The organism is Mesorhizobium sp. WSM4847 (genome assembly GCF_055811335.1).
In genome coordinates, this window is record NZ_JBVVPY010000007.1 from 283,781 (window position 1) to 328,094 (window position 44,314).

The following is a 44,314-nucleotide window of genomic DNA, read 5'->3' on the forward strand; positions in this document are numbered from 1 at the left end:
ATCCGCTGCGTCTCGGCGGCGACCGCGGCAACGGTCTGGCCGGCGAAGCGGACCGTCGGGTATTTGTTGCGGGCCTCGGCGTCCGGATCGCGAAGCCTGGCGGATTGCAGCAGTGTCTCGAGCACATGTACAGCACGGACGCCGGGGTGACGCTCAGCCGCTGAGGTGTCGATCGAGATCACCCTGGCATGCGGCCATGGGCAGACGATCTGCCGTGCGTGGAGCATTCCCGGCAGTTGAACGTCGAATGTGTATTTCGCCGCGCCCGTCACCTTCTGCACGGCATCGAGCCGCGGGATCGACTTGCCGATGGAGCGCAGTTCGGCGTTCACTGGCAACTGCGGCGGCTCATCGTCCGGCACCTGCCGAGTCACCTGCCTCATCTCCTGCCCGACGATACCGTAGAGCAAGGACTGGGACCGTAACGAAGGCCGGTCGGCCCGCGCCTGATTTTCGGTAGCCATCAGGTGCCCCTCCTCCGATTCTCGCCGGCGACGGCGAGCACTGCCGCAAAGATGTTCGGATAGGTGCCGCAGCGGCACAGGTGACCGCTTATCGCGGCCTTCACTTCGTCGATGCCGGCGTCGGGTTTACGATCTATGAGCGCTGCGCAACTCATTACCATTCCAGGCGTGCAGAATCCGCATTGAAGGGCGTCATGCTCGATGAACGCCTGCTGCACCGGATGAAGTTTGCCGCCCTCGGCCAGCCCCTCGATCGTGGTGATGTTCCTACCCCGGGCGTCGAGCGCCAGCGTCATGCAACTGCTGGCAGGCTGACCGTCGAGCCAGACCGTGCAGGCAGAACAGGCTCCGCGATCGCAGCCGATTTTGGTGCCGGTCAGGCCGAGGTGATTGCGGAGGACGTCGACCAGCGTGGTGGCGGGTTCCGCCTGCACCGGGACCCGTCGTCCATTTATCGTGAGATCGATCGGGATCAGACCAGGGCCAAGCACTTCGTTGGCATCGTCCTGCATAGAACCATCAACGGCTGCCTGCGCCGCCCCTGCTTCCAGCAACGCCGCCCCTACGGCCGAGGTGCCACCGTGCTTCAGGAACGTCCGACGAGAGATGCCCGATCTCGTGGATCCCGGAACTTGACTGCGGCTCAATTCTGCCATGCTGTACCTCCGGATTTGTTACAGCGGTTACCAAAACTAGGGTGATCGGATCAGCACCAAGCTAGGGGACCGATCGGTTCGCGCCAGACGCCATCACAACGAAGTGACCGTCGAGGCGATCGCGACGCTGGGCATGCCGTCGAGGGCACAAAGCGGCTAGAGGCTTACCATGATCGCCGGCGGCAGCGCCGCCGCCGCTGCGGATCGTCAGCAAAGAAACCGGGGCGGCGCGAGCCGCCCTTTTTCGTTGCTGCCGGGGCGCTGCCAAATGCTGCCAAATCGGCTTGGCAGCACCCATTATAACCTATTGATAACAAAGAAAAATGGTGGGCCCGGAGGGCGAACGAAAATCGTTGATTTTGTTGATTTTTTCGTGGGCCAAAATCAGAAATCTTCCCGTATCATTCCGTATGCTCCCGCGACGCCATCCAGCCCACCCTAGGTAACCTCGTTTGCAAGCGTTGGGAGCCATTCCTAGAATGACCGCATTCGGCCGGAAGCGGTCCGACAGCTTCCGGGATGATGCTGTCGACAAGCTCCCGTTCCGTTGACGGGAATTCGACACCGACGCTGCGCTTGATGGCCCGATCGACGTCTTCAGCGAGCATGGATTCGAGGGTAGCTAGGAAAAGCTTCCAGGAAGCCCAAAGCGATTCCCAATTCTAGAACCGTACAACAACCATTTTAGGCCCCATACCGGACGCTTCGCGGATGTCGACTCGCAGATCGCCGAAGCCCTGAGGCGGCTGATTTCCATGCCGCCCCAGATGCCACCAATCTCGCTAGCTGAGCGATCCGGCTGCTTGCGAGATGAGCCCGGCGATCTCGTGCGGGTGCGAGATCAACGACAAATGGCTTGCCTTCACTTCGATGGTCTTTGCGTTCATGCGTTTGGCCATGAAGCGCTCTAGATCGGGGTTGATCGTGCGATCTTCGGTGGAGACCGCATACCAGCTTGGCTTCGAGCGCCAGGCCGCTTGCGTTGTCTTTCCGGTGAAAAGCTTGTCCGAGATCGGCCCCTGGACGGCATAGAGGACGCGCGCCTTCTCGCGAGGGATACCACCGGCGAAATCCCGCAGGAAAGCCTCCTCGCTGAGCTTGCCGTAGCCTTCGGACCAGACAAGGCCGGCGGAGGCCGGCGGCGCCGCAAATGTCTTGGCGAGCGCCGTGTAGTCTTCCCCGGCATCTGGCGCCCGCGCCGCGACATAGACGAGCGAGGAAACCTTTGGATCAATCCCTGCCTCGCTGACGATCATGCCGGCAAAGGAGTGTCCGACAAGGACCGTCGGTCCGTCCTGCAGCGCGATCGCACGCCGCGTTGCCTCGACACCCGCCTCCAGCGTCGTCAGCGGGTGCTGGACGACGGTTGCATTGAAGCCGGCCTGCTGCAGCCGGCCAACCACCTCCGACCAGCACGAGCCATCCGCATAGGCGCCGTGGACAAGGACGACGTTCCGAACCCTGGGGCCCGTCTGCGCTCGTGTCTTGTCGGAGCTGGCCAGTATGCCCGCAGCCGCTCCAGCGGCTAGCGTGGCGGAGAAAGTGCGCCTATTCATCATGATCGTGGATTCCTTGAGGGTTGGCAGATCGCGCCCGCATTTCGGCCGGGCCCGCCGCAAACTGCTTCGCGACTTACGTCCAGCCTTCGCAGCCCGCCGAGCCTTCGTTACAGCCGTCACCGCTTCGTGATCATCGAGTCGGCGTCGCTCCCCTCAGAAATCGGCGGGCAGGATATCATCACGCTATGTTCCTCGTCGCTCAGCGGCCCGCGGCTATCAGCTCGTTTCGCGACTGGCTTAGAATGTGCACTCGGAAGCAATTCTGCATTTCCTTGAAGGATCTGAAGCCGAGGCGCGGGGCAAGGCGGGACAAGGTTGTCGGGGATACCCCGCATCGGCGTGCGATCGAGGCGGCATTCTCGAAGGCAACGTAACCCGGTTCCGCAAACATGAGGCGCGCGACAGTTTCTAATTTCGCCGGGAGGATGAGCTCCCTCTTCGCAATCCGCATTTTTAGTTCTGCGAGCGTTTGGCGCCGGCGTATTGCGGGCTACGACTTGTCGACCGCTCGCCCGTGAGGGATCTGATAGCTCTACACGCATGGTGTCACCGTTTGGCCACTTGCATGAAGGTCTCGAACTCGGCATCGCCAATAGGGACTGTATGCTCGTAACCGGGATACCTGCCGGAATCGACCTCCCCCTTGTATTCCTTGAAGGCAGCGATGCGTTCGTCCTGGATCTTCTGCAACTCCGGACCGAGGTTTCGGTAGACTTTTCCGTGCCGCGGCTTGTGGTTCTTGCCGTAGCCACAGACGTCCTCGGTGAACAGGTACTGCGCATCCGCATATTTGCCGGCGCCCATGCCGAGCATGACGAGCGATGAGTTTTCCGCCAGAAACTTTGCGACACGGTCGGGCACGACTTCCAGTTCCGCCCCGAAGACACCGATCTCCTCGAGTCTCTGTGTGTGTCGCCACAGGCGGATAGCTTCATCCGCGGTCTTGCCGACTGCACGCCAGCCCGTCCAGGTGATGTATGAAGGGATCAAACCGATATGGCCAACCACAGGGAGGTGGTTGTCGCAAAGCGCCTTCTGGATGTCGTAGGACGCGGCACAGTAGAAGGCGTCGCCGCCGATGCCGGCGAAGTGGAAGGCCGCACGCAGATAGTCCTCAGCCGTCGCGAGCGGCCGCCCGGCAAAGCTCCCCCAGCCGCCATAAGGCAGGCCGATCTGGACGAAACAGTCGCCGGCTGCCTGTCGCATCTCCTGGTCGAAATATCGACCTTCGATGGAAAGCATGTGGATGCCTGCCGCGGCTGCGGCTGCAGCCTCATCGGGCGTGCTGACGAAGAGCATGGAGATTTTCTGTCCATTCTTCTTCATCTTTCGGATGTCCTCGACAGTAGGACGGTTGTGATACATGCCCATGGTCAGCCTCCGCTGCGGTTCATCGCTTACACCGTGAAAGCCCGGCGGAATGCGTCCAGCGCCGCTTCCGGATCGTTCTGGGCAAAGGCTTCCAGACCCACCGGCCCGCAGTATCCCATCTCGAACAGGGCTCTCGCGATGTAGGGCCAGTTCATCTCTCCGGTTCCAGGTTCGCAACGGCCCGGATTGTCGGCGACCTGCACCTCGCCGATGAAGGGCAGGCACTTCTCGCACCAGCGCACGATATCGCCCTCGCCGATCTGCGTGTGATAGAGGTCGAGATTGATCCGCAGTTGCGGCCTGTCGATCGACGACACCAATGCCAGCACCGCCGCCGTTGAGCCGAACGGGCAGCCGGGGTGGTCCAGCAGGTTCAGATTTTCAAGCGTGAAGACAACGTCTTCGGCCTCAGCCATGTCGCAGATGCGGTTCAACGTGTCCCGCGCCTTCAGCCACATCGGGCCGGTCTCGACGTCGGTCTTGACGACAGGAATGCCGCCTTCGCCGAGCCCGGTGCCGTGCAGGTTCAATCGGGCTACTCCGAGGCGCTTTCCGATCCTTGCGGTCTCGAGAGCCGATTTCAGAAGAGCGTCGGCGCCCTCGTCATCGGCGAGCCTTCCCTGGAGATAGCCGTTCATGATCGTGAAAGTCGCGCCCGTCTTCACGAGCGCTTCGAGGTCATGGTCCGGCCAATTCCACAATCCGACGCCGAAACCCAAATCATGCAATCGCGCGACGCGCCAGGCTATCGGGCGATCGCGCCAAAGCATCTCGGCGCAGGCGGCCAGCTGGAAGGGTTGGCTCATGGCGGCTCAGACCTCGACCATGACGCGGCCGTTCTCGACCTTCGTCTTGTAGGTCTTGAGATTCTCGCAGGCGGGTGGAGTCTCTACTTCGCCAGTCGTGAAGTCGAAAACGGAGGCGTGCTTGGGGCACTCCACCGTATTCCCCATGACGAGACCGTCGGCAAGGTGGATCTTCTCATGCGTGCAAAGCCCGTCCGTGCAGTAGTATTCATCCGCGTCGTTGCGGAAGATCGCGAAGGTACGGCCGCTATTGTCGAAGCGTTTCGCTTCTTCGGCTTCGATTTCATCAGCGGCACAGGCGTCGATCCAGGGCATTGGGGTGTCTCTTCAGATAGCTTGCGGTTTGAAGTCTGCGGGAGCTGACGGCATCACACCCTGCAGGAGCGCGACGGACTTCTCGAGCCCCTCCAGCGAACTCAGAAGTACGTCTTCGTGCTCGATGGAAAGCCAGCCGTCATAGCCGGCCATCTTGAGCCGGTAGCAGAACTGTCTCCACCACTCTTCGCCATGGCCGAACCCAAGCGTGACGTAACTCCAGGACCGAGCCGGAATGTTCATCAGGCTGCCATTCTCAAGCAACGAGGTGGTTGCCTGAACGGGCCGGTTGAGCATCGTGTCCTTGGCATGCACATGGTATACGGCCTCGCCCAGCGCTTCAGCGACAACGAGGGGATCGGCGCCCATCCAGAACAGGTGAGAGGGGTCCAGATTGGCGCCGAGGATTGGCCCGACCGCTTCTCGCAATTTCAGCAGCGAGGGCACGTTGTATACGCATTGATTGCCATGGAGTTCGAGCGCGATGCGATCGACGCCGTTTTCCTTCGCCAGCGCCGCGATCTCTGTCCAGAACGGGATCAGCTTTTCTTCCCATTGATATCTGAGGATGGTCTGCGTTTCCGGCGGCCAGGAGGAGACAACCCAGTTGGGCATGCTGTCGCTGGCGCTACCGGCTGGCAGACCGCTCATGGTGCAGACGGTACGAATACCCATGTCGCCGGCGACGCGGATCGTATCTTTCAACCCTTCGCCTTGTACCCTGTCGGTCGGATGCAGCGGATTGCCGTTTGCGTTCAGGCTGATTATTTCCAGCCCGCGTTCCTCAAACGCTCCACTAAAGCGCTTCTGCGCTTCTCTGTTGCCGAGCATCGACGGAAGCCGGAAATGAGGGGCCGTCGACCAGCCGCAAGTATTCACCTCAACACCGGATACTCCCATACGCTGGGCATGGTTGAGCACTGCCTCGAGCGGCAGATTGCCGAGACTGTCTGAAACGAAACCCAGCTTCACGCGTAAAACTCCGGCTTTGCAATCATCTGGACGGGTGTTCGACGGGCTTCCTTCAGCGCCACCACGCCAGCCTCGGCAACGACGGCGGCGCAATAGCCGTCCCAGCAATCCGAGGCCGTCGCCGGGAACTCGCCGGTCAGGACGAAGCGAAGGAAGTCACGGTTCTGGCGGCGGTAGGCATCGTAATAGCGCGTCCGCCAGTCGGCATCGTAGCTTGTACTTTGGCTAAGCGCCGAGTCCGTACGGGTGTAGGCAACATTGTTGGTCGCCACGGAGCCTCGCTCGCCGACCAGCTCGGCGCGGACGTCATAGCCGTAGCTGGCGTTGTTGTTGATCTCGATGTTGACGAGCTGTCCGTCCACCGTTTCCAACACCATGACGACAGGTGCGACACGGGCGTCCGAGCGGCGCGGCTGGAATGCGGAAACAGCAGCATATTCCGTCCCGAGCACGTAACGCACGACGTCGAATTCGTGCGGGGCGGAATTGGTGATGGCCATGGCGCCAGTGAAATCGGCCGCAGGTGTTTCAACATTGCGGTGGAAATTGTGCATCATCAGCGCCCGGCCAAGATGGCCCTCGTCGAGCGCCCGCTTCATCTCCTGGTAGGAACGATCGTAACGCCGCATGAAGCCGACTTGGACGAATCTCGCCCCCGCCATTTGTTCGGCCTCCATCACGGCGATGCAATCAGCCGACGCTTGTGAAAGCGGTTTTTCGCACAGGACGCGCTTGCCGGCCGCAATACAGGCCGTCGAAAGCGGCGCATGCGTGAAGTCGGGGCTGGCAATGATCACGGCGTCAACGTCGTGCCGCGCGATAGCGTCCTTGGGGTCCGTGGCAATATCGAACGCGCCACATGCATCGGCGACAAGGCGAGCGCGCTGCTCATCCATGTCGCAGACCAATTGGAGCTGTGCGCCGGGAAGCTTCTCGGCGACTATCTTGGCATGATCTGCGCCCATCAAGCCGGCGCCGATCACTGCAATGCGAATTGTCATTTCTGTCCTGCTTGTTGCTTTTCAAATTTGGGAGGGATGAAAGCCGCGCCTTAAACACCATCCCCAAAGGCCTATGGAGCGGTTGGGCTCTCCAGCACCTTAAGGGATGGCGGATGCCCCTCATGCGTTTCCATGTAACCCTCGACCTGGGCTTCGAGGTCGGCCATGGTCTCGCCGCCAGCCATCAGATCTGTGATCTCCTCGCGTGACTTTTCGCCCTTGCGGAAATCGGCGGCGATGGCACCGCGGATCAGCACGGCGAAGTGATCACCGACGGCCATGGCGTGCATGACCTGATGGGTGATGAAGACAACCGCCAGGCCGCGTCTCTTCGCCTCGTTGACGATGCGCAGGACGTGCGAAGCCTGCTTGACGCCAAGCGCCGCGGTCGGCTCATCCAGGATCAGCAAGCGCGCGCCAAAATATACAGCGCGGGCAATGGCAAGCGACTGTCGCTCGCCGCCGGACAGTCCCCCAACCAGGCGATCGCCGTCATCGATGCGCGTGATGCCGAAATCGCGTACCGCTTTCACCGCGATCTCGTTGGCGCGCTTGCGGTCGTAGATCTTGAACGGTCCCCAGCCTCGGGTCGGCTCAACGCCGACGAAGAAGGACCGCCCGATGCTCATCAGCGGAAAGGTGCCGCCGAATTGATGCACTGTGGCGATACCCTTTCCCTGGGCCTCCCTCGGCCCGGCGAAAGTCACCGGCTGGCCATCCATCAGTATCTGGCCGCTTGTGGGTTTGTGGACACCAGCCAGTGTCTTGATCAGGGTCGACTTGCCGGCGCCGTTGTCACCGAGCAGACAAAGCACCTCGCCGGCGCGCACCAGTAGCGAAATATCGTGCAGGACGTCGATTGGTCCGAAGGACTTGTTGACGTTTCTCAGTTCGAGAATGGCAGGTTTGTCATTCATGGCGGGCTCGTCTCCCATCTCTGCCGGCTTGGCTGATGCGGCTGATCGGCGAGGGTATCCATCGAAATTCGACGCTTGTTGATCGATGCGCGTTCGGGGGCCGGCTGCGGTGCAACTCGTTTCTCATGGGTTTGCTGGCTCTCGCGGCACGCTTCGATTGCGCCGCGGCCTGAAGTACAGAGCCAGGTCGCGGAACGACTGGTTCATCATCACGGCCACCAGAAGCATCACACCGATGATCAGGTTCGACCAGTTTCGGTCGATCTGGGTGAAGTAAATACCCTGGCTGACAATGGCGAAGGTGATGGTGCCGACGAATATGCCAACGACCGAGCCGAAACCGCCGGTCAGCAGTACCCCACCCACCACCACCGAAACGATGGCGTTGAAGATGAAGTTCATGCCGCCGGAGACTTGCGCGGAATTGAACAGAATGGCCTGGCAGATGCCAACAAAGGTGGCGCTGACTGCCGACAACACAAACAGCGAAATAGTCATGCCGTCTGTCGGAATGCCGGCATTGCGGGCGCTGACACGGTCGCCACCCATTGCGAACAGCCAGTTGCCGTAACGGGTCTTGTGCAGAACGAAGCCTGCGACGACTGCGAATGCAACCCACCAGATTATGACGACCTGGTGACTGCCGCCGATCAGTTGGCCGAAGAGGAATTTGGCCCAGTGCGGCGCGGTCAGGGCTACGCTGGCATTGCCGGTCAAAAGCACGGAAGCACTGAGCACCACCCCCTGCATGGCGACCAGCGTCGCCAGGGTGATGATAAGCGAAGGCACGGAGGTGCGGACCGTCAGCAGGCCGTTGACCAGACCTACCGCCATGCCGATTGCCAGCGCCCCAGCTATCCCCGCCGCCATGGGCAGTCCGTAGTAACCGGTGAGGATGGCGGTTGTCATCGAACCAACCGGAATCATAGCGCCGATGGAGATGTCGAGTTCGCCTGCGATCATCAGCAGGCCGACGGGAATGGCCACAATACCGAGATTGGCGGCGAAATTGACCCAACTGGCTGCGCCAACGAGCGTCCCCAAATTGGCGCCGCCGAACAGAACGAAGAAAACCACCACGCCGATGAGGCTCAGAATCGAGCCGGCTTCGGGACGACGCAGCACGGATTTGATCGCGTCCATCACGGCTGTTTTCCCTTCTTCGACGAATAGCTGAGTGCCAATTGCCGGAAGGTGTCGTTGGTCAGTACCGCGATCAAAAGAAGCGCGCCGATGATGATGCTCCCTATGTTGGGATCCATGCTCGTGAAGTAGATCCCCTGGTTCACGATCGAGAAGGTAATGGTGCCGAACACGATCCCAACGATCGAGCCGAAGCCGCCCGTGAGCAAAACGCCGCCGATGACCACGCACATGATGGAATTGAAGATGAAGGACTGGCCGGCCAGAACCTGCGCACTCTGGTAGACCATCACCTCGCTGACCCCGACGAAAGCGGCGCTGAAGCCCGACAGCATGAACAGACCGATGGTCAGCCGTTTGGTCGGGATGCCAACGTTGCGCGCGCTTTCCTTGTCGCCGCCCAAAGCATAGATCCAGTTGCCCATGGGCGAGATGTGCAACAGCCAGAACAAGCCGATCACGAACACAACCCACCACAGGATCGTGACTTGAAACATGCCGCCGAGATAGTCACCGAAGATTGCCTTGGTGAGCGGGTCCGGCACAAGCGATACGCCGGTGCTGCCGGCGATCTTGACGGTGAGACCCAGCGTCAGGCCCATCGTGAGGAACATGGTGCCAATGGTGATGATGAGCGATGGGATGGTCGTTCTCGTCACCAGCAGCCCGTTGAGGCAGCCGACCGTGAGGCCAAGGCCAAGCGCGGCCATTATGCCAAGCCAATCTGGCAGCCCATAGTGCCCGGAGACGATTGCAGCGGTGAGAGACGCCGCTGGGATCACGGCACCGACCGAGATGTCGAGTTCCCCGGCGATCATCAGCAACCCTATCGGCATGGCGATGATCCCGATCTCAGACGCGATGTTCAACCAGCTGGCCGCTCCGGCTGCCGACATGAAGCCGCTTCCGCCGAACAGGCCAAAGAAAAGCAGAACCGCGACCAGGCCGAGGAACGAGCCCGACTCTGGTCGACGCGACAGCCGGCCGAGGGCTAGTCCGGACCGCGTGGGGTCCGGCGCCGGGGTTGATGTGAACGTCACGGGATGTGCCATTAGGGTAATCCGCGAGCACGCGGCCAGCCACGATAAGGCCGCCGCAGAGGGAGGGACAGAATGGCCGCCCGCGGTAATGCGAGGGCGGCTGTTGGTGAGACGGACTATCGTGTCCCTGCTTTCACGCCAGCAATGGTGGCGTCGACGTTTGTCTTGTCAATGATGCCTGGTCCCGTAAGGATCTCGCGGGTGGGCACCGACAAGCCGTAGTTGACGTGGCCATTGAGGATCGCGACGGCCAGGTATCCCTGCAGGTAGCCTTGCTGATCGATCGCGCAGGCCTGCTTGCCATCCTTGATGTTGTTCAGGATCGTCTCATCGAAGTTCATGCCGCAGAGTTGCACCTTTCCGACCTTGCCGGCCTGGGTAAGGCCGTTCATGGCGGAGTTGGCGTCGACGTTGCCGATCGTAAAGACAGCGTTCACGTCCTGGTGCTGCAGCAGATAGGCTTTCACTGCCTGCGCGACGGCTGTGGCCGATCCGAAGGAAGTAGCGGGCAATGGCAGCACGTCGGCTTCGCCACCGCCATTAGTCATGCCTTCCTTGAAGCCGCCGCAGAACGCCTCGATATTGGCGGCGCCTGGCAGCGTGTTGATGCAAACGCCCTTCTTGTTGCCAGCCTTCGTCAGGTACTCGCCTGCCGCGACACCGCCCTTGTAGTCGTCCGAGCCGACATAGTTCATGGCGCCAAGACGATCCGCCGCTTTCAGCCCGCCTGCATTATAGATGACCAGCGGAATACCAGCATCCTTCACTGCCTTGAACGCAGGATCCATCGCTTCGGGCACCCAGTCCGGGCCGACAATGGCGTCAGCCTTCTGGTCGATGGCTTGGCGGATCAACTCGGCGGCGTCGACGCCCAGATTGTCATAATTCTGAGGTCCGAGCCAAGTGACCTTGCCGCCCTGAGCCTCGACCACCTTGCCGGCGTCTTCGGCGCCACGCTTGACGATCGACCAGAACGGATCGTCCGGCTTGCCGCCGATGACGAAGATGTTGGCGGCAAATGTCACTCCAGTGGTGAATGCGGTCAACACGGTTGCCGATACGAGTACCTTGAAAAGCTTCACAGTAGTCCTCCCAGGTTTCACCCGCTTTGCAGGTGTTCAAAACAAGTTCTGCTCCCGACGCGCCCGCTCCTCACGAGTGCAGTTCGTTATTCCGCCGGCATTCCAGGCGTCGGATCGCCGCGGCCCTCCCGCTGACCCCGCATCTTTTCTTTCTTTTGGCGGAAGCGAGCCTTCATGGCCTCATCGGCTTCCTTGCTGCCGTCGTGCCAGGTGCCGAACAGCTTATCGAGGGGCACTAGCCCATCACCGCCGTAGTTCACCTCAAAGTACTTGTGGTGCAGGTAGTGCACGTACGAATGGCTATCGAGCTTAACCTTGTCGGTGATTTCGAAAGTCTCAAAGCCGAGGTGGCCGTTCACCGCTCCAAAGCCTGCTCCGTGCAGCGTGAAGTAAGCACAGACCGGGTTGGAGGGGATCAACAGGTGCAGCCAGGCTTCGGCATGATAGAGGAGCCCTTCGACCGGGTGCATCGACAGCGAAGACCACGGACTTGGATTGATCGAATTGTGATGAACCGAGTGCACCCATTTGTAGAGCGGCGGCCAATGGATCGCCCGGTGAAGGAAGAAGAAATAGACCTCGTGTACGGCTGGCGCGACAATCACCAGGAACGACAGGTAAATCCAGTTTGTCGTCCATGGCAGCCAGATCGCCCAGCTGTTTGCGTAGACCCATAGCATCACGATCTCGACCACGGTCCACAGCGGTATTGTGACGAAAAACGAGCGGGTGAAATTGTCGACATTCTGGTTTTGGAACCAGAACACGTCAGACTGCGCGTCCGACGGAAATCTCGCATTATACTTGAAACGGTTCTGCTGTTTGCGCTGGACGTAGTAACGCAACTCGAAGAACCCGTAAAAAAGGAATATGCCGCCGGCGTTGAGGCCGTAGAGCCAAAAGTAGTTGAGCAGCGATAAGCTAGCCAGGCTCTTCCAGCTTGGGATGAGTAGGTTCACCCAAATAAGCGCAGTCGCCAAATGGAAGGCGTTCCACGGCCAAAGAAATTCGGGAATCCAGGCAACGACCTTCTTTATATCAAACGGACGAAGCCAGATCGGCACCGGCTCAGCGCGGCGGTGCGGTGCCCAGTTGCCGCGCTTGTCGCGTGTTCCATACTGAAGGTCATCCATCGTAACAGCGCCTCCTCGCCCGTGTGGTGTGCGCCCTGCGGGGCTCATCGACTGATTGGGCGTTAGCTCGACGCAATTCATATCGGAGGGTTGATATTCGTAGAAGACTAAAATAGTATCAAAATAGCAATTGTATCATTTCGTCTCAATCATGATGATACGGAAAGGGGTGGGCATTTATGAAACGGCCGACGATTCACGATCTCGCCACCGCGGCAGGGGTCTCGGTAGCGACGATCAACCGGATTTTGAATGGTACCGTTTCCGTACGCCCCAAAACCGTCCAACGCGTCCAAAGTGCGGCGGAAGACATAGGGTTCTACGGCATAGGCGCGATCGACGACCGGGCCCGTAAAATATCGCCACATTACCGATTGGGTTTCCTGCTTCAGCAGTCGACCCGCGACCTCTATCAGTTGTTCGGAAAGAAGATCGTTGCCGCTTGCCGCGAGCGTCGGGACGAGGTGATCGAGCCTGTCGTCGATTTCGTAGACCAGCTGACGCCAGAAACCATCTCCAGCCGACTGATCGCGCTCGGCGACATATGCGACGCCGTAGCGGTGATCGCTGCCGATCACCCGATCATTGGCCAGGCGATCCGTTCCTTAAAAGAGATGGGGAAACCGGTGGTTTCCTACATTACGGATCAATCAGCGCCGGAACGGGCGGCATATGTTGGCACCGACAACTGGAAGCTGGGGCGCACCGCAGCCTTCCTGATTGCCCAAACGACCCATGGCCCGGGTCGCATAGCCGTTTTCATAGGCAATCATCGCTACCAATGCCAGGACGTCTCGGACGCCAGCTTCCGTTCTTATTTGCGCGAGCACGCTCCACGGCTCACCGTAGAGGAAAGCCGCCCCACGCACGAAGAATCGAGCGAGGCTTACCGTATGGTCACCGAGCTTCTGAAGGCGACTGATGATCTCGTGGGAATTCTGATCGTCGGTGGCGGGATAACGGGCGTGCTTCGTGCGCTTCGGGAGGTTTCTTCCGGGAGGCGGTCCGGAATCAAGGTGGTTTGCCGTGACATTGGCCCCGAGACGCGAAAAGGCTTGTCTGAGGGCCTGATCACTGCAGCTCTCTGTCATCCGCTCGAGGCGACCTCGACTCTTCTCGTGCAGACGATGATCGATGTCATTGGACCACAAGCGCCGCTCGCGACGCTTCAGCGGTCGATACCTTTTGAGATCGTCACGCCGGAGAACATCTGAAGCAATTCAGTTCGATGGGAACTGGGCACTAGGCGATATTGGCAATGTCTTCTCTTGCGACACGGAGAGCTAGCCCCTAGCCAAAATGAGGCGCAGTTGCTGCCCGGCAGCCTTTGGGCCTAGAGCGGACTGGCGGCTAACAGCTCGGACATGTTCTAAATCATTCTTTTGACGATAACTCTAGCTGATGTATCACTTTTGGTGGCGCAGCAGTTCGACGACGGTCTGGAACGCCGGCGAGTTCTGTCGCCGGCTTGGATAATAGAGGTGAAAACCAGACGTGGGCGGGCACCACTCGCTGAGTACCTCTATCAGTGTGCCTTTGGCCAGGTGCTCGGAGACGCTGTCCTCGGGAACGAAAGCAATGCCGTAGCCGGCGATTGCAGCCGTCACCAGGGACCTGATGGTGTTGAAGATCAGCTGCCCATCGACACGAACCCGCTGGGCGCGGCCGTCCTTTTCAAATTCCCAAGCGTAAAGACCGCCTAACGTGGCCAGGCGCAGATTGATGCAATTGTGCCGGATGAGGTCTTGCGGAGTCTCTGGCCGGGGGGCTCGTGAGAAATAGCCGGCGGATCCTACCGTCACGAGCCGTACGTCAGGCCCGATGCGCACGGCAATCATGTCCTTTTCCAGGCTCTCTCCCAGGCGCACGCCGGCATCAAAGCGCTCCGCAGCAATGTCTGTGAAGCCATGATCGATGTACAGCTCAACCTTGATGTCCGGAAACCCGGCGAGACCCGCGGCCAGCTTCGGCCACACGACTGTATCGGCTGCGTTTTCGCTGCAGGTGATGCGCACCGTGCCGGCGGGCTTGTCCCGCAAGTCGCTTAACGCCGCCAATTCCGATTCGATTTCTTCCAGTCGCGGCGCAGCTGCCCTGATCAGCCTCTCGCCGGCTTCCGTGGTGGACACACTGCGGGTGGTGCGCGTCAAAAGCCTGATCCCGAGCCGATCCTCTAGCCCGCGTATGGTTTGGCTCAGCGCTGACTGGGAGACTCCCATCTGGGCGGCCGCCCGGGTGAAGCTGCGCTCCCTGGCGACGGCCACGAGTGCGAGCAGGTCAGTCATGTCCTCTCGTCGCATTCATTAGGCCCTCTTATTGGTCCTTGCCGATATTAGCATCTAATCGAATGAATGAAATGGGCCTATTTTGCCGTCACGAGATGGGCGGACGTGCCGCCGGCAACGAAAGCAGCGCCAATGTCCTTGCGATCTGGGCAAGTAGCGACTCCCAACACGGTTCTCGCCGTGCTGACCGTGTACCTCATGATTCTGCTGGATCTTTCCATCGTCTACACAGGCATGCCGGAAATCGGCCGCACCATGGCCATGAGCCCGATCATGCAGACGTGGGTGCAAAACGCTTATCTGCTGTTTTTCGGCGGCTTTCTGCTCCTGTCGGCTCGCGTCGGTGACACCTTCGGCCGGAAGCGGACGCTGCAGCTGGGCGTCATCCTGTTCACGCTGGCTTCGCTGGTGATCGGCATCTCGCAGTCGTCGTACGAGCTGATCGCGGCGCGCGCCGTACAGGGTCTGGCAGCATCCATCCTGGCGCCAAGCGTGCTGGCGGTGATCTCCACCACCTTCGCCGAAGGCAGCGAACGTGCCCTGTCATGGTACTCGGTCGTCGCCGGCGCTGGCGCAAGCCTTGGCATGGTCCTGGGCGGTGTTTTTGCGGGCCTGTTGTCGTGGCGTATTGGGTTCCTCGTCAACCTTCCGATCGGCATCGGCCTCCTCTTCGCGATCAACCGCATCATTCCGGACGGCGAACGCATGCAAGGCCGCTTCGATATTATTGGCGCTGTCGCCTCGACGCTTGGCATGGGCCTACTGGTCTAAGGTCTGGTCAATTCGGCCGCTCAGGGCTGGCAAACCCCTGTCACGTTGCTTTCCCTTGGTGCAGCCGCAGTCGTCCTGGCTTTCTTCCTCTGGTTCGAAAGGCGTGCCGCCTTTCCGGTACTGCCCCTGCGCCTCTTCGCCAACCGGGAGCGGTCGGCCGCCTATGCCGGGCGCATGCTCTATATCGGCTCGATGGTGTCGTTCTTCTTCTTCACCACGCAGTTCATGCAGCAGGTGCTGGGTTACACAGCACTGCAGGCCGGGCTGGGCTTCCTGCCGATGACGGTTCTGACCTTCGGCTCGGCGGTGACGATCCCACGACTGACCCGGGTTGTGGGTGGGCCCGTGCTTCTCATCGGTGCGCTAGCGTCCATGGCGGTCGGCTTGGTCTGGTTGGCCCAAGCCGGAGCCGCCGCAACATATTGGCAGCCGGCGCTTCCGATGATCCTTATCGGCATCGGGAACGGCACCGCCATGGCGCCATTGACCGCTGCGGGCGTCCACGGCGTCGAACCTCGCGACCAGGGTGCCGCCTCAGGGGTGGTCAACGTTGCTCACCAACTCGGCGGATCGATCGGCCTCAGCGTCTTGATCGTGGTCTTCGCTTCAGCGGCCAAGCCTGCAGCGTTAGGAGCTGCGGCGATCGGTCACCAAATCAGTGTCGCCGTGCTGGGCGCGGCCGTCATGAACATCGTCGCGATCGCCTTGGCAGTCGCTTTCATCCTGCCGGCCAGCAGAAGCAACGGCGCCGCGTTGCCGGCTTCCGGCCTGTTGTCCCAGACAGACTAAGGACAAGGAGAAAACTCATGAAAAAGCGCACACTTGGAAAAGACCTGGAAGTCTCGGCCATGGGCCTTGGTTGCATGAGCTTCGCGTCGACATACGGTGAAACAGGGGGCCATCAAGAGTCGATCGACATCATTCGTGGCGCCTTCGACCTGGGCGTCACCCTTTTTGATACCGCCGAGGCTTATGGGCCTTTCACCAACGAGGAGCTGGTGGGCGAAGCCCTGCAGCCCTTACGGGACAAGGTCATCATCGCCACCAAGTTCGGGTTCGACATCGATCTTGTGACCGGCAGGCGTAACGGCGGGACCAACAGCCGCCCGGAGCACGTCAAGGCGGTTGCGGAGGCCGCTCTCAAACGCTTGCGTACCGACCATATCGACCTGTTCTATCAGCACCGTGTCGACCCCAATGTGCCGATCGAGGACGTCGCCGGTGCCGTGAAGGATCTCATCGCCGAAGGTAAGGTGAGGCACTACGGGCTCTCGGAAGCAGGTGTCGGCACCATCCGTCGCGCCCACGCCATACACCCTCTCACGGCCGTTCAGAGCGAATATTCCCTATTCTGGCGTGGCCCTGAGGCCGAACTGCTGCCGGTGCTTCAAGAGCTTGGGATCGGCTTTGTGCCGTTCAGCCCGCTCGGCGCCGGTTTTCTGGCTGGCAAGATCGACGAGAATACGAAATTCGAGCCAGGTGACTTCCGCAACTCGGTGCCCCGGTTCTCACCTGAAGCGCGCAAGGCCAATATGGCGCTGGTCGATGTGGTCAAAACAGTTTCGGACCGTAAGGGCGCCACGCCTGCCCAGGTCGCACTGGCCTGGCTGCTGGCGCAGAAGCCTTGGATCGTGCCGATCCCCGGCACGAAAAAGCTTTCACGCGTCGAGGAGAACGTCGGCGGTGCCGATGTCGAGTTGACCGCGGCCGACCTTTCCGAGATCCGCGCCGGTCTTTCCAAAATCGAGGTTCAGGGCGAGCGCCTGCCTGAGGCGGTCCTGAAAATGACAGGGCTCTGAGAACGCATCGCTCGCGTTGGATGAACTCACGAAGGAAGGAATAAGCAATGCGATCAGAAATCACCCGAGTAAGCCGTCGCAGCCTGCTTGCAGCTGCAGGCGTGCTGGCGGCCGCACCGCTCGCAAGCGGTGCCTACGCTCAGTCGAATGGAGCTTCGCCAACCATCGCAAATGCGCCGCAGGCAGGAGTGTCAAAGCGCCGGAAATTGGGCTCCCTTGAAGTCTCAGCCGTCGGGCTTGGCGTCCAGAATATGAGCCGCACCTATCAGATGACGGTCCCTACACGAACCGAGATGCACAACATCATCGGGGCCGCCTTTGATCACGGCGTAACCTTTTTCGACGCGGCCGAGGCCTATGGTCCCCATGAGGTCGAGAGGATCCTGGGCGAGGGTATCGAGGGTTTCCGTGACAAGGTAGCCATCACATCGAAATTTGGCTGGAACATCGATCTTGAGACCGGCAAACGGCTTCCCGGGCTCAACAGCAAGCCGGATCATATAAAGCTCGCTGTCGAAGGCATGCTTAAGCGGCTAAGGACCGACCGCATCGACTTGCTCTATCAGCACCGCGTCGATCCGGAGGTGCCGATCGAGGACGTTGCCGGCGCCGTCGGAGATCTCATGGCAGAGGGCAAGGTCCTCCATTGGGGCCTCAGCGAAATGGGTCTCAATACGCTTCGGCGCGCCCATGCCGAACGGCCCGTGACGGCGGTGCAGAGCGAATACTCGATGCTGTGGCGCGGACCGGAGGAATCGGTCCTTGCGACTTGCGAGGAACTCGGCATCGGCTTCGTCCCATGGAGCCCGCTAGGGGTTGGTTTCCTGACCGGGGCGATTGACCAGGCTACGCGTTTTGCCCCCGGCGATATCCGCGCCGTTGAGACCCGCTTTTCGCCGGATAACCTGCCGAATAATCTCGCGCTTGTTGCCCTTGTCAAGGAGTGGGGCAAGCGCAAGAACGCGACGCCCGGCCAGATCGCCCTCGCATGGCTGATGGCGCAGAAGCCGTGGATTGTCCCCATCCCCGGCACCACACAAATGGCCCACATGCTCGAGAACACAGGAGCGGCCTCGATTGAATTTTCGCCATCAGAGGTTGCGGAACTCAATGCGGCGGTTGCGGCGATTGAGGTGCGCGGTCAGAGGCTGCCAGACGCCGTGCTGGCCTATTCAGGCGTAGAAGCGGCGTCGAGATCGTGATGCGTACCAAGCCGAGCACAATCATGCCCAACACCGCAAAAAAGACTCGACGAGAGATGCTTGTGTCTTCGCTGCTTTTTCCGCTGGCCGCCGTCAGCGCCGTGTCCGCTGCATCGGCTAACGCCGAATCTGGCGCAGGCGGCAAGCCACTGGTCGCCTATTTTACGCGCAGCGGCAACACCCGCACCATTGCCGCCCTTCTCAGCCGTTACCTCGACGGCGACCTGTTCGAGATAGAGCCAGCCAGGCCCTATCCCGCCGACTATTTCGCGACGGTTGACCAGGCGACGCACGAACGCGAGAGAAATTTCTTGCCGCCACTCAAAGCGAGCGTCAGTAATCTCAGTTCTTATAAAACGGTGTTCCTCGGTTTTCCAATTTGGGGCGCTTCGGCGCCACCGATTGTTCGTTCATTCCTGGCCAATCAGGACTTCTCCGGGAGACCATAATTCCGTTCAATCTGCACGGAGGCTACGGCCTTGGGAACAGCCGCGAAGTCATAGCAAGGGCCGCGCCACAGGCGAGTTTAGCCCCAGGGTTCGTCATGGAGGGCCTTCAGGAGCGGCGGACCACCGAGCAGGTGCGCGACTGGCTGAACAAATCGGACCTGACTCGGTAAGACCGGGCAGACGGGGCAAAACGGTCCGCCTTAAGGCTTTCAAAATGCCTCGCGAACGGATGGCTCGCTGCCATCCGGGGTCGATAACGCCGTCACGAAAGCCACCCGTTCGCTATAGGGACTTCGTAGAGTTCCAGCGGCAATCCATCTGGGTCGCTGAAAAAGGTAAACCGTTGGTCTGTATATGGGTCGATCCGGATTGGCTCAACGGCAACGCCGGCGGCTTCCAGGCGCATGATTACGGGATCAAGATTCTCCACGGCAAATGCCAGATGTCTCAGGCCTGTCGCCTCTGGATGGGACGGCCGCATCACTGGTGCAGGGAAGGAGAACAATTCCAGCTGGACGGACCCGATTCGCAGATCCGCCTTCCATGACTGCCGCTCCTCCCGATAGACCACTCGGATCAGCTCAAGGCCGAGGAGTTCGACGTAGAAGCGTCTCGACCGGTCGTAGTCGGTGCAGATGAGCGCAACGTGGTGAATAGCATCCAGCATGCTGCCAACTCTAGCCAACCTGGGATTTGAGGCCAAGGTCGCACGTTCTGAGTTGGCTTATCGCCATCGACATAAGTCAGCGTCTTAAGCGTCGACCAGATAATGTCGGCTTTGGGGAGACGGTGAAGCTGGCTTGTACGACCGCTGTCAGGCGCAAAACAGTCATCTCGTCTAGATTAACAAAGACACTCGTAGACCTTCTCAAAACAGATTCGAAGCGCTCCAGTCTTCACACACTTCACTTGAATCAGTAGTTGAGGGTCGCCTGATTCACATTCTCAGCAGCCAGGTCCAACTGCCTGATTGGATTGGCCAATTCAGACCCCGGAAATACCCCGGCTTTAGCGCAGTGTAGCGGGCGGGCGACCAATCAGTGCTTGGTCAAAACTAGGGGTTCGAGTCCACGCCGTGGGCCCAATCTGAAAAACACAATAAAAATCAGGTACTTAGGCAGTCGTTTTGGTGGGCCCGGAGGATGTACGAAAACCATTGATTCTATTGAGTTTTTCCTGGGCCAAAATCAGAAGTCTTCCCGTATCGTTCCGTATCGTCCCGCCGACGAATTTAACTCAACGCTCCGATGGCGCAGATGCCAACTAGCGTGGCTGCGGGCTGCTGCCTCAGTCCGTCCAATCCATCATTTCAGATCGATTTCGATAGGCGTAGGCTGGCCTTGGTCCGGTCCATCGAACAATAATAGGGCGCGTAGTTTACTATCGATCTCGCCAAGTGGCAGCAGCGCCTCCGGCTTGATCTCGCCATATCCTTTGAGATCGAGAAGTTTCTTGGTTTCTTGGTCATACGAGAAAACCGCATAGTCTCCCAGTTCGATGGGATGGCCCTTAGCAGGATCGTACTCCGGACCGGCGAGAATGAGCAACTTACCATTGAAGAAGGCGAGATCGCGGACACCGCGTGCATGGCTCAAGCTGTCGAGCCCTAAGTCGAGCCTCAGTAGAGACGATTCGCCCGGCTTGCCGTCGAACAGCATGCCCAGCGGTACTGACAGGATGGCGGCCCGATGATCGGCCAGAACCGGACCCCGCAGTCCCACGTACAGGGCGCCATCGCGCACGGCCACGCCCTCGAGGGTAAGGCCGTTCTCCTCAAGAGGCTTGTCGGCGAACGGATCCAACTCGGGCTGCTCCCGGATTAGGCCAGCTAGCAACTGCGAAGACGTCTTTTCAGGCTGGCTATGAAGCTTACCGGTCTTCATGTCGATGGAATGGGGCGCAAAGCGAACACGGAAGATCCGACTGCTCGCCTTAGCCCTCGCCTCGATCTGGGCCGCGTCGTTGGTTCCCTGTTCGTGGCGCGGCCGACCATGCGAACCGATGACATAGAAGAGGCCGTCGGCGTAGGCTGCTCCCTCTGCGTCGAGTTCAAGTGGCTTGTTGGCAAAGCTGTTTTCGATAAGCCGGACGAAATCGCCGGCAATCATCCTTCCGTCCTCCAAAATTACGATTTGGACGCCCTGCGTCTCGTCGTCAGCGACCAGACAAATGCGCGGAAAGCCGGACGTTGTCGCGCAGGCGATACCGCTGAGATCCGCGGATGGCTTGCTCTCAGATCCGTTGAGATTCTTTGGTTTGCCAATCAGCTTGCCGCTGACCTCCCAGGGCTGTGGATCGGTGGTCTGCCCCAATGCCGCTCCGCTCCAGGCGATCCCGGCCGCCAGGCAAGCTGCTAAAAGTGTCGAGCGAAGTTTGCGAGATGCAAAGGCGTTTTTCATACCTCACTCCAGACCACCGATCTTGATCTATCGGCAACAGCAATTACGAGACCTTCTGATTCAATCCTGGATCACGGTTGAATCGCAAGTATTCATCCGCCGCAACCATAGCTTAAAAGGAGATTGAAAATCAAAGACTATATATATATATATATAGATATCGGAAGCTCGCCTATCACGTAACCGCGTCGCTTAAATGCGCTCACTATTGCCTCTACGTTAAAACAACGAAGCTATGCTCCCTGCCAGCCGAGAGGCCACAACCGCTGCCTTTGCGGTAGCATCTGCGTCTCAGAGACGGCGTCCAAGCGCTTTCAATATGTTTCACTAAGGCAGGGCAGAACGTTACCTCTCGGGGCGTGTCCTGTTCCCTTCAGATAGCTGTACGCACGGCAACGAGGCGACTGCCAAGGAACGGCATGCATGATTTTCAATCCTGAACATGGCCTAACTCCAACGACAGAACCATGACGTCTAGCGACCAAAGGTGCGAGACATGGCCAACTCTAGTAACGGCCCATCATTCAACTTAGTGAAAGAAGCCGCCCGGATCGACCACATCCCATCCGCTTTTTGGATGCGTAATCTTTTGTATTACCGACCCATCACCATTGAGGCCCGCCTTTTTCAAGGCACCGGTCAGGGTATCTCCCAGTTCCTTTGCAGCATCCTTTGCATTGGCAACAGCATCTGTTACCACAAGATCAGTAGCTTTCTTGAGATTGTCGGCTGTTACGTTTGGATCGGCGGTCGTCAACGCCTTTAGAACGTCCTTGCTCACCTCAATATTGTTCTTGAGGGATCGCTGAACGGCGGCGGCAACCCTGACCAGATCGAGAACCTGAATGCCGCCAGCGTCCACCGAGATGGCGATATCTTTGGAGCATTCGACCTTCGGAGCACCAGCAGTGATGTCTGATATGAGCTTGTCGTATGCGGCCAGTTCGTCGGCAGTTGGACCGTTGTCCCGGCCGGCCACCTCGATGCTGGCTTTGATCGTGATCCCCGCCTGATCGGCGACGCTTCCCTTCGACACCATGGTCACGGCGAGATATCTGTGCGGGTAGATAACAACAAGCCTAGCCGGATCTCTTGTGATGACCTGACCAGATTTGTCCAGCGTGTCACCCAACTCGACAACCCTGGGCGTCGACGCAAACAGAATGGCTGGGGCGAGGGTTCCCCCGCCGATCTGCAGATTGAATTTTAAAGCCACGGGATTGCTGCTGGTCAGATAGTCGGCCTTGAATGGCGAGGCCTTCACGAGCAGGGTCATTGGCGCACATTCCAGCTGTGGCTGCATAACCGCAGCGACTGTGTTGTTCACGCGAACCTCATTGAGAGTGCCATGAATGCTTACCGGCGCTGTGGCGTCGGCTTGAAGTTGAGCACTCTGCCCAATGCCGCCGCCTATTCCTGTGTTGAGATGAAGATCAAGGTTGATCCTGGCACGTGCCGCTACATCGACGTCGATCTCAAGGCCCTTCGTGCCTGACCATGCTACCTTGTTAGAAGTAACCGCTGCTTGGGCTGTTCCGAAAGGATTTCCATCAGGGCGCACCTCCAGGCCGATAGTGCCCAAGGTGTCGTCCTTGAGAACCGTGGCTCTGGTGATGAGGCCGTCTGTGTTCTTGGTGTTGGCGCTGATGGCCAGCGGGTCGCCCGAGAGGAGACGTGTGGCGAAGTCGGTAATCACGTTCTGCGTCACCGCCACCATCAACGCATCATCGTTCATCTCAAATGGCGTTAGTTTCTCTGCGAGGGCCTTCTGTCTTGTTTCGAGCTCGCCAGTCGGGACCGGGGGCTGGGAAACGCTCGATGGCTTTCCTCCCAGGATCCAGATGCCTGACTTGGCAATTACCCATTGATCCAACGCTGCATTCAATCCAACGGGCTTTCTCGGCATGGTGATGACGATGTCAGTTCCGCCACCGCCACCGAAATTCTTATGAGACGTCGAGTCAACCGTCAGGTCGACCTGCGGATCGACTGCGATCGACGAAACGGGGAAGGTGAGTTTGTCAGCGAACCCAACCGATACAATATTTGCTATCAGAGCGTCGGCGACATGCTTTGTACGGAGGTCGAACCATGACAATCCACCCTTTAAGCCTACGGAGTCGGGCACCGCCTTGAATATAGTTTCAAGAGTGCCATTTTTGGCCACGGCTTTCCCGGCAGGAACAACGATTGCATCCAGACTAATCCCGGCAATGGCTCCGCTCCACCAAGGCGACTCCCTGTCGGGCTCGTATGTCGCGCCGATGATGATCTGAACACTCAGGAGCGCTCCCTGCGTTGCAAACTTTGCGGATTTGATCGTTGCGACGACGTAGCCGTCGACATGGCCATCGATGTTCTTTCCATGTGGGTAGACAAATTTTGTACCTACAAGGGCATCGGCGATTTTCTGAAGCGAGGTTGTTGGTACAAACCCTCGAAGAGGCCAATCGGCCGGGGTCGCACCACTGCCGAGGGTCCTCTCGGTTGCTGAAATGCCGTCGATCTTGGCTTTTGTTGCCAAGTGATCCGCTGAAGTCTTGAGCCCCATCGAGAGCAGCTGAATTGCGATCGCCGCGACAACGAGAAGAGCGCAAACCACACCAAATAGTAGTACTAATAGGGTCCGCACCGCTGTTCTCCTGAGTTAATTTCATGAGGATACATGCTACTTTGGCAACGCCACCCAAACTGCTCCTACAAGGTAGCACTCTCCCATCGTCTTAGCCGCGAGGAACTTTGCGGTTACCAGAACGCCTCCCCTGCGAGAGCCCACTCCGAAGACAGCGGTTGAGGAGCTAGACTTGAACGGCATCAAGGTAGTTGGCGCGGACAATTGAGACTGACCTCCAACTTCAACAAGGATTAGGTGAGCCACATCGGGCTGCCACGGCCGCACACGTCTCACTTGGATAGTGAAACCAGTCGTTTACGCCACCACCGACCGCGTTGTTCGTTGAAACACAATCCCTGCGCGTAACATTGTCAGATGTATCCCATCCGTTTGTCCCATTTCGGATATAGCAGCATCCCACCGCGTCCATTTGCGCGACCATCCGCTCTATGGACGAGGCTCGTTCGTCAAGCGAGCACACAAATGGATTGCTTTCGGCGGATATGGCGCGCTTGCACAAAGCTTGATCGGTTGCAGCGGCAGAGGCAAAGTGCAACGCACCCAGGAGGAACGGGATCAGGAAAAGGATTGCTCTCACAGCACCCTCCATCTTCCGTTCCGACGCGACGAAGGGATCGTGATCCCGCACTCTCGAATGTCTCCTCACCACAACACGACTGTCGCTGGTGTTCGACTCCTTCAACATGCTCATCGTTCTCCTCATTCGCCTTGAGTTTCGCGGCAACAGGCCAAGATCTACATAGAGTAAGTTTATTCACGCCGCCCGATGCTCTAATATTCCACACGCTCTGAGAATCTGCCCCCATTTCTCGGATTCCTGTCGCCATATTTGATAGATATATTCTTAAGCATTCGATCCCAAACATCATATCCTTGCGAGAAAATCATTTCTCTTGCCCAGTCAAAAATAAGAGTCGCGTAAATACCCTCGTTGATTACTCGGTCTGTAGCTTTCACAAAGATGGTCAGCGAGCCATCGCCATTATCGCTAACTCCAAATCCACGATTGCCTGCCACTGGATGAAGTCCGACCGCTAATGGATTCCATGCAGACCCGACAGTAACAGGGGTAAAAACGAAACTGCTATCGTCAAAGCAACTAACGACGACGGCTGCCCGTTCAAGCGGTATGGTGAAGCCATCCGTAGCACCCGTAGGGTCGGGGATCGAGAGCTTGGCGAGGGTGAAAGTCATCAAAGCGCCGACGGGCGCAGAGGATTGCCAGAGTTTCGAGCTATCGTCATCGAATGGAGCTAGATCACCGTACTGACTTCCACTGTAGACAATCGTACCAATATTACTTTTAAAATCATCTATAAGGTCCTTTGCACTTTGACCATTGGAATCGATTGTTATTGAGAATTGATCGATATTCAATTTACCGTGCCCGTGCAGTGACAGGTCTTGAATCTTTGTTATGTTTTGGTTTAATGACGCGCTCGGTTTTAGATTCTCTAGTTCTGCAAAGTTCTGTCGCGAGAATTCGAGCGGCGGTCGTATCAGATCGACGCAAGATGCGTGCACGTCGCTAACTGCTAAGCAGATGGAGGCAATTGCGATCATAAACACTAGTGAAGGAATGCACATTCATGGAGCTCTCCTGTGAGCAATACGTCAAGAAGTTCTCCTAAATCCGCAAAGACACGTCGGCCCGTGCCTATGTCCATCGGTCACTTTATTCGCGGCTCTGTTTGTCCAAGGCTTTAGTCTCTCTTCGAAATTGCCCAATGCCTCGGCCAAGATCGCCCAAGATTCTTGAGATGAGTCCTCGTCCAAAAAGGATCATCAGGATGAGAACTACAATCAACCAGTGCCAAGCGCTCATCAGACCCATGTCTTTCCTCCCCATTGGCCAAAATTCAGCTCGGGCCAAGATCCACTCGAACGGAAAACCGCGGGCCGGATTCCACGACCGTGTCCACCACGGCGAGGTTGTCGAGTTTTATCGGCTCATGGGTGTATGTTGCCGGCCGACGGCGTTCGATCTCTTCGATGAAGACGTAGTATAATTCCTTGTCGCCATTGCTGATGCCTGGCTTTCTGACCTTGTTGAAGACGTGGCTCCAAGATGTGTGGCCCTCGCCCGGCTTCACGCCCGGATCATTGTCTTCAAGCACGACGCCGGGCCCGCGCGAATAATTTCCCTGGTCATCCTTGACGGGTTCGCCGGTGGTAAAGGTGCCAATTTCCTCGCGGATTAGGCGACCACTTCGGTCACTGCTCTCGCGTGCCAGAACAATTCTCATGGACGGCACCTCCTCGAGGATGTCGTTTTCGGGATTTCCCCCTGCCAGAGGCAAGGCTTCCGTGCTGACCCGACCCGTTACTTCCACGTCTAGCTTCAGCGTGTCTTCCACATCGTCGGTGACGGTGATGGTGACGGATCGCGCTGGCATCAGTTGTGTCCATTCCACCACAGGCTGCGAGACCTGAAGGGTAACGTTGGCCTGCTCTTGAAAGCGCACGAGACCAAGACGCACGAATGGCTCCGGTATCTCGTTCAGGTTCAAAGTTACGTCGACATACCACTCCTCGCGACTGGCATCGAAGCGAGGCACATACGTTAACAAGCTAACCATCAGGTGAGCCCGGAACGTCCCATCTTCGTTGAGGTCGCCGGTCGGCATGAGAACATTCGGGAATAGGCGCGGTGCATTGTCGTCGGAGAGCTTGCCTTGCTCGGACTGGACGGGATTGAAGTCGGCAAAGACACTCTTCGGCATGAAGATGCCGTGCTGTTCATAGGGCCCGCGTATCGGGTCACCACCCCAACGGGTGATATAGGAGCCCCCAGGTCCGAGATCCTCGTCACGGAAATCAGCCAGTGTGATATTCCTGTCGGGCTCACCGTTCTTCGTCAGCAGCACCTTGTTGGTGTTCAGGCCGCTGTAGTGATCACCGAACAGGTTGGGCGGCCATATGACGATGCCCAACCTTTCGCCTTGGCCTGACGAATACCAGCCGCGCTGCAGCCGGATTCGAATTTTGGGATGACGCTCGACAACATATGTCCGCTTTGCGGGATCGGGCTTTACGACCCACTCAAACCCCGGGATCGGCGAATAGGTTGACGGCTTTGCCGGCCGCGCTGTCGCCTCTAGCCAGACGTCAAGCTTGGGCGATAACGCCACTTGGTCCTGATCATCCAGCGGTCGGGTTGGTTCGAAATATCCGCCATCGCCCCGTCGCGGCGCTGTCCGCATCGCGTGGCCAAATCGCGTGACAGCGGTGATCGAAAGCGACAGCTTCCGGGCCTTGCCGTCTGGAAAGGCATGCGCAACAGCAAACTTGGCGCCAGCCAATCTGAGGGGCACCGGTTTGCCGTCTCCATAGTGGAAATAGTCGCCCGACTGTGTTGCGCTGGTCCCCGTGACCACGGCATCGAGACCGTAGAGCATCTCCAGGTCGATGATTTCCCTTTCATCAACATGGGTCAACACACCGCTGCGCTGGGGTGTCGGAATATGGTCGACCCGGACCAGAGAGACCTTGGACGTTGGCAGCGTAACGACACCATGTTCGTCGATGTGAAACCCATAAATGTCCTTGGCCGAAAAATAGCTCTCGTTCCCTTCACCCCGCACACGCATTGGCCACACCCCGGAGCGGCGATTGCCTAGCGTGCGTCGCTTCGACCTGTCGTCGAACATTGGCGAGCGGGGGAACACGGTCTCGGCCGAGATTTCGACCGAGCTGCTTGTTTCGAGGTCTACCAACACCGAGCCGCCAAGGGCGAAGTCGCTAGAGCCGACAGCCTGACGATTGTTGCCAAAAAATTTCGCGTAACGTTCTTCGGCCTTTGTGCTGCGCAGGTCCTGCATCTGGACGGTGGATGGGCGGGCCAAGCGGAACTCGTTTGGCCGGTGTGACGGGTCCATCTTGGCAAACTGAGGACCGCCGTCGACGAACTGCGGCGTCAAAACAGGACGGTTGACGGCATGCGTGACCCTGAGCGACCTCACGGCAGAGATTTCATCCACCGGACGTCTCTGTAGACCCTCCTGTACCACGCCCGCGATTGCGCGCAGGCCAACGAAGCTGGGTGTCGTCAGGCCGCCGGGGCCACAGAAGCCCTGGTCCCGGGCGGCATTCACCTTAACCATGGCCTCCGCGAGCTTGCAGGCGCTCGCCGACAAAAACGAAGACAAGCCAGAGACGCAGGCTTTGTCGGCAGAGTCATTTTTGTCGCCTGCGCAGATGGCCAGAACGCCAAGCATCTCCACGATCGAAAATTTCCGAGCCAGTTCCTCGCCGCTCGGCACGCACCACACGTCAAGTTCATAGTCCTCACCAGGAGCAAGATTGAGGGTCGCCGCGCGAACCTCGACCTTCTGGCCGGAATTCGCCGGTTCGTGCACGAAAGTGGTCTTGCTTTCCCACAACAGGACGTCGCGCTGCCGAATAGACGCGCCCTTTGGCCGCTGGTCCTTTCGTTTTACAATCTTGACCTGAAGCGGCAACGCGTCAGGAAATATCGCTCCATTCTTGTAGCAGGGGATAACGACCGGGTCGCCTTCGAGATATTTGGATGTTCCAGGATGTCTGAGTGCCAAGACATAGTTTGCAACGGCAGGATCGGGATAATACGGCACCTCGCGCATTGCCCAGTCCGGACTGGTCGCAAACACCGCATCGCCCTGAGCGTTCTCGCCGACCTGGATATCGCGGTCATCGGCAAAAGCAACACCGTTGAGCCCGCGCAGTTGTTTGCTCACAACTGCCGAGGGGAATCCGCCTCTATGGGCGTCGTAACGAACACCAGCGAGCCCGTCGCGCGGTCGGACCTCGTCATCCCGGTCGAAAACCCCATGAAGCGCCGCGAAGGCCTGCGCGACACCTGGTGGCGTGAAGTAGCGGATCGTGGAGGCCGGCGTGGCGCGCCTTTTGCCGTCGAGTGACGTGTTTTGCCCAAACTGATCATAGAAACTGCGAATAATCGCGTCGGTCGATTTCTCGTATCCCATGATCCCATGCGCGGTTTTTACAAGATCGCCCGGCAAGAGTAGACTGGGCGCGTTGATGCGCTCGTGGCGGAGGAACCGCCGTTGTTCAGCGGGAGCGCCGACAGCGGCGGCGGGCGATGGGGGATAGGGCAGCTTGCCGCACAAATCACCGGCATAAGCGCGCGCCGCCTCAGCGGGTGAAAGACAACCGCCGCCCAAATAGACCGGCCTCATGCCGATGCGGTACGGCCATCCGAAGCGCAATGGCGGCGGCCTCATTTTGCCGCCCGTTTGTCCGCTTGGCAGATCTACCGAACGGCCGAAGGGCAAATCGTCGACATGTTCGTTGACGGTTCCGTCGCCGCTGCAATCGACCGCCAGCGGGCCACCATCCCACAGGGCTATCGCTTCCTCTGATATTGCATCGAATTTGTCCTGCTCCTCGGGCTTGGGCATATAGCGGATGGGCGCAGTCACCTGCGCGCCGTCAAGTTCGGCGCGGCGCTCGTCGTCGAGCGGGCCCGCGAGTTTGGCGAGCACACGGCGCACCACAGTGCCGCTTAATCCGGTCGTTCCGTAGTCGATTCGTCGGTGCATGAGCGAACGCCATTCATATCGGGTGTTCGGCGCACCGCTGGTGACGGCGTCGTCCTGGACCAGCACGCCTACATCAAGCTGATGGCCGACAGTCAGTTCGTCGGCGTCGAGCACTATGGTGTTGCCGTCGGCACTTGCCTTGGCGAACTGAGCTTCGCGGGTAGCGAGCTTTGCTGCGACAGACGATAGGCGGCCACGATCGACCAACGTGAGCCCGGCGGTCTGAAACGACTGGCGATCCGTGGGTTTGGCGATCGGCGGGATGTCGTCCGTCGGGTCAGCTGTCCGCTCTTGTTCGAGCTTACGACCCGCCTCGCGCTGGCTTTGGCCTTCCGCACCCATACGGATGTCGAGGCTGGTGATGTCAAATCGCGGATTGCGCGTTTCACTGGACCAGCCATGGCCAAGAACGGCGATCCCGTTATACTGCGAATAATAATCGGGCAGTCCCACACAGGCGGCCGGAAGATAGAGTTCCTGCCTGTCGGCCGGCCAGAAATGCGGAAGCCCGCTGTCTGCTTTCCGGTATTTGGCGAGCGTAAGGGTTTTCGGCGCTCGTGCCGAAACAGAAGCAAGCTTGTTGGCGACGATATCCGGCCCTGCGACAGCGGTAGCGCTGACCTCAATGCCGACAAACATGAAGTTGTCGCCTGCCTTCAGATCGAGGCCGTGGAGCGGCATCTCGACATCGACAGCCAAGCAGAACAAACGTGCCAAGCTCGGAGTGCTCTGCAGTGTAAAGAAACGCCGCGATACTTCTTCGAATATCGTCCGCGCTTCTTCGGTTTGCGGCCCGTCGCCTCCGAAATCGATTGCAGCTGCGGTTGCCGTGGCAGCGCCTGGCGCGGGATCGTTTCCACTCTGCTGCAGCCAGCTCCCGTAATTGTGGGACGCCAGCGGTCGTTGCATCTCGTCAGACAGCCGGGTCGGGTTCATGACCGCGAGCTCGCCGGGAGATTTCGACATGGCCGGCGCGAACGGAATGGGGTCGTCGCAGACTTGACTGTGGAATGCCGCAGTGACTGCTTCGTAGTGACTTTTGGCAGCTACCGCAGCATCAAAGGCAAAGGCCCTCTCCAATGCGGCACGCTCTGATCTCTTCGTGCTTGCGACAGCTTCCTTGACTTTAGCCTTGATTATTTCTTTTTGGGCTTCCTCGCTCCTATCCTTCTTCTCGTCATCGGACAGTTTCGGTGTATATGCTGCGGTGTCGAATTTGCGAGGATCCTCGAAGGGCGCAAGCGGTTGAGCGCCGATCATATTTTCGAGCGTTTCCCTCGCACCCACATCTCCAAATGCCTCACACAGACTTGCCGCGGCTTCGCGAGCCCGCATCATCTCGAGCGTTAGTGCAAGATCGCGTTGTTGGACGGTCAAGACCCGGTCCACGACACGCTCCGCCGGCCGCTCCTGCGGAGCGCGGGATATGTCGGACGTCTTGGCTATCTCCCCAGCCTTCATGCTCCTGTTGTCGAATGAAGAATTCAAGGCATTTTTCAGCGAACCCCAGCGAACCGATCGCTTGTTCGAATTCCTCTCCCCCCACTCGAAAGCGGCCTGCCAGAGTTTGACGACCTCACCGAGATCCGATTTGCCTCCACCGTCGCGGTAGGCCAAGCGAAGCGCCGTCGACGACGTGGGAAATACTTCATGTCGACCGTTTGGCTGGCACTTTCTTGCCGTATCGTCTTGATTGGCGCGCTGCAGCGTCACGCCGACTTTGGCGTCCAGCAGAAGATTGGCCACCTCCGCAGGCCAATTCATCAATGGAAATCCAAGTGACGGGGTCTTTTCTAGGTCCACCGGAGCGGGAGTGAGCAGAAGCGTGACGCGCAGTGTCGTATCCGAAATAGCCCCGGCAGCGATCGCTCTTGCAAAGATCTGAACCCTCGGGTGAGGTAATTCGCGATCGTCCTCGTTGCTCATTGGAATAAATCCTTGGCGGGTTGAATAGAATCGTCAAAGTATTGACGGAAGATGTGCCAGTCCTTGCCTTGGCAGGTTGTGAGGTTTCTATATCTGGCGCCGTACCCGCCATCGTTTTCAGAAGGAGAAAGCTTTGTATCGCCCATTTGAGCAAATTTTGTGATGCCCAGTACGGCTGAACTGTTGCCGCTACCGACCTTGTTTTCCTTCCGCGCAACCGCGATCGAAAAGTCGAAATCAGCAAACCCGCACGAGAAAGAGAATGTGAAGACGGCTTCGCCGACCATGTTGCCGTTGGACATACCGAGCCGGACATAGAGTGAGGAGGCGAAATGAAAGATCCAGATACTTGCCGAACCGCCGGCAAAGAAGGTTCCCATAATCTCGGTTATCTTGATCTCACCGATCGTCGTCTGGCGAATGTAGATTCCTGCCATAATACGGCCCTGTCCACTCAACGGACCGTACTGAAAGGCTCCCGCCCCGCCATACTCAAACGAAGCCTCAAAACCGACGATGCCCTTCGCGTTTGCCTCGATGCCAAAGAAGCCGCTGCCGCCGTAAGGCGCTACCGAGATCGTAAACGGCGAGTCGCGACGCGATAGCGAGGCCTTGAACCGTGTATCGCCGCCGCCGAAGGGGATCGCGACACCGGCATTGAGTGAAATGTTGGAGAAGCTGACCGTGCCGAACGAAACAATCGGCACACCAAGCCCATATCCGGCCTCGATGCCCGGCTGGGATGCTAGCGGAATGAGATAAAAGCCAGAGCCGTCTTTCGGTCCGAACAAGCTTTGCAGTTGCTGCACGAACTCCAAATCCTTGCCGATCTTGAAGTCCTGATAATATACATTGAGATTTGGTTTTCCGCTCTTGTCGATTGTGAAGTCAGCGCCACTGAATATCAACGAGACCGCGTCGATGTATTGGCCAATAAGATTGATCTTGAACGGTCCCAGCACGCCCTTCACTTTAAAGTCGACGGCCGCGGGATTCCCCATCGCGGCTGCCAACAGGTCAACTTTCGCGTTGACATCGATGTTGAGCGCGGCACCGGTGATAGGTTCGAATATTCCGCCGGTAGCTTCCTTCGTCTTGCCGGAGAATGGAGCTCCAAACTTGAAACCGAGCGTAGCCTTGGTAGGGATGAGGTTCAGGAGCTGTCGCTCAACCTCCTCGCGGATTGCGGCGATATCAATCAACGCCGCAAAATTTCCCTGGAGCAGCTCGCGGCCAAGATCCATGATCTTCTGCTTGAGTCTCAGAGGCACCGAATCGTTGTTCTTCCAATCGGTCAGAAATCCTTTCAGAAATTTGCGGTTGGTTGGATCACTCAGCGGCGCAACGCCCGCGGCGATCGCGCTTAGCCATGCCCGGTCTTCATCAAGCTGATCGCCTGCCTGCGTCTTGAACGGCTGTTGATATGTTCGCCGCTCAGGCCTGAGCAGCCCCTTTAGCCTCGTCTTGAGGGCTTGCGGAAATGCAAGCTTTTCAATGGCGATGTCGGCCTGGTCGCGGCTGGAAATTAAGCCGTTGTAGAGCGCAAGTATTCCAGGCCAGGTGACGTCTGCAATTCTGCCGCCTTTAACGATCGCAAGGAGGGACGCTTCCAACAATGGCGACAGCTGGTCGCCGATCGCCGACAGTGTCTGACGAGCGACCTCGGGCAGGCGCGCGAATTGTTGTTCGGCCTGGTCGAGATTCTTGATCATCGTCGAAAGCGTCTGGGAATCTTTTGTGAAGAAGTCCGTGAGGTTAAGGTGTTTGGTCTCGTCAAACGGCGAGACCGCTAGCGGCAATTCGAGCAACGCGCCCAGCGTACTGGGCTTCGCAGGTGTCTCAAGAGTCTTTGCCGCGAACGTCTCGAGACTTTTCGACGCCTCGTCGAAAAACCGCACATCCTTGGCTAACTGGTCAAAGCTTTTGCCGAGTTCAGTGACACCTGATGTCAACGGCATCGTCGGCCACTTTGCGACAAGCGTTGCAAGCTTGTCGAATGCCGTCTTTATGGGTTTGGCGGCATCGTCGGCCTTGTCGACGAGCCAGGCACTCGATGCCGCCAGCTTGAAAATCTGCGCGATTGCCTTTGCCACCAGCCGCGCGAGATCGCTTTGCAGGGCTACAACGTCTGACTGCAGGGTCTTCAAGCCCTGTTCATCTGCTTGGGCATCGACGAGCCAAACCGCGGCTGTCGCTCCTGCCAGCGTCGCCAGCAGCTCGGCATTCCGCTTGACGAGAGTTTGCGTCACCGTGAGCAGATCGCGTATATGATGAAACAGGGTTCGCTTGGCCTCGATCAGCTTTTTCAGTGCCGCCGCGGTTGTCGACAGCGAAATGTCCATCGCCGCGCCCGGCGTCAGTTTATCGGGGTCGGGAAGCGCGGCTATCGCATCTTTGATGACGACGGCATCGGCGAAAGCTGCCTCGTGCAAACGGTTCGCGTTCTTGACCAGGCTGAGCAAGTCTGTGGTAAGCTCGGTGATCCTCCCTTGGTACTCGGGGGCGAAGTGCAGTTTGCCCTTAGCGGCCTCCAACCGGTCGGCGAGGCGTTTCGCCGTATCGGCAAGGTAAAACATTCGGGTGCATAGGGTTTCAGGACCACCACCCGGAATTGGTTTGGAAGCCAAGCAGGCCAGAAGGCCGCCGACTGGATTTTTGTTGCAGATGTCGATCTCGTTCTGCGACGGCAGAACACATAACATTGTCTCGCCAAGCGCCAGACGAAGATTGCGCAGGGCGCTCGTCAGCAATAAGGCGATCGCCGCGCGGCCCTCATCGATGTCGGGCGGCAAAGTGATCGGTTCACCGATCAGGTCGAGCAAACGCAGCGAGGCGGTAGCGGCCGCTTCATAGTTTGTCGTCTCCAGCGCATTCGTCAGGCTGTTCAGTGCGCTGAATATCTCCAGGGGCTGGACCAGTTCGGGCAGGAATCCGTCGCCAAAACTTGCCCCGGCCGCGACATACTCGCCGAGATAGCTCTGCAGCACGGCCTGGAATTCATTCGCCTCTTGCCGGTAAAGATCGCGAAGCTCCTGCGCGAGATCGCCAAGCTGCGTATCGGCAAAAAGAACGAGGTTTGCCCCGGCCTTCGTGGCCTTCTGCTTGAGCGGTTTGACGATGAAGTCCGCTGCTACCCGTTTTAGCCTGGCATCCGGACTTTCATCGAGATGGCTATCGTCGAACAGCGCCTCGAGCGCCGCGCGCGCTTCCCCGACAGTCAGGAAGACGGTGTCTTGCTCCTCTGCGACTTTGTCCACCCATTTCTTTGCTGGATCAGGCAGCCCGGTGAACAGCTCCGGCAACGGAAACGAAAATGCGATCGTCTTGTCATTTGTCTGTCCGGGGACGATGGCTTCGATGAGCTTCTTCTTGGCGATCTCCCGGTACTTCGCTGCAATGCCTTTCAGCGTAGCGCCGATGCCGTCAACCGCGACATCCAACACTTGTGACCAATCGCGCACGCGCTCGATGAACGCCACCTCGAAGCGGCCTACCGGATTGGCACCGATGCGCTCAAGTGCATTGACGAAGCGTTTGCCGCTTTCATAGATGCCGGCCAGTTCGGCCGCGAAAACCAATGGATCGCTGGCGTCCTGGCCTTTCTTCAAAGTGTTTTTCAGGTCTTCGAGGGCCGGCGCAAGCTCGGGGTAGGCCTGGGCCAATTTCATTGGCTCCAGACCTGTGGCGGCTAGCGGCCCTTGGGCTTTTCTCACCTCGTTCTGCAGTTGAAGCCATCTCTCCTCCAGACCCGTCACCACCTCCAGCAGCGGACCTATGACGCTTTTCTTCACCAGTTCTTGAAAATTCGCTGCGCCGGCTGCCGCACCTGAAAGCCCGTATTCCAGCACCTCCTTCAATTGCGGCAATGCATCGACCGGCGAAGGCAGCCCCATGTATTTGAGCAGGTCCCAGATACGAATGATGCCCAACAGCTTGGTGTCAGGGGCGAAGTATCGCTGGAACACTTTGACCAGCCCTTCGCCGTTTTCCTTTTCAGGGGTCGCAGCGACAGCTGGTGGCGCCGACGCCGGGGGTGCCGTGCGATTTCCGGTATCGACGTAGTTTTGTGCTCGATGGATCAGCGTGCCGGGCTCCGTGATCACCTCGTCCCCGGCGCCATTGGTATCCATGGACGGCTTGCCCCCGAGCGGCCCGCTCTTTCGGGAAATGGCCATGAAGTTCGTTGCTGGCCGGAACATTCCACCAGTTCGATCGCCGTTGCTGCCGACAGTCATGACCTGGGGTTCGACAAGATCGAGGAAAACCTCCAATGGATTCTGCTCGTAGTCGCCCATAAAGCCTTTCAGCACATAGCGGCCGTCGAACTGGGCGCGTAACGGCCCTGCAGGGCTTCCGGAAAAGCGCTCCGCTTGTTTCAGCCTGATCTGCGCCGTCTCGACGGCGGGATAGAAGGGCGGCTGATCGGCGCCCTCCATTTGGGGATCGTAGCCGTAATTGTCATTCCTGCCCTCGCCGAATTCTCCCGCAGGTCCGGCATCGCGTCGTCCCTGGGCTTTGAGGGTCCAGGCTACGGTTTCGTAAGTGGAGTCACCCGGCTTCAGCTCTTCGCAGTAGCGTAAGGCTTGTCCACCAAATGCCATGGATCGTTTGTGAACCGTTGCCCTGGGAGCAACAGCCGGCCCCATCGGCGTCTTGCGATCGGGCCCGATATCGGGCGACACCAAGCCATTGTAGTAACCGACCAGAGATTTGATGGTTTCCGAGTCATGTGCGGCGACATTGTCGACAAAGATAAGCGGAAGACTTGTGTGGATCCCGTCCAGATCGATATCGAACATGATGTCGGCATTGTCGGACATCGCTGTGCGTGGCCAGAACGCCAAGCCTGCAGAATTGGCGAAACGCAAGCGCCCCGATGGTTCAAGGGATGGGCTTGTTGACGGATTCAGACCGGGCTGCCGAGACGTCGTCGGATCGACGATGTCCGGTGTGGTGATTGTCAGAATCCGCGCTGTGGTGACTGGAAACTGCCGCCCCTCGTTGGGTTGACGCAGGGCCGGAAATCGCTTTTCCGGTTTGCCGCAACGGATATAGAGCCGCTGGCGCAGATAGGCCTTGATCGGGTTGTCCTCTACGGCCTTGTTGTCTGTAGAACGGAGAAAGGTTCGCTCCGTAACCTTGACCAGCGAGGCACGTTGGCCCAGCGGGAAGAGGAAGCCTTTGTAGACGACCTCGGTAAAGACATCGCGTCCGAGAACCGTCCAATGCTGCCATCGCTCTATCGACAATGCATCGAAGAGGTTGTCATTGACAATGTGCTTGGCCGATGCCGGTGGGACAAAAGGCGTATCGTGCCGGAACGTGCCGCCAAGGGCAGTCAGGGTAAGCTCCTTCAGCACCAGCGACTGCGGGCGATAGATGGCGCTTCCTGCTTCTAGATCGATAAGCCGATATTCGTCATTCGGTTCGAACTGGCTGGAATCCCGCATGAGGTTGTTGGCTTCGTCGCGCCGGCCGAGCACAGGCAGGCCGTAAGCGGATGAAAGCAGGACCAACTCGTGCCGATCATAGGCGTCGAGAGATGTCCGGAACTTCAATGCAGACTTGTTTGACGGGTCCCTGGCCGTGGCCAGCCTGCACAGATAGTCTATCAACGCAGGCAAGCCGAATTTCTGATGAGCCTGGCCTCCAGTATCCTTGACCGCTTTGCAAAAAGAGGCCTCGTCCACGGCTTCTTCCGTCGCCAGTGGCGTTTTGTCGGCAGACAGACCGTTGAATATGTCAAGAGCCGACGGCAGAGGTGAAACGGTCCGCTCCGGGCCCAGCAACCAGGGCGCAAAAGGGCCGCGCGGCGGCGCGGCGTTTCCAGGTAAATTGGCGAGCATGCCGCCAGCATCTGTTTTGAAGAACTTGCTGCTGTCCTGTCGCTGGTTGCGCGACCAGACGAAGTCCGGCCTGAGGTCAGGCGAATGCACAACGCGAAGCCCGGGATCGGCGGCCTCGGTGTCCACGGTCGCGTACCACAACACACCATAGTCGCCATTAGCAGCCGTGGAGCGGCCCCGCACTATGGGAACTATGTCGGTGGAGGCACCGTCGCGTTCCGTGAAGAGGCCTGCAGAGAAATTGTATGGAACCTGCCAGACGGCGTTCTGTGCCGTCGACATGATGACGCGCGCCGGCAGATCGATAGCAGTCTCGAGCGCTGTCGGAGGAGAGCGCAAACTTCCCGCGACCTCTGAAAGTCGCTGCTGTGCCGTCACAAAGGCGCCGGGACTGAAGCCCTGATGCCGCAACATATCGACATCGTTCAGATTCGCGCTTCTTTCCTCAATGGGCAGGAAGTTCCCCGAAGCGTCCGGATCATAGAGACGCTCCGCGCGACGTGTTACAGCAAGTTCATGGAGTGACCAATCCGTCAGCCCAGACAGGCTGAACGGAATGTGAAATCCGCGACCAGCAAAAAAACCTGTCTCAGGCTTGTTGCCATTGGCGTTCTTGCCGGGTGCCGATGGCCCGCAATTTACCCGGAATGCCAACCGCGACGGTCTGGAGAGACGAGCGGCGACCAGGTCGGGCACTCGATCCGCGCCGGCAAGAAAAGAGAGATAACCGGTCTTAGCCTCGTCGCTGCGGCGCTTTAGGGCGCCGTCAGTTGGATATCCTTGGGTCGGGGTTGTCAGAAAGTATTCCAGTTCGTCAACCGCAAGTCTCTTTGCCGGATCGCCTTCCGGGAACAGCGACGCGTCGTCATGGGCAAGGCCAAGCGCGGAGTCGGCCATATGCTCGCGATAATACGTCCTGAATACCTGGTAGCTCGGGACTGCTTCCTCCAACCGCTTTTGGTATAGAAGGGCGGTTTCCAGATCCGGCTGGACGCTGTTCTTCGCCATGCGGGAATACTGGTCTTCGACCTCGGCAAACATTCGATCGCACATCGCGGCCAGTTGCAGCGTTTTGTCCTGCTTCTGCAGATCACGCGCCAGCGCGAGCGCATCCGGATCAAGTCCAAAGGGGCCGATGTATATCTGCTGGTCGACAGGCAGATCCTTTAGCAGGGCGGCCCTGATCTTGAAGCTGGCGGCAAAACGGTCCACCTCATCTGGCGCATTTGGCACGCCAGTTTCCTTCAGCCAAGCCTCCCGGATCTTCTTGCGTCGGTTGGCGCTGATCGCCCCGCCCAACTTGGTTTCAAGTCGCTGCAACAGCATTTCCGCATCGCGCGGATAGGGCGGATCTTCAGAGCCCTCCAACTGGAACTCTGTCTTCCCATCAGCGTCCTTCGTCGTATCCCGTGACGGCAAGGGCGGCAAACCAGGTAGGAAGAGAGCCTCCTCCATAACATGTTGAGGTGGGAACTCGACGACGAGGACAGGTCGCAAGTCACGCTCCGGCTCGGAAGCTAAGCTTTCCTCGGGCGGGTTCGCGGAATTCATCTTCTCCGCATTGCGCGATATGATCCTGCAATCGTCGTCGTATGACACGATCGCTACCTCACCAGCGGCGAAGGCAAGTGCCAGATCGGCAAAACGGAATTTGAGGCTGACCAGATCGGGCGCCCGCGCCACGGAGAGGCTGGAGCGTGACAGATCTATCCTTGCCGCGAGCTTGTCCTGGTCCAAGGGAGCGCCATCAAGGTGCACAAAACTGGCCGGGAGCAAAGACTGCGGGGACCCATAAAGGAAGCTGAGGGCGGTCGGCTGAAACTTGAGCGTGCTGTGGCTTGCTTCATCGACTGCCGCCGCGCATGCGAGTACATGACAATCAATGGTTACGTTGTTCAGCAGCTCGGCGCCAGCCTGAACCGCCTGCTTGCCGCCATCGGCGCGCAGAGAAAAGGCTTCCTCGTCCGTCGCCTTACTTAGTTCATCATCGGTGAGTTGACCTTTGATCGCCATTACCCCGACCGGCGTCGGCAGTGTCCAGTCTTCTGGAGCAAGCTGGCATCGCACTCGCACTTTGAACCCAGTCGAATACGTGCGGGATTCCAGTCTTGGCTCGACACCCTCGCGAGCGACAAAGCCGGTCCTCGTTTTGAACGGGCCGGCAACGATCGCTTGGGACGTATCCTCAAATGTGACATCCCACAGATCGGCTGAAAGCCGTATCTCGGCTCGGCCGTTGTTCGGCCCAGGGCTCTGCAGTTGAAGCGTGGGCTTCTCCGGAACAAGCGAAAGACGCGGTCCAGCATAATCGCCAACGATGAGCGGCGCGGCGGGAGGGACAATCTCTATGTCGGCGGTTACCGCAAGGTGTTTGGCCATGGTCCCGTCGGCTGCGCCCACGTCCTGCTCGAACCAATAGAACCGGATCGCGGAGATGACGACGGCGCCGTCGAAGGCGGTCAATTTCGTGGGGCCACCGTTCTGGCTCTGAACGGTCCATGACAGATCCCTGTCCAGGCGAATTGTGAAAAGGCCGTCGGGCGCGCGGACAAGGCTATCGAACGTGTGAAAGAAGGTGTTATCTATTCGCTCCGCCCTGACAAACTGCCTTGCCACGCCGTAGTTGACCTTGTCATCCCGCGGAAGCGTCATGAATTTTCGAAAGGAGGTCGGCCCGAGCGCGAACGGATTTTTCGCGTCCTCGAACAGCTCCGATCGCCAGAAATCCGTTTCGACCTTGATCTCCCACCCGTCTTTAAGTTCGAAGGAGAAATTTATCCAATTATCGGGCTGGTCGCCGAAACCGACACCCTCGATCCTCAACTCGTATTTGTCTGTAGAAGCCTTGAATCGGTAGGCGGCACTGGGCCCAAATGCCAGGAGGTTGATTGTCCATGGCGGCGCGAGAGCAGGCGAGCAACCTAAGCCCGCGTCGTTGCCGCTAGAGTACTCCGTGATTTGTAACTTGGTGTCTTTACCTTCGCCGGAAACGTCAAAACGAAGATCGGTACGGCAATCCTGGTCCGCGGCGATGGCGACAGAGGCCATGGTGCCAGCCGCGACAGGCGTGGCGATCATTCCTCCCAGGAAGCTTCGCCTGCTGACAGTGAGGGCGCCGGCAGGTTGGCTATTGATTGGGCGCGACTGTACGCGCGAGAAACGTCGCATCAGAGCCCCCAGACCATCCCTGCAAATGCAGGCGGCGCTCGCTGGCTACCGACTGCCCAGTTTGATAAGAATCCCGTTATCCGCCGTCTAGCGCGCTGGCAAACCGATCGCGGTGATCCAAAGATGGATATGGACCCTGGTCAGCAAATCGCCGCTGACCTCCGCTGCTTCTAATAAATGGCCGTTGCTCCCCCCGTCGAACAAGCAGGGTGCTATTGATGCCGAGGATCTTGCGTACGCTTGCTAGGGCAGCTTCATTCACGTCGATGTAGGCGACGATGTACCATTCGCCGTTTTCTTCCCTGGCCATTCCCATTGGCTCGGCTCGCCACTTGAGAGCGCCATGGTGAGGCATGAAGTACGTTTCCTGGACACCGCCCACGGCGTGGATGCCCTCGTCGAGAGCATATTCCATTACTGCGCAGCACAGCTCAGTTAGCGTGCCTCTGCGCCCAATTGTGCGTTTGTCGGGGACCACGAATGTACGTGTCCACTCAGCCCAATCCGGCCGCCTCGGGACACCCGATTTTTCGCACATGTGAGGAAAGACCTCGGAAACCATGTGCGGCTCGCTTGTGGGGATCAGCCTAGCTGAAGTTATTACGCGCCCATCCTCGATACCGAGCAAATAGGTCGCAGCGTCCGTGTCAAACTGATCCACCTCTCGGCCGTCAGAACTTTCCGGCCGCCAGCGCTTCTGATGCACGAAAAAGTCGTGGCGCCGGCGTAGAAACTGGTCAAATTCGTTTTCATAGAGATGCTTATTCAGCACATCGACGACATGAGCTTCTATCATAGCGCGATCCCCCGATCGTTCTCAGAGGGATAGTCGCAGTCATGCTAATATAGGTCACCTGTCCGATCGGACAGTTGACACGTTAGGGATGGATCAAACGCCTGCGCACCGCCTCTACGACCGCTTGTGTGGTCGTGGCGACGCCGAACGCTTCCCGAGCACGCGTAGAATGCCATTTAACCGTACGCTCGGTCAGGCCAAGGATTTGGGATGTTTCGGAAGATGTCTTGCCAGCGGCGGCCCACAAGAGCACCTCTTTCTCCCTATCCGTCAGGACGCTCTCGACGTCGTCCCCGACATTCGACAAAGCCTGGATCGACATGCCGGCATAGACCGCCATAGTCACCAGTTGCACCTGTTGTCGCGGCGAGAGAGAGCAGGATTTCGCGGCAGAGGCAAACGACAGCACGGATTGCCAATGGTGGACGCTAAGCATCGGCACCGCAAAACCGCTTAAGATACCAAACTCCTTTGCTTCGCCAGCAACACGTCGGGAGCCTTCCGTATCGGACCATTTTGCCGGGACTTCTGCCCATAGGAACGGCTTGAGAGTTTTTGCAGAATAGATGCAAACGCCGTCAACAGCGGCATGTTCGGCTTCGATATAACGCTCGAACCACCCCGCAGGCCAGCCATTCAGCTCGACCATTGGCGCTAGCTTCTGTCCGCCAAGAGGAACGCCGCTCAAAATAAGGTGTTCAAAGCCGAGATTTCGAACGGTCTCCAGCAGGTCCGCCAACAGCGGGCCCGTTGCCGTGTGGTTTCTGCAGCGTTCGACAAAGTCAAATACGTCTGCATCGATCATGTAAGAGGGGTCCCCACCCGGCAACAATTCGCATAAGTATAGCCTGAATTAGGACTTTCGAATATCGGATTCGATTTAAATATTTTTGACACATGGGTCGGTCATTCGTCTTTCAAAATCAAAACACGCGGTTTCATAAGGCCAATGCCACGGTGTTCTTCGGGCGACCGGCGATAAAGGCCTTCAGAACCTCTGCATGATCGGTCTGGATGGCGGAGACGCCCGCATCGATCAGGCGGCCCCAGATCACTTCCGGATCCTTGAGCGCTGCCGTGTCAGTGAAACTGGCGCAGCAGACCGGATCGAGCGTGTTGTACCAGAGGGCAATGCCAGCCTCGCAGCATCTATCTTTCAGCGCCGCAACCTGGTCCAGCCGATCGAAATAGATCTCGCACAGGGCAGGGCAAAGGTTGAACAACAGGTCGAGTTGGGTGTCGGCGTCCGGATGGTCGAGGTGGGTCTTGGCCATGAAGAGAACACCGTGCGGTTCCACCGCCTCACGGATCCAGGCGAGGTCTGCCTGCGTCTTCAGGTCGCCCCAATAATCGACTTGGCTGTCGACGCCCATCGAGCGGGCGAGGGCCATGAGCGGGGAAGCTCGGATCGTCGAGCTTGACGGAGTGGTAGTCGCGGCCTTCACGCGAGGTCTTCTTCCATGCCGCGCCGAACTCGGTGGCGCCGGCGAAGATACGGAAGTCCGGACCCTTTTCGTTGTCGCCTTCGGCCGGAGCGAACGTCACCGTCTTGACGTTGAGGTTGAGGGTCTTGACTGAGCCGGAGAAGCCTTTCGCGGTGCGCGAGAATGTGCCGATCGTAGCCATTGTGGTGGTTCCTTCTGTTTTTCTCGGGCCGCGCCCATCGCGACCTCGATGGTGGTCGTGAGACAGGAGACGATCGGTCCGCACCCCACCGGGGCTGAAACGAAGTGGAAGACGGCGGCGCGAGGCTTTCTTGAGCCGCGAGGAATGGACGCGTAGCGTACAGGGGAAGAAAACGCAGCGCCGTCGTTGCGGGAAGACGATCGAGGCTGAGCGAAGCGAAGACGGTCTTCGGTCAGACCCAATCCATTCGAGGACGCCACGGGCGTGGCCTGGAACGAACAGACCGAAGGGAACCGCCATGGTGGCGACAAGGATCGGTCACCTGCTTCGCACCGTGAGCGCTTCCTCTATCCCACGAGGACACTGAGCCTGCATCTCAACAGCGAGGCGATGTTGGTCGCCGCCCGCAAAGGGGTGTCGATGAGATGGCGGCCCCTGATCTTTGCCCCAGCCGATGTCATTCTCCGGTGGCGCACAGAACCGCAGAGCACTTGTCGTGGCCTGCAGCTGCCAAGCTGCCAACGCACCGTGACGACCTTCCCCGATCTCCACTCTATCAATGCGGAAATGGTCGAGTGCGAAGGCGAGGATGACTTGGTCACACGGGTTCTTCAGCCGCATCGCCGAAAGATCCGGCTCCCCGTAGCAGCGCACGGGCGGCGAGGCAGTGCCGGAAAGGTCCGCTGCGGGTGTCAGGCGTTTGATGCCAAGGTGAAAACATGCGCTGCATGACTTTCATGACCGCGGTGGTGGACATGACCGATTCAAGCCTTGGCTTGCCGAAAATTCCGTTTCCTGGGGCGATGACAGGGCGGAACCGCATGTGGCATAAGGCCAGCCGCCGAACCAAGCACACCAGAAGGGATGGAAACGATGGCTGTTAACACGATCGATATTGCCGAACGCCTTGCAGACGCGCATGGCCTGTCGAAAACCCAGGCGAAGACCGTGGTCGAGGATGTGCTGAAAGGCATTGCGGAGGCCGCTGCCAAGGGCGAGGAAATCAGCCTCAACGGGTTCGGCAAGTTCAAGGTGCAGAACAAGCCGGCACGTGAGGGGCGCAATCCGTCAACCGGCGCCACGATCAAGATAGCGGCTTCGAAGAAGGTGGTCTTCCAGCCGGCAAAGGCCTTCAAGGACGCGGTGAACGGCTAATCATCTGTATGAACGTCGATATGTCTCGACCGGTGGCGACGCGCTGTCATTCGGGACGATGGTCGCCCAGGCTGCGACCATCGAAGTGTTCTTGACCATTCTCATTGCTGCGGTCCCTGACGTGCAGCAGTCGAGGTCCCCCGGGGGGGGGGGGGGGGGGGGGGGGGGGGTGGGGGGGGGCGGGGGGGGGGGGGGGGGGGGGGGGGGGGGGGGGGGGGGGGGGGGTGGGGGGGGGGGGGGGGGGGGGGGGGGGGGGGG

At 58.8% G+C, this 44,314-nt stretch carries 33 protein-coding genes (1 of these 33 only partly in view); 8 read left to right on the forward strand and 25 right to left on the reverse strand.

Annotated elements, in window-relative coordinates; all coding sequences use genetic code 11:
• Window positions 1-464 carry the 5' end (the start) of a xanthine dehydrogenase family protein molybdopterin-binding subunit gene (locus AC0L28_RS13135; protein ID WP_473477863.1) on the reverse strand. It extends 1,945 nt beyond the left edge of the window, so the window shows 464 of its 2,409 coding nt (coding positions 1-464); it begins with the start codon at window positions 462-464; its stop codon lies off the left edge, out of view.
• Window positions 464-1,120 carry a (2Fe-2S)-binding protein gene (locus tag AC0L28_RS13140; RefSeq protein WP_287071387.1) on the reverse strand — a complete coding sequence of 219 codons (657 nt, stop codon included), beginning with the start codon at window positions 1,118-1,120 and terminating at the stop codon, window positions 464-466. Before AC0L28_RS13140 ends, AC0L28_RS13135 begins: the two co-directional genes overlap by 1 nt.
• A 169-nt stretch (window positions 1,121-1,289) precedes the next feature.
• Between AC0L28_RS13140 and AC0L28_RS13145 the strand changes: the two genes are divergently transcribed.
• A complete protein-coding gene (locus tag AC0L28_RS13145; RefSeq protein ID WP_473477864.1) occupies window positions 1,290-1,562 on the forward strand; it encodes a hypothetical protein in 273 nt (90 codons plus the stop codon).
• Between the two features lie 340 nt (window positions 1,563-1,902).
• Here the strand turns inward: AC0L28_RS13145 and AC0L28_RS13150 are convergent, their stop codons facing one another.
• From AC0L28_RS13150 to AC0L28_RS13200, 11 genes are all read right to left on the reverse strand, one after another.
• The gene (locus tag AC0L28_RS13150) at window positions 1,903-2,682 is read right to left on the reverse strand and encodes an alpha/beta fold hydrolase (protein ID WP_473477945.1); all 780 of its coding nucleotides are present in this window, start codon (window positions 2,680-2,682) and stop codon (window positions 1,903-1,905) included.
• Between the two features lie 543 nt (window positions 2,683-3,225).
• Window positions 3,226-4,005 carry a 3-methyl-2-oxobutanoate hydroxymethyltransferase gene (locus AC0L28_RS13155; protein ID WP_473477866.1) on the reverse strand — a complete coding sequence of 260 codons (780 nt, stop codon included), beginning with the start codon at window positions 4,003-4,005 and terminating at the stop codon, window positions 3,226-3,228.
• 71 nt (window positions 4,006-4,076) lie between these two features.
• Entirely contained in the window at window positions 4,077-4,856 is a 780-nt protein-coding gene (locus AC0L28_RS13160; RefSeq protein WP_473477868.1) for a TIM barrel protein, read from the reverse strand.
• Window positions 4,857-4,862: 6 nt separating this feature from the next.
• Window positions 4,863-5,171, reverse strand: coding sequence for a MocE family 2Fe-2S type ferredoxin (locus tag AC0L28_RS13165; protein ID WP_473477871.1), 309 nt, complete (start codon window positions 5,169-5,171; stop codon window positions 4,863-4,865).
• A 12-nt stretch (window positions 5,172-5,183) separates the two neighbouring features.
• On the reverse strand, window positions 5,184-6,143 hold the full coding sequence (locus AC0L28_RS13170) for a sugar phosphate isomerase/epimerase family protein (RefSeq protein ID WP_473477873.1): 960 nt from the start codon (window positions 6,141-6,143) through the stop codon (window positions 5,184-5,186).
• A complete protein-coding gene (locus AC0L28_RS13175) occupies window positions 6,140-7,144 on the reverse strand; it encodes a Gfo/Idh/MocA family oxidoreductase (protein ID WP_473477875.1) in 1,005 nt (334 codons plus the stop codon). Before AC0L28_RS13175 ends, AC0L28_RS13170 begins: the two co-directional genes overlap by 4 nt.
• Before the next feature lie 71 nt (window positions 7,145-7,215).
• On the reverse strand, window positions 7,216-8,061 hold the full coding sequence (locus tag AC0L28_RS13180) for an ATP-binding cassette domain-containing protein (protein WP_473477878.1): 846 nt from the start codon (window positions 8,059-8,061) through the stop codon (window positions 7,216-7,218).
• Window positions 8,062-8,184: 123 nt separating this feature from the next.
• Window positions 8,185-9,204, reverse strand: coding sequence for an ABC transporter permease (locus AC0L28_RS13185; RefSeq protein WP_473477880.1), 1,020 nt, complete (start codon window positions 9,202-9,204; stop codon window positions 8,185-8,187).
• The gene (locus AC0L28_RS13190) at window positions 9,204-10,244 is read right to left on the reverse strand and encodes an ABC transporter permease (RefSeq protein WP_473477881.1); all 1,041 of its coding nucleotides are present in this window, start codon (window positions 10,242-10,244) and stop codon (window positions 9,204-9,206) included. The genes AC0L28_RS13185 and AC0L28_RS13190 overlap by 1 nt, the downstream gene beginning before the upstream one ends.
• Window positions 10,245-10,360: 116 nt before the next feature.
• Window positions 10,361-11,293 (reverse strand): sugar ABC transporter substrate-binding protein, encoded by a 933-nt coding sequence (locus AC0L28_RS13195; protein ID WP_473477948.1) that lies wholly within the window; start codon window positions 11,291-11,293, stop codon window positions 10,361-10,363.
• Window positions 11,294-11,412: 119 nt separating this feature from the next.
• The gene (locus AC0L28_RS13200; protein WP_473477883.1) at window positions 11,413-12,459 is read right to left on the reverse strand and encodes a sterol desaturase family protein; all 1,047 of its coding nucleotides are present in this window, start codon (window positions 12,457-12,459) and stop codon (window positions 11,413-11,415) included.
• Between the two features lie 179 nt (window positions 12,460-12,638).
• Here AC0L28_RS13200 and AC0L28_RS13205 point away from each other — a divergent pair, with 179 nt between their 5' ends.
• Window positions 12,639-13,673, forward strand: coding sequence for a LacI family DNA-binding transcriptional regulator (locus AC0L28_RS13205; protein ID WP_473477885.1), 1,035 nt, complete (start codon window positions 12,639-12,641; stop codon window positions 13,671-13,673).
• A 192-nt stretch (window positions 13,674-13,865) separates the two neighbouring features.
• Here the strand turns inward: AC0L28_RS13205 and AC0L28_RS13210 are convergent, their stop codons facing one another.
• On the reverse strand, window positions 13,866-14,759 hold the full coding sequence (locus tag AC0L28_RS13210; protein WP_473477887.1) for a LysR substrate-binding domain-containing protein: 894 nt from the start codon (window positions 14,757-14,759) through the stop codon (window positions 13,866-13,868).
• 90 nt (window positions 14,760-14,849) lie between these two features.
• Between AC0L28_RS13210 and AC0L28_RS13215 the strand changes: the two genes are divergently transcribed.
• The 5 genes from AC0L28_RS13215 to AC0L28_RS13235 are packed head-to-tail and all read left to right on the forward strand — an operon-like array spanning window position 14,850 to window position 18,965.
• Entirely contained in the window at window positions 14,850-15,515 is a 666-nt protein-coding gene (locus AC0L28_RS13215) for an MFS transporter (RefSeq protein WP_473477890.1), read from the forward strand.
• 3 nt (window positions 15,516-15,518) lie between these two features.
• Window positions 15,519-16,304 (forward strand): MFS transporter, encoded by a 786-nt coding sequence (locus AC0L28_RS13220; protein ID WP_473477950.1) that lies wholly within the window; start codon window positions 15,519-15,521, stop codon window positions 16,302-16,304.
• A gap of 17 nt (window positions 16,305-16,321) precedes the next feature.
• Window positions 16,322-17,314, forward strand: a complete 993-nt coding sequence (locus AC0L28_RS13225; protein ID WP_473477892.1) for an aldo/keto reductase — start codon at window positions 16,322-16,324, stop codon at window positions 17,312-17,314.
• Between the two features lie 47 nt (window positions 17,315-17,361).
• On the forward strand, window positions 17,362-18,516 hold the full coding sequence (locus AC0L28_RS13230; protein WP_473477894.1) for an aldo/keto reductase: 1,155 nt from the start codon (window positions 17,362-17,364) through the stop codon (window positions 18,514-18,516).
• The gene (locus tag AC0L28_RS13235) at window positions 18,516-18,965 is read left to right on the forward strand and encodes a flavodoxin (RefSeq protein WP_473477896.1); all 450 of its coding nucleotides are present in this window, start codon (window positions 18,516-18,518) and stop codon (window positions 18,963-18,965) included. The genes AC0L28_RS13230 and AC0L28_RS13235 overlap by 1 nt, the downstream gene beginning before the upstream one ends.
• A gap of 262 nt (window positions 18,966-19,227) precedes the next feature.
• Here AC0L28_RS13235 and gloA2 read toward each other — a convergent pair whose 3' ends face one another.
• From gloA2 to AC0L28_RS13290, 11 genes are all read right to left on the reverse strand, one after another.
• Complete coding sequence (gene gloA2 / locus AC0L28_RS13240; RefSeq protein ID WP_473477898.1) at window positions 19,228-19,632, reverse strand: SMU1112c/YaeR family gloxylase I-like metalloprotein; 405 nt, start codon at window positions 19,630-19,632, stop codon at window positions 19,228-19,230.
• 637 nt (window positions 19,633-20,269) lie between these two features.
• Window positions 20,270-21,364, reverse strand: a complete 1,095-nt coding sequence (locus AC0L28_RS13245; RefSeq protein ID WP_473477900.1) for a DUF3616 domain-containing protein — start codon at window positions 21,362-21,364, stop codon at window positions 20,270-20,272.
• 529 nt (window positions 21,365-21,893) lie between these two features.
• The gene (locus AC0L28_RS13250; protein ID WP_473477902.1) at window positions 21,894-23,996 is read right to left on the reverse strand and encodes a hypothetical protein; all 2,103 of its coding nucleotides are present in this window, start codon (window positions 23,994-23,996) and stop codon (window positions 21,894-21,896) included.
• A 774-nt stretch (window positions 23,997-24,770) separates the two neighbouring features.
• Window positions 24,771-25,586 (reverse strand): hypothetical protein, encoded by an 816-nt coding sequence (locus AC0L28_RS13255; protein ID WP_473477904.1) that lies wholly within the window; start codon window positions 25,584-25,586, stop codon window positions 24,771-24,773.
• Between the two features lie 88 nt (window positions 25,587-25,674).
• Window positions 25,675-25,848, reverse strand: coding sequence for a twin-arginine translocase TatA/TatE family subunit (locus tag AC0L28_RS13260; protein WP_473477952.1), 174 nt, complete (start codon window positions 25,846-25,848; stop codon window positions 25,675-25,677).
• A gap of 10 nt (window positions 25,849-25,858) precedes the next feature.
• Complete coding sequence (locus tag AC0L28_RS13265) at window positions 25,859-31,465, reverse strand: hypothetical protein (RefSeq protein WP_473477906.1); 5,607 nt, start codon at window positions 31,463-31,465, stop codon at window positions 25,859-25,861.
• The gene (locus AC0L28_RS13270; RefSeq protein WP_473477908.1) at window positions 31,462-40,479 is read right to left on the reverse strand and encodes a hypothetical protein; all 9,018 of its coding nucleotides are present in this window, start codon (window positions 40,477-40,479) and stop codon (window positions 31,462-31,464) included. Before AC0L28_RS13270 ends, AC0L28_RS13265 begins: the two co-directional genes overlap by 4 nt.
• 76 nt (window positions 40,480-40,555) lie before the next feature.
• The gene (locus AC0L28_RS13275; protein WP_473477911.1) at window positions 40,556-41,275 is read right to left on the reverse strand and encodes an acyl-homoserine-lactone synthase; all 720 of its coding nucleotides are present in this window, start codon (window positions 41,273-41,275) and stop codon (window positions 40,556-40,558) included.
• An 82-nt stretch (window positions 41,276-41,357) separates the two neighbouring features.
• Window positions 41,358-42,080, reverse strand: coding sequence for a LuxR family transcriptional regulator (locus tag AC0L28_RS13280; protein WP_473477914.1), 723 nt, complete (start codon window positions 42,078-42,080; stop codon window positions 41,358-41,360).
• A gap of 133 nt (window positions 42,081-42,213) precedes the next feature.
• Window positions 42,214-42,648, reverse strand: a complete 435-nt coding sequence (locus tag AC0L28_RS13285) for a hypothetical protein (protein WP_473477916.1) — start codon at window positions 42,646-42,648, stop codon at window positions 42,214-42,216.
• Window positions 42,578-42,901, reverse strand: a complete 324-nt coding sequence (locus AC0L28_RS13290) for a DUF736 domain-containing protein (protein WP_473477918.1) — start codon at window positions 42,899-42,901, stop codon at window positions 42,578-42,580. The genes AC0L28_RS13285 and AC0L28_RS13290 overlap by 71 nt, the downstream gene beginning before the upstream one ends.
• An 873-nt stretch (window positions 42,902-43,774) precedes the next feature.
• Here AC0L28_RS13290 and AC0L28_RS13295 point away from each other — a divergent pair.
• Window positions 43,775-44,056 (forward strand): HU family DNA-binding protein, encoded by a 282-nt coding sequence (locus AC0L28_RS13295; protein ID WP_473477920.1) that lies wholly within the window; start codon window positions 43,775-43,777, stop codon window positions 44,054-44,056.
• The last annotated feature ends 258 nt before the right edge of the window (window positions 44,057-44,314 follow it).

Bases quoted from the DNA above. Each gene is read 5' to 3' on its own strand.
- AC0L28_RS13275 (WP_473477911.1), bottom strand. From the start codon at position 41,275: ATGATAGAAGCTCATGTCGTCGATGTGCTGAATAAGCATCTCTATGAA.
- AC0L28_RS13265 (WP_473477906.1), bottom strand. From the start codon at position 31,465: ATGAGCAACGAGGACGATCGCGAATTACCTCACCCGAGGGTTCAGATC.
- AC0L28_RS13235 (WP_473477896.1), top strand. From the start codon at position 18,516: ATGCGTACCAAGCCGAGCACAATCATGCCCAACACCGCAAAAAAGACT.
- AC0L28_RS13180 (WP_473477878.1), bottom strand. From the start codon at position 8,061: ATGAATGACAAACCTGCCATTCTCGAACTGAGAAACGTCAACAAGTCC.
- AC0L28_RS13200 (WP_473477883.1), bottom strand. From the start codon at position 12,459: ATGGATGACCTTCAGTATGGAACACGCGACAAGCGCGGCAACTGGGCA.
- AC0L28_RS13225 (WP_473477892.1), top strand. From the start codon at position 16,322: ATGAAAAAGCGCACACTTGGAAAAGACCTGGAAGTCTCGGCCATGGGC.
- AC0L28_RS13285 (WP_473477916.1), bottom strand. From the start codon at position 42,648: ATGGGCGTCGACAGCCAAGTCGATTATTGGGGCGACCTGAAGACGCAG.
- AC0L28_RS13260 (WP_473477952.1), bottom strand. From the start codon at position 25,848: ATGGGGAGGAAAGACATGGGTCTGATGAGCGCTTGGCACTGGTTGATT.
- AC0L28_RS13140 (WP_287071387.1), bottom strand. From the start codon at position 1,120: ATGGCAGAATTGAGCCGCAGTCAAGTTCCGGGATCCACGAGATCGGGC.
- AC0L28_RS13155 (WP_473477866.1), bottom strand. From the start codon at position 4,005: ATGAAGAAGAATGGACAGAAAATCTCCATGCTCTTCGTCAGCACGCCC.
- AC0L28_RS13185 (WP_473477880.1), bottom strand. From the start codon at position 9,204: ATGGACGCGATCAAATCCGTGCTGCGTCGTCCCGAAGCCGGCTCGATT.
- AC0L28_RS13245 (WP_473477900.1), bottom strand. From the start codon at position 21,364: ATGAAAAACGCCTTTGCATCTCGCAAACTTCGCTCGACACTTTTAGCA.
- AC0L28_RS13290 (WP_473477918.1), bottom strand. From the start codon at position 42,901: ATGGCTACGATCGGCACATTCTCGCGCACCGCGAAAGGCTTCTCCGGC.
- AC0L28_RS13280 (WP_473477914.1), bottom strand. From the start codon at position 42,080: ATGATCGATGCAGACGTATTTGACTTTGTCGAACGCTGCAGAAACCAC.
- AC0L28_RS13175 (WP_473477875.1), bottom strand. From the start codon at position 7,144: ATGACAATTCGCATTGCAGTGATCGGCGCCGGCTTGATGGGCGCAGAT.
- AC0L28_RS13210 (WP_473477887.1), bottom strand. From the start codon at position 14,759: ATGCGACGAGAGGACATGACTGACCTGCTCGCACTCGTGGCCGTCGCC.
- AC0L28_RS13145 (WP_473477864.1), top strand. From the start codon at position 1,290: ATGATCGCCGGCGGCAGCGCCGCCGCCGCTGCGGATCGTCAGCAAAGA.
- AC0L28_RS13230 (WP_473477894.1), top strand. From the start codon at position 17,362: ATGCGATCAGAAATCACCCGAGTAAGCCGTCGCAGCCTGCTTGCAGCT.
- gloA2 (WP_473477898.1), bottom strand. From the start codon at position 19,632: ATGCTGGATGCTATTCACCACGTTGCGCTCATCTGCACCGACTACGAC.
- AC0L28_RS13160 (WP_473477868.1), bottom strand. From the start codon at position 4,856: ATGAGCCAACCCTTCCAGCTGGCCGCCTGCGCCGAGATGCTTTGGCGC.
- AC0L28_RS13270 (WP_473477908.1), bottom strand. From the start codon at position 40,479: ATGCGACGTTTCTCGCGCGTACAGTCGCGCCCAATCAATAGCCAACCT.
- AC0L28_RS13205 (WP_473477885.1), top strand. From the start codon at position 12,639: ATGAAACGGCCGACGATTCACGATCTCGCCACCGCGGCAGGGGTCTCG.
- AC0L28_RS13165 (WP_473477871.1), bottom strand. From the start codon at position 5,171: ATGCCCTGGATCGACGCCTGTGCCGCTGATGAAATCGAAGCCGAAGAA.
- AC0L28_RS13255 (WP_473477904.1), bottom strand. From the start codon at position 25,586: ATGTGCATTCCTTCACTAGTGTTTATGATCGCAATTGCCTCCATCTGC.
- AC0L28_RS13295 (WP_473477920.1), top strand. From the start codon at position 43,775: ATGGCTGTTAACACGATCGATATTGCCGAACGCCTTGCAGACGCGCAT.